The sequence below is a fragment of the Janthinobacterium sp. HH106 genome, assembly GCF_001758725.1.
Classification (GTDB): domain Bacteria; phylum Pseudomonadota; class Gammaproteobacteria; order Burkholderiales; family Burkholderiaceae_D; genus Janthinobacterium.
Map to the genome: position 1 here is coordinate 1 of NZ_LRIC01000027.1, position 54,669 is coordinate 54,669.

General features: G+C 65.4%; 56 protein-coding genes (1 of these 56 only partly in view). 31 read left to right on the forward strand and 25 right to left on the reverse strand.

Features of this window, described 5'->3' with window-relative positions:
• Nucleotides 1-215: 215 nt before the first annotated feature.
• Both JAB8_RS12085 and JAB8_RS12090 read right to left on the reverse strand, forming a co-directional pair.
• Nucleotides 216-1,367, reverse strand: a complete 1,152-nt coding sequence (locus JAB8_RS12085; protein WP_070222978.1) for a GGDEF domain-containing protein — start codon at nucleotides 1,365-1,367, stop codon at nucleotides 216-218.
• Nucleotides 1,368-1,404: 37 nt separating this feature from the next.
• A complete protein-coding gene (locus tag JAB8_RS12090) occupies nucleotides 1,405-1,680 on the reverse strand; it encodes a hypothetical protein (protein WP_070222980.1) in 276 nt (91 codons plus the stop codon).
• A 163-nt stretch (nucleotides 1,681-1,843) separates the two neighbouring features.
• Here JAB8_RS12090 and JAB8_RS12095 point away from each other — a divergent pair, with 163 nt between their 5' ends.
• Both JAB8_RS12095 and JAB8_RS12100 read left to right on the forward strand, forming a co-directional pair.
• Nucleotides 1,844-2,620: a transferase spermidine synthase gene (locus JAB8_RS12095; protein WP_070222982.1), complete on the forward strand. Its 777-nt coding sequence runs from the start codon at nucleotides 1,844-1,846 to the stop codon at nucleotides 2,618-2,620.
• 153 nt (nucleotides 2,621-2,773) lie between these two features.
• The gene (locus JAB8_RS12100; RefSeq protein ID WP_070289678.1) at nucleotides 2,774-5,659 is read left to right on the forward strand and encodes an EAL domain-containing protein; all 2,886 of its coding nucleotides are present in this window, start codon (nucleotides 2,774-2,776) and stop codon (nucleotides 5,657-5,659) included.
• A gap of 16 nt (nucleotides 5,660-5,675) precedes the next feature.
• On the opposite strand, the gene JAB8_RS12105 is transcribed toward JAB8_RS12100, so the two are convergent.
• The 5 genes from JAB8_RS12105 to JAB8_RS12125 all read right to left on the reverse strand — a co-directional run bounded on the left by JAB8_RS12105 (nucleotide 5,676) and on the right by JAB8_RS12125 (nucleotide 10,315).
• Nucleotides 5,676-5,900 (reverse strand): hypothetical protein, encoded by a 225-nt coding sequence (locus JAB8_RS12105; RefSeq protein WP_070289679.1) that lies wholly within the window; start codon nucleotides 5,898-5,900, stop codon nucleotides 5,676-5,678.
• A 22-nt stretch (nucleotides 5,901-5,922) separates the two neighbouring features.
• Entirely contained in the window at nucleotides 5,923-6,804 is an 882-nt protein-coding gene (locus JAB8_RS12110) for a LysR family transcriptional regulator (RefSeq protein WP_070222987.1), read from the reverse strand.
• 81 nt (nucleotides 6,805-6,885) lie between these two features.
• Nucleotides 6,886-7,503 (reverse strand): hemolysin III family protein, encoded by a 618-nt coding sequence (locus JAB8_RS12115; protein WP_070222989.1) that lies wholly within the window; start codon nucleotides 7,501-7,503, stop codon nucleotides 6,886-6,888.
• An 85-nt stretch (nucleotides 7,504-7,588) separates the two neighbouring features.
• Nucleotides 7,589-9,082 (reverse strand): NYN domain-containing protein, encoded by a 1,494-nt coding sequence (locus JAB8_RS12120; protein ID WP_070289680.1) that lies wholly within the window; start codon nucleotides 9,080-9,082, stop codon nucleotides 7,589-7,591.
• A gap of 111 nt (nucleotides 9,083-9,193) precedes the next feature.
• Complete coding sequence (locus JAB8_RS12125; RefSeq protein WP_254679505.1) at nucleotides 9,194-10,315, reverse strand: CocE/NonD family hydrolase; 1,122 nt, start codon at nucleotides 10,313-10,315, stop codon at nucleotides 9,194-9,196.
• Between the two features lie 235 nt (nucleotides 10,316-10,550).
• Here JAB8_RS12125 and JAB8_RS12130 point away from each other — a divergent pair, with 235 nt between their 5' ends.
• Nucleotides 10,551-10,922 (forward strand): flagellar basal body protein, encoded by a 372-nt coding sequence (locus tag JAB8_RS12130; RefSeq protein WP_070289681.1) that lies wholly within the window; start codon nucleotides 10,551-10,553, stop codon nucleotides 10,920-10,922.
• Between the two features lie 16 nt (nucleotides 10,923-10,938).
• Here JAB8_RS12130 and JAB8_RS12135 read toward each other — a convergent pair whose 3' ends face one another.
• Complete coding sequence (locus JAB8_RS12135) at nucleotides 10,939-11,547, reverse strand: TetR/AcrR family transcriptional regulator (protein WP_070218208.1); 609 nt, start codon at nucleotides 11,545-11,547, stop codon at nucleotides 10,939-10,941.
• Nucleotides 11,548-11,687: 140 nt separating this feature from the next.
• Here JAB8_RS12135 and JAB8_RS12140 point away from each other — a divergent pair, with 140 nt between their 5' ends.
• The 3 genes from JAB8_RS12140 to JAB8_RS12150 are packed head-to-tail and all read left to right on the forward strand — an operon-like array spanning nucleotide 11,688 to nucleotide 14,551.
• A complete protein-coding gene (locus JAB8_RS12140; protein ID WP_070218209.1) occupies nucleotides 11,688-12,749 on the forward strand; it encodes a sugar phosphate isomerase/epimerase in 1,062 nt (353 codons plus the stop codon).
• Between the two features lie 12 nt (nucleotides 12,750-12,761).
• Nucleotides 12,762-13,625, forward strand: a complete 864-nt coding sequence (locus tag JAB8_RS12145; protein WP_070289682.1) for an alpha/beta hydrolase — start codon at nucleotides 12,762-12,764, stop codon at nucleotides 13,623-13,625.
• Complete coding sequence (locus tag JAB8_RS12150) at nucleotides 13,622-14,551, forward strand: alpha/beta hydrolase (protein WP_070289683.1); 930 nt, start codon at nucleotides 13,622-13,624, stop codon at nucleotides 14,549-14,551. The genes JAB8_RS12145 and JAB8_RS12150 overlap by 4 nt, the downstream gene beginning before the upstream one ends.
• Nucleotides 14,552-14,608: 57 nt before the next feature.
• Here JAB8_RS12150 and JAB8_RS12155 read toward each other — a convergent pair whose 3' ends face one another.
• Both JAB8_RS12155 and JAB8_RS12160 read right to left on the reverse strand, forming a co-directional pair.
• Nucleotides 14,609-15,145 (reverse strand): molybdopterin-dependent oxidoreductase, encoded by a 537-nt coding sequence (locus JAB8_RS12155; RefSeq protein WP_254679507.1) that lies wholly within the window; start codon nucleotides 15,143-15,145, stop codon nucleotides 14,609-14,611.
• 27 nt (nucleotides 15,146-15,172) lie between these two features.
• Nucleotides 15,173-17,167 carry a TonB-dependent receptor gene (locus tag JAB8_RS12160; protein ID WP_083287691.1) on the reverse strand — a complete coding sequence of 665 codons (1,995 nt, stop codon included), beginning with the start codon at nucleotides 17,165-17,167 and terminating at the stop codon, nucleotides 15,173-15,175.
• 269 nt (nucleotides 17,168-17,436) lie between these two features.
• Between JAB8_RS12160 and JAB8_RS12165 the strand changes: the two genes are divergently transcribed.
• The 8 genes from JAB8_RS12165 to JAB8_RS12200 all read left to right on the forward strand — a co-directional run bounded on the left by JAB8_RS12165 (nucleotide 17,437) and on the right by JAB8_RS12200 (nucleotide 25,577).
• On the forward strand, nucleotides 17,437-18,261 hold the full coding sequence (locus JAB8_RS12165; protein WP_070289685.1) for an IclR family transcriptional regulator: 825 nt from the start codon (nucleotides 17,437-17,439) through the stop codon (nucleotides 18,259-18,261).
• A gap of 51 nt (nucleotides 18,262-18,312) precedes the next feature.
• Nucleotides 18,313-19,467, forward strand: a complete 1,155-nt coding sequence (locus tag JAB8_RS12170; RefSeq protein ID WP_070289686.1) for an acyl-CoA dehydrogenase family protein — start codon at nucleotides 18,313-18,315, stop codon at nucleotides 19,465-19,467.
• An 11-nt stretch (nucleotides 19,468-19,478) separates the two neighbouring features.
• Nucleotides 19,479-21,017: an AMP-binding protein gene (locus JAB8_RS12175; protein WP_070289687.1), complete on the forward strand. Its 1,539-nt coding sequence runs from the start codon at nucleotides 19,479-19,481 to the stop codon at nucleotides 21,015-21,017.
• Nucleotides 21,018-21,077: 60 nt separating this feature from the next.
• Nucleotides 21,078-22,244, forward strand: coding sequence for an ABC transporter substrate-binding protein (locus tag JAB8_RS12180; protein WP_070218214.1), 1,167 nt, complete (start codon nucleotides 21,078-21,080; stop codon nucleotides 22,242-22,244).
• A gap of 104 nt (nucleotides 22,245-22,348) precedes the next feature.
• The gene (locus tag JAB8_RS12185; protein WP_035817692.1) at nucleotides 22,349-23,221 is read left to right on the forward strand and encodes a branched-chain amino acid ABC transporter permease; all 873 of its coding nucleotides are present in this window, start codon (nucleotides 22,349-22,351) and stop codon (nucleotides 23,219-23,221) included.
• Complete coding sequence (locus JAB8_RS12190; protein ID WP_070289688.1) at nucleotides 23,218-24,177, forward strand: branched-chain amino acid ABC transporter permease; 960 nt, start codon at nucleotides 23,218-23,220, stop codon at nucleotides 24,175-24,177. The genes JAB8_RS12185 and JAB8_RS12190 overlap by 4 nt, the downstream gene beginning before the upstream one ends.
• Nucleotides 24,170-24,883, forward strand: coding sequence for an ABC transporter ATP-binding protein (locus JAB8_RS12195; protein ID WP_070289689.1), 714 nt, complete (start codon nucleotides 24,170-24,172; stop codon nucleotides 24,881-24,883). The genes JAB8_RS12190 and JAB8_RS12195 overlap by 8 nt, the downstream gene beginning before the upstream one ends.
• Nucleotides 24,876-25,577, forward strand: coding sequence for an ABC transporter ATP-binding protein (locus JAB8_RS12200; RefSeq protein WP_070289690.1), 702 nt, complete (start codon nucleotides 24,876-24,878; stop codon nucleotides 25,575-25,577). The genes JAB8_RS12195 and JAB8_RS12200 overlap by 8 nt, the downstream gene beginning before the upstream one ends.
• A 39-nt stretch (nucleotides 25,578-25,616) precedes the next feature.
• On the opposite strand, the gene JAB8_RS12205 is transcribed toward JAB8_RS12200, so the two are convergent.
• Nucleotides 25,617-26,606, reverse strand: a complete 990-nt coding sequence (locus JAB8_RS12205; RefSeq protein ID WP_070289691.1) for an HDOD domain-containing protein — start codon at nucleotides 26,604-26,606, stop codon at nucleotides 25,617-25,619.
• Nucleotides 26,607-26,769: 163 nt separating this feature from the next.
• On the opposite strand from JAB8_RS12205, the gene JAB8_RS12210 reads away from it, so the two are divergent.
• Complete coding sequence (locus JAB8_RS12210) at nucleotides 26,770-27,354, forward strand: DinB family protein (RefSeq protein ID WP_070289692.1); 585 nt, start codon at nucleotides 26,770-26,772, stop codon at nucleotides 27,352-27,354.
• A gap of 1 nt (nucleotide 27,355) precedes the next feature.
• On the opposite strand, the gene JAB8_RS12215 is transcribed toward JAB8_RS12210, so the two are convergent.
• Nucleotides 27,356-27,748, reverse strand: coding sequence for a VOC family protein (locus JAB8_RS12215; protein WP_070218220.1), 393 nt, complete (start codon nucleotides 27,746-27,748; stop codon nucleotides 27,356-27,358).
• 83 nt (nucleotides 27,749-27,831) lie between these two features.
• Between JAB8_RS12215 and JAB8_RS12220 the strand changes: the two genes are divergently transcribed.
• From JAB8_RS12220 to fghA, 7 genes are all read left to right on the forward strand, one after another.
• Entirely contained in the window at nucleotides 27,832-28,374 is a 543-nt protein-coding gene (locus JAB8_RS12220) for a GNAT family protein (protein WP_070218221.1), read from the forward strand.
• A 79-nt stretch (nucleotides 28,375-28,453) separates the two neighbouring features.
• Nucleotides 28,454-30,028, forward strand: coding sequence for an oleate hydratase (locus JAB8_RS12225; RefSeq protein WP_070218222.1), 1,575 nt, complete (start codon nucleotides 28,454-28,456; stop codon nucleotides 30,026-30,028).
• A 126-nt stretch (nucleotides 30,029-30,154) separates the two neighbouring features.
• The gene (locus JAB8_RS12230; RefSeq protein ID WP_070218223.1) at nucleotides 30,155-30,406 is read left to right on the forward strand and encodes a hypothetical protein; all 252 of its coding nucleotides are present in this window, start codon (nucleotides 30,155-30,157) and stop codon (nucleotides 30,404-30,406) included.
• A complete protein-coding gene (locus tag JAB8_RS12235) occupies nucleotides 30,403-30,648 on the forward strand; it encodes a hypothetical protein (RefSeq protein WP_070289693.1) in 246 nt (81 codons plus the stop codon). The genes JAB8_RS12230 and JAB8_RS12235 overlap by 4 nt, the downstream gene beginning before the upstream one ends.
• Before the next feature lie 163 nt (nucleotides 30,649-30,811).
• Nucleotides 30,812-31,483 carry a signal peptidase I gene (gene lepB / locus JAB8_RS12240; protein ID WP_070289694.1) on the forward strand — a complete coding sequence of 224 codons (672 nt, stop codon included), beginning with the start codon at nucleotides 30,812-30,814 and terminating at the stop codon, nucleotides 31,481-31,483.
• A gap of 48 nt (nucleotides 31,484-31,531) precedes the next feature.
• A complete protein-coding gene (locus tag JAB8_RS12245; RefSeq protein ID WP_070289695.1) occupies nucleotides 31,532-32,395 on the forward strand; it encodes an NAD-dependent protein deacetylase in 864 nt (287 codons plus the stop codon).
• 56 nt (nucleotides 32,396-32,451) lie between these two features.
• A complete protein-coding gene (gene fghA, locus JAB8_RS12250; RefSeq protein WP_070289696.1) occupies nucleotides 32,452-33,321 on the forward strand; it encodes an S-formylglutathione hydrolase in 870 nt (289 codons plus the stop codon).
• A gap of 69 nt (nucleotides 33,322-33,390) precedes the next feature.
• On the opposite strand, the gene JAB8_RS12255 is transcribed toward fghA, so the two are convergent.
• From JAB8_RS12255 to JAB8_RS12270, 4 genes are all read right to left on the reverse strand, one after another.
• Nucleotides 33,391-34,056, reverse strand: a complete 666-nt coding sequence (locus tag JAB8_RS12255; protein ID WP_070218228.1) for a hypothetical protein — start codon at nucleotides 34,054-34,056, stop codon at nucleotides 33,391-33,393.
• Nucleotides 34,057-34,217: 161 nt separating this feature from the next.
• Nucleotides 34,218-36,536, reverse strand: coding sequence for a molybdopterin cofactor-binding domain-containing protein (locus JAB8_RS12260; protein ID WP_070289697.1), 2,319 nt, complete (start codon nucleotides 36,534-36,536; stop codon nucleotides 34,218-34,220).
• Entirely contained in the window at nucleotides 36,529-36,996 is a 468-nt protein-coding gene (locus JAB8_RS12265) for a (2Fe-2S)-binding protein (protein WP_070218230.1), read from the reverse strand. The genes JAB8_RS12260 and JAB8_RS12265 overlap by 8 nt, the downstream gene beginning before the upstream one ends.
• A gap of 24 nt (nucleotides 36,997-37,020) precedes the next feature.
• Nucleotides 37,021-38,319 (reverse strand): cytochrome c, encoded by a 1,299-nt coding sequence (locus JAB8_RS12270; RefSeq protein ID WP_070289698.1) that lies wholly within the window; start codon nucleotides 38,317-38,319, stop codon nucleotides 37,021-37,023.
• A 194-nt stretch (nucleotides 38,320-38,513) separates the two neighbouring features.
• On the opposite strand from JAB8_RS12270, the gene JAB8_RS12275 reads away from it, so the two are divergent.
• The 7 genes from JAB8_RS12275 (at nucleotide 38,514) to JAB8_RS12305 (ending at nucleotide 44,562) form a co-directional block, all read left to right on the forward strand.
• Nucleotides 38,514-40,166, forward strand: a complete 1,653-nt coding sequence (locus JAB8_RS12275) for a Na+/H+ antiporter (protein WP_070289699.1) — start codon at nucleotides 38,514-38,516, stop codon at nucleotides 40,164-40,166.
• A 193-nt stretch (nucleotides 40,167-40,359) separates the two neighbouring features.
• Nucleotides 40,360-40,941, forward strand: coding sequence for a YfiR family protein (locus JAB8_RS12280; RefSeq protein ID WP_254679508.1), 582 nt, complete (start codon nucleotides 40,360-40,362; stop codon nucleotides 40,939-40,941).
• Nucleotides 40,942-40,949: 8 nt separating this feature from the next.
• Complete coding sequence (locus JAB8_RS12285) at nucleotides 40,950-42,209, forward strand: diguanylate cyclase (protein WP_070289853.1); 1,260 nt, start codon at nucleotides 40,950-40,952, stop codon at nucleotides 42,207-42,209.
• 16 nt (nucleotides 42,210-42,225) lie between these two features.
• Complete coding sequence (locus JAB8_RS12290) at nucleotides 42,226-42,729, forward strand: OmpA family protein (protein ID WP_083287130.1); 504 nt, start codon at nucleotides 42,226-42,228, stop codon at nucleotides 42,727-42,729.
• Nucleotides 42,730-42,731: 2 nt separating this feature from the next.
• Nucleotides 42,732-43,232, forward strand: coding sequence for a gluconokinase (locus JAB8_RS12295; protein WP_254679509.1), 501 nt, complete (start codon nucleotides 42,732-42,734; stop codon nucleotides 43,230-43,232).
• Between the two features lie 71 nt (nucleotides 43,233-43,303).
• Nucleotides 43,304-43,621 carry a DUF3144 domain-containing protein gene (locus JAB8_RS12300; protein ID WP_034782889.1) on the forward strand — a complete coding sequence of 106 codons (318 nt, stop codon included), beginning with the start codon at nucleotides 43,304-43,306 and terminating at the stop codon, nucleotides 43,619-43,621.
• Nucleotides 43,621-44,562 (forward strand): acyl-CoA desaturase, encoded by a 942-nt coding sequence (locus JAB8_RS12305; RefSeq protein ID WP_070289700.1) that lies wholly within the window; start codon nucleotides 43,621-43,623, stop codon nucleotides 44,560-44,562. The genes JAB8_RS12300 and JAB8_RS12305 overlap by 1 nt, the downstream gene beginning before the upstream one ends.
• Here the strand turns inward: JAB8_RS12305 and JAB8_RS12310 are convergent.
• The 5 genes from JAB8_RS12310 to JAB8_RS12330 form a co-directional block, all read right to left on the reverse strand.
• Complete coding sequence (locus tag JAB8_RS12310; RefSeq protein WP_070289701.1) at nucleotides 44,535-45,077, reverse strand: gamma carbonic anhydrase family protein; 543 nt, start codon at nucleotides 45,075-45,077, stop codon at nucleotides 44,535-44,537. The two genes, JAB8_RS12305 and JAB8_RS12310, sit on opposite strands and share 28 nt — an antisense overlap.
• Before the next feature lie 32 nt (nucleotides 45,078-45,109).
• Complete coding sequence (locus tag JAB8_RS12315) at nucleotides 45,110-45,841, reverse strand: CPBP family intramembrane glutamic endopeptidase (protein WP_070289702.1); 732 nt, start codon at nucleotides 45,839-45,841, stop codon at nucleotides 45,110-45,112.
• Nucleotides 45,842-45,926: 85 nt separating this feature from the next.
• A complete protein-coding gene (locus JAB8_RS12320) occupies nucleotides 45,927-47,132 on the reverse strand; it encodes a benzoate/H(+) symporter BenE family transporter (protein WP_217494220.1) in 1,206 nt (401 codons plus the stop codon).
• A 95-nt stretch (nucleotides 47,133-47,227) separates the two neighbouring features.
• The gene (locus JAB8_RS12325) at nucleotides 47,228-48,703 is read right to left on the reverse strand and encodes a PLP-dependent aminotransferase family protein (RefSeq protein WP_070289704.1); all 1,476 of its coding nucleotides are present in this window, start codon (nucleotides 48,701-48,703) and stop codon (nucleotides 47,228-47,230) included.
• Complete coding sequence (locus tag JAB8_RS12330) at nucleotides 48,700-49,635, reverse strand: hypothetical protein (protein WP_070289705.1); 936 nt, start codon at nucleotides 49,633-49,635, stop codon at nucleotides 48,700-48,702. The genes JAB8_RS12325 and JAB8_RS12330 overlap by 4 nt, the downstream gene beginning before the upstream one ends.
• A 150-nt stretch (nucleotides 49,636-49,785) precedes the next feature.
• On the opposite strand from JAB8_RS12330, the gene JAB8_RS12335 reads away from it, so the two are divergent.
• Entirely contained in the window at nucleotides 49,786-50,253 is a 468-nt protein-coding gene (locus tag JAB8_RS12335) for an META domain-containing protein (RefSeq protein WP_070289706.1), read from the forward strand.
• A 55-nt stretch (nucleotides 50,254-50,308) separates the two neighbouring features.
• Nucleotides 50,309-51,031 (forward strand): HAD-IA family hydrolase, encoded by a 723-nt coding sequence (locus tag JAB8_RS12340; protein ID WP_070289707.1) that lies wholly within the window; start codon nucleotides 50,309-50,311, stop codon nucleotides 51,029-51,031.
• On the opposite strand, the gene JAB8_RS12345 is transcribed toward JAB8_RS12340, so the two are convergent.
• The 4 genes in view from JAB8_RS12345 to JAB8_RS12360 are tightly spaced (at most 17 nt apart) and all read right to left on the reverse strand, a layout consistent with a single transcriptional unit that may run on beyond the window.
• Nucleotides 50,976-51,818: an ATP-binding cassette domain-containing protein gene (locus JAB8_RS12345; protein ID WP_071654408.1), complete on the reverse strand. Its 843-nt coding sequence runs from the start codon at nucleotides 51,816-51,818 to the stop codon at nucleotides 50,976-50,978. The genes JAB8_RS12340 and JAB8_RS12345 overlap by 56 nt on opposite strands.
• Nucleotides 51,819-51,835: 17 nt before the next feature.
• The gene (gene ssuC / locus JAB8_RS12350) at nucleotides 51,836-52,627 is read right to left on the reverse strand and encodes an aliphatic sulfonate ABC transporter permease SsuC (RefSeq protein ID WP_070289708.1); all 792 of its coding nucleotides are present in this window, start codon (nucleotides 52,625-52,627) and stop codon (nucleotides 51,836-51,838) included.
• A 1-nt stretch (nucleotide 52,628) separates the two neighbouring features.
• A complete protein-coding gene (ssuD, locus tag JAB8_RS12355; protein ID WP_070289709.1) occupies nucleotides 52,629-53,789 on the reverse strand; it encodes an FMNH2-dependent alkanesulfonate monooxygenase in 1,161 nt (386 codons plus the stop codon).
• A gap of 12 nt (nucleotides 53,790-53,801) precedes the next feature.
• Nucleotides 53,802-54,669: the 3' portion of a sulfonate ABC transporter substrate-binding protein gene (locus JAB8_RS12360; protein WP_070289710.1), read on the reverse strand. It continues 131 nt past the right edge of the window; only the last 868 of its 999 coding nucleotides appear in the window; its start codon lies off the right edge, out of view; its stop codon occupies nucleotides 53,802-53,804.

Here is a 54,669-nt window from a genome sequence, read left to right on the forward strand (position 1 = left end):
GGCGACGTTCTGCGATCCTGCCCCGCGCAGCAGAGCAGTGCTCGCCAAACGCTGGTGACGGCTCAGTGCGGCGAACTGGGCGATGAAGGTTTTCCATTCGGCTGGCTGCATGGATGGCTCCCGTTTGTCCGATATATACGGTCAGACAGCCGGGGCTGGGGAAGATTCCTGAACTTCCCCTACTTAGCGGGAACAGAGCCAAGAAATAAGACGGTTTATATATCGAGTGTGCTGGCGCCCTGCGCCTCCACCACCCTGTTGCGGCCCGCCTGCTTGGCCGCCTGCAGCGCCTCGTCGGCCCGCTTGAACAGGCTGACGGTGCTATCTTCGGCGCGGATGGTGGTCACGCCCAGGCTGGCCGTCAGCTGCAGCACGGCACGCTCCGTCTTGACGGGCAGCGCTTCGACGGCGGCGCGGATGCGTTCGGCCACCATCAGCGCATCGGCCAGGGTCGTGCGCGGCAGCTGGATGGCGAATTCGGCGCCGCCCAGGCGGCCCATCAGGTCGCTGTCGCGCAGCTGCTGGCGGCAGGTGTCGACGATGGTTTTGAGCACCGCATCGCCAACCGGATGGCCATAGCTGTCGTTGACTCTTTTAAAATGGTCGATATTGAGCACCACCAGCGCCGTCGGCAAGCCGGGCCGGCGCGCCAGCGCCATCCACGGCGCCAGCGCCTGGTAAAAGCCGCGCCGGTTCGGCACGCCCGTGGCCGCGTCGAGCACTTCCAGGCGCGCCAGCTCGCCGCCCAGTTTTTCACGCGACAGCAGCAGATAGCCGAAGGCGTTCGTCAGCATCATCAGGTACAGGGCGCCGAATCCGGCCAGCTGCATCAGCTCCGCATCGAAACCGGGAACGGTGGCGGCAAGCACGCCGCGCGCGGCGATCAGCAAGGACAGCACGCCCATGCTGACGACGAGGAAGCGGCGCAGCATGCTCGCCTCGCGCCATTTCAGGCACAGGGCGGCCACGCCGGCGAGGAAAAAGCCGGCCACGATGAGCGAGCCGCCGGCGCTGCGCAGCAGCGGCGCCACGTCGAACAGGTAGCAGGCGGCAAACAGGGCCACCGACAGGCCCAGCGCCGGCAAGACATAACGTCGCCATCCGCCGCGCCCGGCCGCCTGCCACAGCGCGCCCGCATCGAGCGCCATGCCGGCAAACAGCAGGCTGTTGCCGAGCAGGATGGAGAGGAAATCGGGCAGCACGCCGCGGAAATACAGCAGGCACCAGGCGATGGCCTGGCATTGCTTGGCCACCGCCCAGGTGGACATGCTGAGCGACTTTTTGCGCTCGTATTCGAAGAAAAACAGGGCCGCGCACAGGCTCAGGTTGCCGAGCGCCAGGGCCAGTACCAGGGTCTTGATATCCATGGGCTACGCCATCGCCGCGAATCCGCGGCACGCTGTGTCAGATTTCGTGTTCGACATTGGTGCTGCCGTCGCCGATCTTGCTGGCCCACGCCTGCACGAAATACTGCTTTTCCACGTCGCTGGGCGCTTCGTGCCAGAACACGATGAGGGTGCCCTTGTGGTCGTGGATCTGCGCCACTTTTTCAATGAAGCCGACATTGCCGGCCTGGTCCGCCAGCGCCGCCGCGTAGCCGTACACGCGCGTCAGCCGCTCGATGCGGTCAGGCTCCGTAAAACTGTTCGTCGCCGTAATGATGGGGTGATCCAAAAACATGCTTGTCTCCATGGTGCCCGACTGCGCGGCCGTGCCGCCGCGCGCCGTATATCTGCATATACGCATGCTCGGCGCGGATTAATCGGGTATGCTCACGGGAGCTTATCAGATTTCTCTGAATGCAACAAAGCATCTTCCCCAGTCCACTCAGCGAAGTCGTCCCATGCCGGAACACAGAAGCACCACCCCACTTGCCCCGCAGGTGCATACCTGTGGCGACCGGCGCCGCCTGGAATTCCAGCCCGGCATGATCCAGAGCGAAATGCTGCTGTCGCGCCCCGACCATCTGCTGCTGCGCTATGCGCGCGCCATGATGTGCTTTACCCTGTTCGTGCCGCGCCCGCGGCACATCCTGATGGTGGGCCTGGGCGGCGGTTCGCTGCTGAAATTCTGCCACCGCCACCTGCCCGACACGCGCATCACGGTACTGGAATTGCGCGCCGACGTGATCGCCCTGCGCGAGCAGTTCATGCTGCCGCCCGACGACGCGCGCCTGCGCATCATCGAGACGGATGCCGTCAGCTATATCCGCCAGCATCCGGGCTGCGCCGACGTGCTGCTGCTCGACGGCTACGACGAAACGGGCTTGCCGCCCGCCCTCGGCAGCGCGCGCTTCTATGCGGACTGCCTGCGCGCCCTGCTGCCCGGCGGCGTGCTGGCGGCCAACCTGTTCAGTTATGACGAGCACTATCCCGCCATGCTGGCGCGCCTGATGCTCACCTTCCGCGGCGCCGTCTGTCACTTCGACGGCATCGCCGGCAACAACCGCATCATCTTCGCCGCCAAGCCTGAGCAAGGCCAAGGCGCCGACGGCCGCGCCGTGCGCGTCGTGCGCCTGGTGCGCTGGCGCCGGGTATGCGGCCTGGCTTTCCTGAACCGGCTGCTGCCGGCATGGCAACTGTGGCGTTTGCGCCGGCAATCAGGCGCACGCGACAACTGATAGTCGTCTGCCATGGCCATCTATATTGTTGCTTATTAGCAGCGATCTGGTACAAAATTCGCATGATGGATGTGGTTTATGACAAACTACGGCCTGCGCGGGCCGGCAGGTGCTGCCGAGCAATTGTGTCCATGAAGTGAGATAGGAAAAACCATGCTGCGTGGCCGCCTGCCATTGTCGATTTCCGCCGCGGCCGCGCTGACCTTCGCCTGCGGCGTCAGCGTGACGGCCGTGCTGTTCGCCGCCATCAGCCAGCTCGAATACGACAAGATGAGCCTGAGCCTGCAGCAACGCGCCGGCGCCAGGGTGGCCGCCATCGAGCAGGGACTCGACGACGCGGTCGAGGTACTGACCACGACGAACCAGCTGTTTGCCGCCGTCGTGCCCGTCACGCGCGAACAGTTCCACGACTTCACCACGCCGCTGCTGCAGCGCCACCCGTTCATCCAGGCCTTCAATTTCCACCGCATCGTGCCGCATGCGCAGCGCGCGGCATTCGAAGCCGAGCTGCGGCGCATCGTGCCCGACTACGCCATGATGGAAATGCGCGACGGCGTCATCGTGCCCGCGACGACGCGGGCCAGCTACATGGTGGTCGACTATCTCGAACCCTTGCAGGGCAACCGCCCCGCCTTCGGCCTGAACGTCAGCCCGAGCGGCATGCTGGCGCGCGCGCTGGAACAATCGATCATCACCGGCCAGACCACCGCCACAGGCCTGCTGACCCTGGCGCAGGGACCGCAGCAGGGCTTCGTCATCGTACGGCCCGTGTACCGCCACGGCGTGCCCCTGCAAACGGTGCAGCAGCGGCGCGCGGCGCTGATCGGCGATACGGCGGCCATCGTGCGCGCCGGAGAACTGGTGCAGAAAATCCTCGCCGGTGCCGACCTGCTGGGCGACCCGCAGCTTGAACTGAGCGTCTATGCCGACGCCGGCGCCGACCCGCGCCAGTTGATCTTCCGGCACGGCCAGGCGCCTGCCGACGAAGCGGGCGTCACCTGGGAGGTGCTGCCGCGCTGGCTGCACTTTGCCTACCACAGCCATTATGACCGTGCCTTTTTTTCCGCCGGCCGGCCCTGGCACGTGCGCGTGGTGGCCCATCCGCGGCCCTTCCTGGCCGACCACCTGGGCTCGCTGTTCACCGTGATCATGGGCTTGCTGTTCAGCTTGCTGACGGCCGCCTTCGTGCAATCGCTGACGCAACGCTCGCGCCGCGTGCAGCTGCTGGTGGAGCAGCGCACTGCCGACCTCAAGCGCAGCAACGAGCTGCTCAGCGCCGACGTGCGCGCGCGCCAGCGCACGGAGCGCGCCCTGCAGGAAAGCGAAAAACGCTTCCGCCGCCTGCTGGCCTTGTCCTCGGACTGGTACTGGGAGCAGGACGCCAACTTCTGCTTCACCCACATCACCAGCGGCTTCACGGACAAGTCGAACATGCCGCTGGAACGCTTCATCGGCATGACGCGCTGGGACAACAACCCGGAGATGCGCAATTCGCGCTGGGGCAAGCAGCATATCGCCAATCTGGAAGCCCACCTGCCCTTTTCCAACCTCGAATATGCGATGCACGACCGCAATGGCCAGCTGCGCTGGTTCAGCGTCAATGGCGAACCGCTGTTCAACGAGTTCGGCGAATTTCGCGGCTACCGGGGCACGGGTTCCGAAATCACGGAACGCAAGCTGGCCGAGCAGCAAATCCAGCACATCGCCCACCACGACGTGCTGACGGGCTTGCCCAACCGCGCCCTGCTGCGCGACCGCCTGGCGCAAGCGATGGCCCTGTCGCGCCGCAAGAACCGCGCGCTGTGGGTGCTGTTGATCGACCTCGACCGCTTCAAGTTCGTCAACGACAGCCTCGGTCACAAGGCCGGCGACCTGCTGCTGAAAACCATCGCCACGCGCCTGCAGGCCAGCCTGCGGGAAACCGATACGGTGGCGCGCCTGTCGGGCGATGAATTCGTCGCCATCCTGTGCGAACAGGCCGACGAAGCGCTCAGCGCCGCCATCGTGCAGCGCGTGATGGATGCCGTGGCCCAGCCGGTATTGCTGGATGGCAAGGAATTCTTCGTCACCTGCAGCATCGGCGTGGCCGTCTACGACATGTCGCGCTACGACGCTCCCGGCGACGTAACCCTCAATGGCGAGACGCAGAACCTGATCGAGCAGGCCGACATCGCCATGTACTGCGCCAAGAAACAGGGCCGCAACAACATCAAGTTCTACACGACGGCCATGAACCAGGCCACGCTGGAGCGCCTGCGCATCGAGACGGCGCTGCGCAACGCCCTGGAGCGCGAGCAGTTCGTGCTGCATTACCAGCCGCAGCTGGACCTGGCCAGCGGGCGCATTGTCGGCGTGGAAGCGCTGCTGCGCTGGCAGCATCCGGACCTGGGCATGGTGGCGCCGCAGCGCTTCATCGCGCTGGCGGAAGATACGGGCCTGATCGTGCCGATCGGCGCCTGGGTCATGCGCGAGGCGTGTGCGCAGGTGAAACGCTGGCATGCGGCGGGGCTGGACCCGCTGCGCCTGGCCGTGAACCTGTCGGCGCGCCAGTTCAACGAGCCGAACCTGGTCGCGTCGATCGCCGCAGTGCTGCTGGAAACGGGCCTGCCGCCCGCCTGCCTGGAACTGGAACTGACGGAAAGCCTGTTCATGCACGACGTGGCGCTGGCCGTCAGCCAGCTGCACGACATGAAGGCACTGGGAGTGCAGCTGTCGATCGACGACTTCGGCACCGGCTATTCCAGCTTCGCCTACCTGCGCACCTTCCCCATCGATGTACTGAAGATCGACCGCAGTTTCGTCGGCGACGTGGCGCGCGACGCGGACGACGCAGCCATCGTCGTCTCCATCATCGCCCTGGCGCACAATCTGAAACTGCGCGTGGTGGCCGAAGGCGTGGAAACGGCCGAGCAGCTGGACTACCTGCGCCAGCACGGCTGCGACGAGGCGCAAGGCTATTACTTCAGTCACCCGCTGCCCGCGCACGAGGTGGAACTGCTGCTGCGGGCCGAAACGAAGGAAGCGAACGCCGCGGCCTGACGCGCGTGCGCGCAGGCTAGCCGGCCGGCAGCCTGGCGAGCAGCGCCAGTTCCTCCCAGTCGTCAGCAAGACCGGCTGCCGCCAGAAACTCCGCCACGCCCTCGCTGGCGTCGATGTCTGGCGCGCTGCCCGGCTCGGCCCACAGGTTGTCGCATTCGGTGCAAACGACCACCTCCTGCCCCGTCTTTCTGACTTTCGCAAGAATCAGGTCGCCGTATTCGCCGCAGGTGGGACACTGCATGCCCTTCTCCTTCATGCCCGGCCTACAGCTTGTGCTGCAGGAATTCGAGAAAGCAGCTGATGCGCTGCGCCAGCTGCGTGTTGCGGTAGTAGACGGCATGGATCTGCTGGCGGTAGCCCGTGTAGAACGGCTGCAGCACTTTCACCAGGCGGCCGGCGGCGATATCGTCCTTCGTCATGAAGTCGGACAGGCAGACGATGCCCTGGTCGTGCAGGGCCAGCTGGCGCAGGGTTTCGCCGCTGGAGGCGGCCAGCGCGGGCACGATCTGCAGGCTGTTGCCCGCTGCGTGGCGCAGCGGCCAGTTGTTGCCCAGGTCGTACTGGGCAAAGCCCAGCAGCGCATGGCCTGCCAGCGCTTCCGGCGTGGCCGGTTCGCCGTGGCGCGCCAGATAGGCGGGCGTGGCCAGCACGTGCAGCGGGCTGGCAGTCAGGGCGCGCGCATGCAGGGTCGAGTCGACCAGGGCGCCGATGCGGATGGCGATATCGGTGCGGTGCTCGAGCAGGTCGGCGATCTGGTCGTTGCTGGTCAGCTCCAGGCGGATCTCCGGATACATGGCGCGAAATTCGGCCACGTGGGGCACCACGCAGTGGAGCATGAAGGGCGAAGCGGCATCGACGGACAGCCGCCCGGCCGGCTTCTGGCGGCGGATGCGGATCGACTCTTCCACGTCTTCCATCGAAGCGAGGATGGCGCGCGCCTTGTCAAGGAACAGCTGCCCTTCTTCCGTCAGCTCCATGCGCCGCGTGGTGCGCGTCAGCAGCGAGGTGGCCAGCTTGTCTTCCAGGCGCGACAGCGCCCGGCTGACGCCGGAGGTGGTTTGTCCCAGGTGCACGGCGGCCGCGCTCAGTGTGCCGCTGTCGATGACGGTGACGAAGATTTTCAGGTCGTCCGAGTTGATGTCCATTCTTGCCCTTGTTTCACAGATCAGGGCATTATAATGGATTACAGGCAATAGTCAGCGAGGGTGGCCCGGCTGCGCGCTACGTCAGGCAACGTAGAACAAAATGGCGATAAAGTGGCAACTGCTGCCGGCCAGCACGAACAGATGCCAGATGCCGTGGCCATGGCGCAGCTTGTGATCGGTGGCATAGAAAGCGATACCGCCCGTGTAGCACAGCCCGCCCGCCACCAGCCACAGGAAACCGTTCCACTCGAGCGCCGCCAGCAGCGGCTTGATGCCGATGACGATCAGCCAGCCCATGGCCACGTAAATCACCAGCGACAGGATGCGCGCGCCTTTCGCGTACACATATTCCTGCACGATGCCAAACAGCGCCAAGCCCCAAACGACGCCGAACAGCGACCAGCCCCAGGGACCGCGCAGGGTCACCAGCATGAAGGGCGTGTAGGTGCCCGCGATGAGCAGGTAGATGGCGCAATGGTCGAGCCGCTGCAGCACGGCCTTGGCCTTGCCGCGCACGCTGTGGTACAGGGTGGAAGTGAGGTACAGGGTCAGCAGCATGGCCGCGTACACGCTGCAGCTGACGATTTTCCAGGGGTCGCCCGTGCGGGCCGCCGCGACGATCAGGATGACGCCGCCGATGGCCGCCAGCGCGGCGCCCACCGTATGGGAAATGCTGTTGAACCGTTCACCGTGGTACATGCTTAACACCGCTTTGCTAAGACGCAACAGACACCCGGGGTCAGACCCGTCGGGTCTGACCCCAGCCTTACGTTGCGGGTGTCAATCAAGCAACTTCCGCCTTCTTGCGCGCGGGACGGCGCGCCGGCGTCTTGCGCGGCGCCTTGGCCGGCTTGTCTTCGGCCACGACGGCCACTTCCACCGGCGCCGCCTCAATCACAGGCGCCGCTTCCGCCACGGCTTCAGCCACCTTTTTGGCCGGCTTCTTCGCCGCTGCCGTCTTGCGCGCCGGCGTGCGCGGCTTGGCCTTCGGCTTCGCTTCGGCGGCCGCTTCCACGATCGCTTCGGCTACCGGTTCAGGCACGGGCGCAGGCATGGCTTCCGCCACCGCCACCTCGACGGCCTCGACGCGCGCTTCACGGCCGCCATCGCCGTTCTTGCGGCCGCCACGGCCATTGCGGCGCGAACCGCGCTTGGCGTTGCCCTCGTCCGCCACGACCTCGACTGCGGCTTCGGCCACTTCATGCACGATCTCCGGCTGCGGCGCCGGCGCATACTGCTCGACGGCCGTTTCCACGTCGGCCACCGGCACAAAAGCCTGTGGCGCGGACTCGCCGCGGCGCTGCTCGTTCTGCTTGCGGCCGCCACGGCCATTGCGGCGCGAATCGCGGCGGCTGCCGCCATCGCGGTGATTGCCCTCTTCCGCCGTCGCGCCGGCTTCGCCGCTGGCGATGACTTCACTGGCGACTTCCCCGTTCACGGGCGCAGCGACAGGCACCAGGCCGCTGCTGCGGTAGACATAGGCGCCCGATTTCTCGTCGCGGCCGAATTCCAGCAAGCCGCGCGTCTGCGCTTCTTCCAGCAGGTTGCCGAAGGTGCGGAAACCGTAATACGATTCGCTGAAGTCCGGCTTGCGGCGCTTGATCGCCTCCTTCAGCATCGAGGCCCAGATCTTGCCGCTGTCGCCGCGCTCCGAGACCAGCGCGTCGAAGGTGGCGACGGCCATTTCGATCGCTTCCGTCTTGCGCGACTCGTATTTTTCCTTGCGGCGCACTTCTTCGTCGGGCGAGCGCTTGGCCGCCGGAGTTTCGCGCGCGTCGCGCTTGGCGGCCGTGCGGCGGCTCTCGCGCACCAGGTCATCGTAGAAAATGAATTCGTCGCAGTTCGCCACCAGCAGGTCGGACGTCGACTGCTTGACGCCCACGCCGATCACCTGCTTGGCGTTTTCGCGCAGTTTCGACACGAGCGGCGAAAAGTCGGAATCGCCGCTGATGATGACGAAGGTGTTCACGTGGGCCTTGGTGTAGCACAGGTCCAGCGCATCGACGACGAGGCGGATGTCGGCCGAATTCTTGCCGGACTGGCGCACGTGGGGAATTTCGATCAGTTCGAAGTTCGCCTCATGCATGGTTCCCTTGAAACTTTTATAACGGTCCCAGTCGCAATATGCCTTCTTGACAACAATACTGCCCTTGAGCAGCAAGCGTTCGAGGATAGGCTTGATATCGAATTTTTCGTAATTTGCATCTCGCACGCCGAGCGCGACGTTCTCGAAGTCGCAAAACACGGCCATGCTGAGGTTTTCTGGGGATGACGCCATAAGGGTGAATTCTCGCTGATGATAAGGGCGGACGGGAAGCGCAACGCCTCCCTTTTCGACTAGTATATTCGCCCATCCCCCGTTTCGGCGACAACTATCGTGCGCGGCAGCCTATTGCGCGCCGCCGGCGGCGCTCGCGCTGGCGCCGGCGACGGGCCAAACAACGCTTTCATCGACCGAATACAGCTGGCATGGCAGGCTGCTGCGGCGCTGGCACGAAGCGAGCGCGCGCACATCGGGGCTTTCGCCCTCCTCGGCCCAGCCCCAGGCGCCGCTGGCCGACAAGGCAAAGGCGCGCGGCGCGGTTTTTTCCAGGAAGACGCGGTAGGCGGCGCGGCCCTGCTCTTCCAGGTAGGGCACGGCGGCGATATCGTCCTGCGGCGCGAAATGCGTGGCGGGCGGCGACGGCGCATCGGCCACGCGGTAGACCTGGCGCACCGGCATGCCGATTTTCTGCAAGAAGCGCTCGGTGGCGGGCAGCCACACGGCCACCCCGTCGCGGCTGCCCAGGGTCAGGTGGGCGTCGCGCTTGAACGGGCCATAGGCCAGCAGCTGCGCCCGGCCGCCTGAACCGGTAAAGGAATTGAACAGCCGCCGCGCCAGCGCCGGCGAAAAGTACGCGTCATTCGCGCCATACAGCCACAGGCTGGGAATGTGGTTGTAGGCGCCCAGGGTGGCGAAGGTCTTGGTCAGCGCCCCTTGCCAGTCGCAGCCGGGCATGTCGACGCGCAAGCCGCCCGCAAAATTGAGCACGCCGCGCACGCCGGGCACCATCCGTGTGGCCAGCGCCAGCGCCGCCATGCCGCCGTACGACTGCCCCGCGACGACGATGCGCTGCGGGTCGACCCAGCTCTGGCGGCGCGCATACGCGAGTGCGGCGAGCATGTCGCGCGCCTGGCCCTGGGCGTTGCCCAGCATGTCGCAGCCGAAATCGCGGTAGGCGCCCGTGGAGCGCGCAAAGCCGGCGCGCATCGGCAGCATCACGGCATAGCCGCGGCGCACGAACTCGGTCGCCATATAGATGAAGCGCTCGCGCTGCTGCAGCCGGGCCGGGCCGGCCTGCTTGCCGTGGTTCATCAGCAGCAAGGGAAACGGGCCGGAGCCGGGGGGACGAAACACTGTCGTCTCCAGCGTCTCGCGCAAGCCGTCGCCGGCCGGCACCATGATGACTTGCTCGTTCAGGCGCGCATCGAGCGGTAGCTGGGAGGGAACAAGCTGGGCTTTCAGGGGCAAGCAAGGCAGGCTGAGCAGCAAACCCAGCAAAATGGGGCGTAACAGGTGGAAAATGACGGACTCCGTGGATGACTTCCCTGCCAGTCTAGGCAGTGAAATACCACAGAACAATATAAAAAAATTACGTGACGTACATATTTTTTGCGGCAAGCACCTGCGGGAAAAATTGTTGCCTTGCGCCACCACACTTTTTCCGCAGACGGGAGTAAACTGGGCGTATTCTGAAGGAGTTGCCATGTCCATATCCGCCCTCACCACCGGTACCTCGGGGCTGACCGCCAACCAGCGCGCGCTGGATGTGGCCGCCAACAATATCGCCAATGCGAATACGCCGGGCTTCCAGCCGCAGCAAGCCGAATTCCAGGAAGCCAGCCCGGCCGGCACTGGCGTCACCCTCTCCGTCGAGGGGCGCAAGCTGGCCGCCAGCGAAAGCGTCAGCGGCTCCAATGCCAACGCGGCCAAGGCGTCCGAAAGCCGGCCGAACGGCGTGGGCCTCGCTTCCGAGCTGACCGATAACCTCGTCTACAAGGCCGGTTTCAACCTGTCGGCGAACGTCGTCAAGGCGGCCGACCAGGCACTGGGCAGCCTGATCGACGTCAAGACTTAAGCACAGTCACTAGCGCTTAGATAGTCTGCTTGTTCATTTCCAGCGCCAATGGCGCCATCGCCGGCGTGATCAGCGCCAGCAGCCGTTCGGCCGGAATGCCGTCGCGCGCCTGCACCGACAAGCCATGCAGCAAGGCCGCATAGTAGTCGCCCAGCGCCTGCACGTCCGCCTCCGCTTTTAACTCTCCCGCCAGCTGCGCCGCGCGCAGCCGCTCGATGACGGCTTGCGTGCGCGCGCGGCGGTGCTGCGCCAGCCAGTCGGCGATGCCCGCGTTTTCCGCGCTCGTGTTGGTGGCGGCCGTCACCACCATGCAGCCTTGCGGCTGGCCGCTGCGCGTATATAGCAGCACGGCTTCTTCCAGCATGCGCGCCACCGCATCGCGCACATTCAGGCTGGCCGCCAGCGCGTGCACGGCAAACGCGCCCTCGCCCGTTTCGTACAGCTCCACGGCTTCGCGGAACAGCTGCTCCTTCGAGCCGAACGCCGCATAGATGCGCGCCGAGGCGATGCCCAGCGCCGCCACCAGGTCCGCCATCGACACCCCCTCGTAGCCACGCGTCCAGAACGCGTCGCGCGCCTTTGCCAGCGCCAGCGCGCGGTCGAATTCCCTCGGTCTTCCTGCCATCTTGATCCTCTGCTTGCGAAGTGGCGGCCAGTATAACGCCTGGCGCCCGCGCCGCGTTCGCCATTTATTTTGCATCACGGGCTTGACCGCGCCAACAATTTCGCCTATTCTTTGTCGATCGACAAACAATAGGAGCCGATATGAAAACCATCCAAGGACCAAGCCTGCACCTGGCACAATTCGCCGCCGACACGGCGCCCTTCAACACCCTGCCTGCCATCGCCGAGTGGGCGGCCGGCATGGGCTTCAAGGCCCTGCAGATTCCCGCCTGGGATGCGCGCCTGTTCGACGTGGCGCAAGCGGCGCACAGCCAGCAATACTGCGACGACCTCGTTGCCATGCTGGCCAGCCATGGCCTCGTCATCAGCGAACTGACGACGCACATCCTCGGCCAGCTGGTGGCCGTGCACCCGGCCTATGACGCGCTGTGCGACAGCTTCGCCCCGGCACACCTGCACGGCCAGCCGGCGGCGCGCACCGAGTGGGCCATCGAGCAAGTGAAACTGGCGGCCATGGCGTCGAAACGCCTGGGCCTGACCGACATGGGCACGTTTTCCGGCTCGTTCGCCTGGCCCTACCTGTTCCCTTTCCCGCAGCGCCCGCCCGGCCTGATCGAGGCGGCCTTCGACGAACTGGCACGCCGCTGGCTGCCCATCCTCGACGTGTGCGAGGAACAGGGCGTCAACCTGTGCTACGAAATCCACCCGAGCGAAGACCTGCATGACGGCATCAGCTTCGAGATGTTTTACGAGCGCGTAGGCCGCCACCCGCGCTGCAAGATGCTGTTCGACCCCAGCCACTTCGTGCTGCAGCAGTTGAACTACCTGGAATTCATCGATATCTACAAGGACCATATCCGCATGTTCCATGTGAAGGATGCGGAGTTCAATCCGACGGGGCGGCAAGGCATTTACGGCGGCTACCAGTCGTGGGAAAACCGCGCCGGGCGCTTCCGCTCGCTGGGCGACGGCCAGGTCGATTTCAAGGCCATCTTCTCGAAGATGGCGCAAAACGATTACGCGGGCTGGGCCACGCTGGAATGGGAATGCTGCCTGAAGGATCAGGAGGTGGGCGCGCGCGAAGGCGTAGCCTTCATCAATGCCCACATCATTCCCGTCACCGACAAGATCTTCGACGACTTCGCCGGCGCCCCCGTCAGCGCACAACAGATCAATACCCTGCTCGGCATCGAGCATCACTAATCAAGGAAACATATGAACGACTACATTCACGACTACGTCCGCATCGACGGCCAGCGCCTGCATTGCGTCATCGCCGGTCCCGGCACCGGCAAACCCGTGCTGCTGATCCCCGGCTGGCCGCAAACCTGGTATGCCTGGCGCCACGTGATGGCGGCGCTGGCCGCCAGCGGCTACCAGGCCATCGCCATCGATCCACCGGGCAGCGGCCACTCGGAACGCCCGTCCGGCGGCTACGACACGGGCGCCGTTGCCGCCACCCTGCACCGCGCCATGCTGGCCCTGGGCCACGCGCAATACGACGTGGTCGGTCACGACATCGGCATGTGGGTCGGCTATGCGCTGGCCAGCGATTTCCCGCAGGCCGTGACGAAACTGGCGCTGACGGAAGCCGTGATTCCCGGTCTGGCGCCCGCGCCGCCGATTTTTGTCGCGCCGTCCGACAACATCTTCCTGTGGCATTTCATGTTCAACCAGGTGCTCGATTTGCCGGAGATGCTCACGGCGGGCAAGGAACGCGAATACATCCGCTTCATCCTGGACCGCTGGTCCTACCGCCGCGACAAGGTCGCCGTCGACGTGTATGCGGATGCATATGCCACGCCGGGCGCCTTGCGCGCCGGCTTCGCCTACTACCGCGCCATACCCGAAACCATCCGTCAAAATCTGGAACGGGCAAAACGCAGCCTGACCATGCCGGTGCTGGCCATCGGCGCCGACCATGCGACCAACGACGCGCCGCTGCTGACCATGCAGGGCAAGGCGGACAATTTGCAAGGCGCCATCGTCGCCGAATGCGGCCACTTCATCATGGAAGAACAGCCGGAAGCGTTCATCGCCCACCTGCTGCCCTTCCTGGCCGGAGAAAAATCAGCATGAGCCTCGATCCGCTGATTGCCGCCTGGCTGGAAGAGATAAAAGATGCGCCGCCGCCCGCCTCGCTGGCGGACCTGCGCGCGGCCACGGAAACGGGGTTGCGCCAGCTGCATGGCCCCCTGGAAGACGTCGCATCCATCACCGATTACGTGCTGCCGGGCGAGCATGCGCTGACCGTGCGCGCCTACGTGCCCGCCGGCGCGGACACGGGCCAGCCCCTGCCGGCCATCGTCTTTGCGCATGGCGGAGGATGGTGTCTGTGCTCGCTGGACCTGTACGACAATCCCTGCCGCGCGCTGGCCAACGCCACCGGCTGCGTGATCGTTTCCGTCGACTACCGGCTGGCGCCCGAGCACAAGTTCCCCGTGCCATTGAACGACTTTTACCGCGCGTTATGCTGGGTCGCCGAACATGCGGCGGCGCTGGGCATCGATGCGAAACGGCTGGCCGTGGGCGGCGACAGCGCGGGCGGCAACCTGGCGGCCGCCGCCGCCCTGATGGCGCGCGACCAGGCCGGTCCCGCGCTGGCGCATCAGCTGCTGCTGTACCCGGCGCTCGATTTTGCCTTCGACACGCCGTCCTACCAGCGCTATGCGGAGGGCCACTCGCTGACGCGGGAAGCGATGCGCTTTTGCTGGTCCGCCTACCTGAACGAGCCGGCCGACGGCGCGAACCCCTACGCGGCGCCCCTGCGGGCAACGTCGCTCAAGGACTTGCCGCCGGCGACGGTGCTGGTATGCGAGTACGACCCGCTGCATGACGAGGGCGAAGCCTATGCGCGGTATTTGCGCGACGACGGCGTGGCGGCGCAATGCGTGCAGCTCGACGGCATGATCCATGCATCGATACACATGCTGGGCTTGGCACCAAAGGCGCGGGGATTGTTCGACGTGGCGGGCCAAGCAATGAAAAGTGCCATGTTTGCGTAAATAGTCCACTAGAAAAATGCTGGGGTCTGACCTGGCGGGTCAGACCCCAGCATGCCTCTATTCCACCAATTTGCGCACCTCGATGGCGTTCAGCCACTTCACATGGCGCGGACCCGTGCGGATATCCTTGGCCGAGATGAGGGCGATCTCGCCATCGCTGTCGTCGAGCGCCTTGCCGTTCTTTTCGTAGTAGACGATCATGCCCTCGCCGGCCGGCGAGTTATACAGCTCGCCCCAGGAAAACACCACCGCATAGCCATCGGTGGCCGTGGCGATGATGGCGAGCTTCTTGACGTCGTTGTGGCCGGGCGCATCGAGCGCCGCCTTGTCGAGGATGTCGCGCAGGCGCACGCCCTTGTAACTGGTGATGGTTTCGGCCTTGTCGCCGTTGTGGCGCGTGACGGCGATGTCCCCGCCATTGGCTTGCGGCAGCCGGCGCAGGTCCGCCACCGTCAGGGTCAACGGCGTTGCCACCTTGCCCGTGACGGCAAGCGCGCGGCTCATGTTCTCGCGCGCCGGCGCCGGGTCGGCCCATGCGGGGGCCGCCGCCAGCAGTGCGGCCGAAGCCAAACCAAGGAATATTTTCTTCAACATGCTGTGTCCTTTCATGACAGTGAAAACTCAGAACTGGTATTGCGCATTGGCCAGCCAGGTGCGGCCAGCGCCGGGAAAACCGTCGGCCAGCGCATAGTTGCGGTCAGCCAGATTGCTCACGCCCGCTTCCAGGCTCAAGGCCGGCAAGGGGCGGTACACGGCCTTCAGGTTCACTGTCGTAAAACCGCCAAGCTCCAGCGTGTTCGAAACCCAGCGCCCGCTGTTCGCTTCCGCGATGGCCACCACGTCGACCTGGCGCGCCGCGTGCAGCACGGCGTGCGCCGTCAGCTTGTGGCGCGGCACGTCCGTCAGGCGGATGGCACGGTCGCTGACGTTCTTCATGTCCGTGTACGTGTAGTTGCCGCCGAAATCGAGCCATGCGCCGGCGCGGCCGCGCACGCCCAGTTCCACGCCGCTGATTTGCGCCCTGCCCGCGTTGCGCATCTGCGCACGCACGCCCGCCACATTCGCCACGCTCTGGATCTTGTCCTTCACGTCGCTGTAGAACAGGGCGGCATCGAGCGCCATCCCGCGCACGCTTGCCTGGTAGCCCAGCTCATAATTCATTGCCTCTTCCGCGCGCAAGGCCGGGTTTTCAATATATGTGCCCAGGCGCTGCGAGTAGCGGTCCTTCAGGGTCGGCAGGCGCGACTTGCGCGCCACGGTGGCGTACACGCGCGATGCAAGACCGGTCTTGTGGAACAGGCCCGCCTGCAGGTCGGTGGCCGATTGATTCTCGGGCAAGGTATACGCATTGCCGGCGCTGTAGACGGTGTCCGGGCGCAGTGCATTGCGCGACACGCCCAGCGACAGTTCCGTCGCCGCATTGAGGGCGATGCTGTCTTCCGCGCCCAGGGTCCACAGGGCATCCTTGTACCAGGTGGTGCGCACGCCCCTGGCGTCGAGTTCCTGGTGCTCGTCGGCCTTGTAGCTGGCCACGACGCGCAGGCTATGCGCGGCCAGGCGGAAAGATTCGAGTTCCACCGCGCCGCCGTTCGTGCGGTCGTTATAGATGCTGCGCCCGCCGCTGACGCTGCCCTGGCCGCTGGTTTTCAGGGTCGCGTAGCTGCCGTTTGTATAGGAGGTGATTTCATTGTCGTAGCTGTCGTGGTACAGGCGCAGTTTCAGGCGTTCCTGCTGGCCCAGACGCGTCTGCGAGACGAGATACACGCTTTCCTTGTTCCAGTACGGCCACTGCCAGTAGCGCGCGCCGACGGGGTTCGTCGATGGCGGCTGGCCCTTTTCGCCATGCTGCTTGTAGTAGCTGAGCGCATATTCATCGCCCGCATGCGCGCCATCGGGCGTGTAGCCCACCTTGAACGACAGTTTATGATCCTTGCGATAGGCGTTGTTGCGCATGCCGCCATCTTCCGTGGCCGTGGGGCGGAAGTCGGACGACAGGGGAAAGCCGTCGCTGTCGATGTAGGACACGCCCGCCTGCAGATACCACAGGCCCTGATTCGTACCCACGTTGGCCGACACCTGGCGCTCGCTGCCCGAACCGAATCCCACTGACGCATCGCCTTCCATCAAAGCCGTCGGTTTGCGCGACACCAGGTTGATGGCGCCGCCCAGGGTATTGGCGCCGTAGGCCACGGAACTGAAGCCCTTGGCCACCTGGATGGCGGCCAGGTCGCTGGTCGTGAAGCGGTTGAAATCGACATAGCCGTCATACGGCACGTAGACGGGAATGCCGTCGATGTACAGCGGCACCTGGCGCGCATCGAAGCCGCGGATGGCGACGGTTTTCTCGTTGCGCGCATTGGTCGACAGCGACACGCCGGACAGCAAATTGAGGGCGTCGCCCACGTTGTCGCGGTTAAAGCGGCGCATCTCGGCGCGGCTCACCTGCGCACCCACCGGCTGTTCCACCTGGCCGGCCTGCTCGCGCTGGCCGATCGCCGTCACCGTGCCCAGCACGAACGGCGCAGCCTCCTCTTTGCCTGCTGTCTGCTGCGCCTGCACCGTCTGCGCCAGCGCCAGCATCACGGCGCCTGCCACTACCTGTTTCACCATCGTCATCTTGTTCTCTTCCGTTATATATCGTTTTATATAGCGATATGCAAAAAAGCGGCCACTCGTGCGGCGGCCGTCACCCAACAGCGCAATATACAGACGTATATAGCGATGCTCAAGCTGGGAGAGGCAAAACGGGCGCGCAAGTCAATTTCCTGGCGATTTTTCATGCACCGCACCATTTCGCTGTGCGAACGAATGTTTCACAAAACGGTTGACATGCGCGAGTCGGCTAGGCAAACTGATTTCCAGGGAGCCAGCAAATGAATGCAAATATGACAAATATTCAGGCCGCAGCAGATCCGGAAATCATCGTCTTCAGCGATGACGAAGAAGGCAAGGACCGCCAGTTCGTCAACGCGCTGGCGCGCGGCCTCGAAGTGCTGCGGTGCTTTCGTCCCGGCGAAGTCTTCCTGTCGAACGCGGACATGGCCAAGCGCACGGGCATCCCCAAGCCCACCATTTCGCGCCTCACCTACACCCTCACCAAACTCGGCTACCTCAATTATTCGGATAGCCTGGGCAAGTACCAGCTGGGCGCCGGCGTGCTGGCCCTCGGCTACCGCATGCTGTCGAACCTGGACGTGCGCAAGATGGCGCGTCCGCTGATGGAGGAACTGGCCGAACATGCGCAGGCGTCCGTGTCGCTGGGCACGCGCGACCGCCTCAGCATGGTGTACGTGGAAACGTGCCGCAGCAGCGCCAACGTCACGCTGCGCCTCGACGTCGGTTCGCGCATTCCCCTGATGACGACCGCCATGGGCAAGGCCCTGCTGTGCATCCTGCCGCAGGCCGAGCGCGACTACCTGATGGACCATGCGCGCGTGCACGAGACGGAGCGCTGGCCCCGCATCAAGGCCGGCATCGAGCAAGGCTTCAAGGATTACCAGGACCGGGGCTTTTGCATCTCGGCCGGCGAATGGCAGAACGACGTGCATGCCGTGGGCGTGCCCATGCTGGGTGCCAACGGCGAACAGGTGATGGCCTTCAATTGCGGCGGCCCCGCCTTTTTGCTGTCGCGCGAAAAACTCGAATCGGACCTGGGACCGCGCCTGGTCGCCCTGGTCAGGACAGTGGAAAAAAACCTGGGCCGCGGTTAGACTGCGCGCCCCCTCTCAACAACAGATCAAATCACAGCGCCGAGGAACCCGATGATACGCGACGAAGAAACCCTGAACATCCTGCTCGACAGCATCGCCCGTTTCGTGCGCGAAGTGCTGGTGCCGAACGAGGCGCTGGTGGCTGAAACGGACACGATCCCGCCCGCCATCGTGGCGCAGATGCGCGAACTGGGCCTGTTCGGCCTGTCCATTCCGGAAGCCTACGGCGGCCTGGAACTGAGCATGGAAGAGGAAGTGCGCGTCGCCTTTGAAATCGCCCGCACCTCGCCCGCCTTCCGCTCGCTGATCGGCACGAACAACGGCATCGGTTCGCAAGGCATCGTGATCGACGGCACGGAAGCGCAAAAACAATACTATCTGCCCAAGCTGGCGGCCGGCGAGATCATCGGCTCCTTCGCGCTGACGGAAGCGGGATCGGGCTCCGATGCCGCCTCGCTGCGCACCTCGGCCGTGCGCGATGGCGACTTCTATATCCTCAACGGCAGCAAGCGCTACATCACCAACGCGCCCGAAGCGAGCATCTTTACGGTCATGGCCCGCACGGACCCCGTCAAGCGGGGCGCCTCGGCCATTTCCGCCTTCATCGTGGAAAAGGATACGCCGGGCCTCTCGCTGGGAAAAATCGATAAAAAGATGGGCCAGCAAGGCGCGCATACCTGCGACGTGATCTTCGAAAATTGCCGCGTGCCGGCCGCGAACGTCATCGGCGGCAAGGAAGGCGTGGGTTTCAAGACGGCCATGAAGGTGCTCGACAAGGGCCGGCTGCACATCGCCGCCGTCTGCGTGGGCGCGGCCGAGCGCATGCTGGCCGACGCCCTCGCCTACGCGATGGAACGCCAGCAGTTCGGCCAGCCCATCGCGGAATTCCAGCTGATCCAGGCCATGCTGGCCGACAGCAAGGCGGAAATCTACGCGGCGCGCAGCATGGTGCTGGACGCGGCGCGCCGGCGCGACAACAAGGAAGACATCTCGACGGAAGCGTCGTGCTGCAAGCTGTTCGCCTCCGAAATGTGCGGCCGCGTGGCTGACCGCTCCGTGCAGATCCACGGCGGCGCCGGCTACATCAGCGAATACGCGGCCGAGCGTTTCTACCGCGACGTGCGCCTGTTCCGCATCTACGAAGGCACGACGCAGATCCAGCAGATCGTCATCGCCCGCAACATGATCAAGGCGGCGCAAAAGTGAAGGAGGCCGCGATGGATATTCCCGCCCTGCTGGCCCACTTGCCGGCGCGCCTGTCGGCCATCTCCATCTATTGGGCGACGCGCGCGCCCGACGCGCCCGCGCTGCATGAAGCTGGCCGCAGCTGGACCTACGCCCAGCTGCAGCACAGTGTGGACAGCACCGCGCAGCTGCTGCGCCAGCTGGACGTGCGCGCCGGTGACCGCCTGATGGTGGTGGGCGAGAACTGCGCGCTGCAGGTGGCGCTGATTTTTGCTGCCGCCAGCATCGACGCCTGGATCGTCAACGTCAATGCGCGCCTGTCGGCGCGCGAGATCGACACCATCGCCGCGCACAGTTCGGCGCGGCGCGTGCTGTTCCTGGCCGGCGCCTCGCCGGAAGCGGCCGCGCATGCGGCGCGTCTGGGCGCGGCCAGCGCCACGGTCGACGGCATGGGCGAGCTGCTGGCGGGCGACTTGAACGAGGCGGCCATCGCGGAAGACACGGTGCCCGGCAACGAACAGGTTGCCGCGCTGATCTACACGACGGGCACCACCGGGCAGTCGAAGGGCGTGATGCTCACGCACCGCAACCTGCTGTTCATCGCCGCCGTCTCCAGCACCCTGCGCGGCCTGACCAGCAGCGACCGCGCCTACGGCGTGCTGCCGATTTCGCACGTGTACGGCCTGGCCTCGGTGGCCCTGGGCACCCTGTATGCGGGCGCCGCACTGTACCTGGTGCCGCGCTTTTCCGTCGACGGCCTGCTCTCGGCACTGAGGGACGATGAACTGACCATCGTGCAGGGCGTGCCCGCCATGTACGCCAAGCTGCTGCAAACCCTGGGCGGCGCCGATACGCCGCTGCCCACGCGGCTGCGCTTTGCGTATGCGGGCGGCTCGCCGCTGGCGCCGTCGCTCAAGCGCGACGTGGAAAAGCTGCTGGGCACCGCGCTGCACAATGGCTACGGCATGACGGAAAGCGCCCCCACCATCAGCCAGACGCGCCTGGAAACGCCGCGCCGCGACGATTCCGTGGGCATGCCGATCCCCGGCGTGGAAGTGCGCGTGGTCGACCTGGCCGGCCAGGACGTGACGCCGGGCCAGCCGGGGGAACTGTGGATACGCGGGCCGAACATCATGGCCGGCTATTACCGCGAACCGGCCATGACGGCGGCCACCATGCGCGACGGCGGCTGGCTCAATACGGGCGACATGGCGCGCCAGGACCCGGACGGCGCCCTGTTCATCGTGGGCCGCACCAAGGAACTGATCATCCGCTCCGGCTTCAATGTGTATCCGCTGGAAGTGGAAACGGCCCTGAACGCCCACGCTTCCGTGGTGCAGTCGGCCGTGGTCGGGCGCACCCTGGCCGATGGCAACGAGGACGTCATCGCCTATGTGGAGCTGGACCCGCGCCAGCCCGCCAGCGTGGCAGAATTGCAGGCCTGGCTGGCGCAGACCCTGTCGCCGTACAAGTGCCCGTCCGCCATCATCGTCATGGAAGCGCTGCCGGCAGCCGCCACGGGCAAGATTTTAAAGGGGCAGCTGCGGCAAATGGCGCAGAATGCACGATAAGTTGACCATGTAGTAGCAGACCCGACAATAAAACCAAGCCACATCACCGGAGGAGACACGATGAAACGCACCTACACACGCATCGCCATGGCAGCGCTGGTTGCCAGCGCCTGGATGGCACAGGCCAGCGCCGACGAATTCCTGGTCGGCGCGGAAATCCCGCTGACGGGCAACCTGGCGCGGGTCGGCGCCGGCATGCAGGAAGGGATCATGGTCGCGGCCGAGGTATTCAACAAGACCAACGGCAAGCACACCATCAAGATCATCACCGTCGACGACGAATCGGCGCCCGCCAAGGCCATCGCCGCCGTGGAAAAGCTGGCCAGTCAGGGCGTGGTGGCCATCACGGGCGGCTATGGCTCGAACAATATTTCGCCCGCCTCGGACACGGCCAATAAACTGGGACTGGTCTACATCACCTCGGGCGGCGTGGACGACAGTCTGGTGGCCAGCGGACGCAAGAATTTTTTCCGCATCAATAACACGGCCGGCTACGAAAAAGCCATGCTGGGACTGCTGCAGGATGTGGGCGCCAAGTCCGTCTCCATCGTGTATTCGACCAAGGATGCCACCACGGGCCTGGCCAAGGACGTGGAAAAGGCCCTGGCGGCCAAGGGCGTGAAGGTGACGACGCACTCGTTCGACCCGGCCATTACCGACTTCAAGCCCATCATCAACAAGATCAAGCTGCAGGATAAATCGGAAGTGGTGGCCATGGTCGGCTACGAAAACGACTACGTGGGCATCATCCGCGCCGCCCGCGTGCTGAAACCGAAGATCAAGGCCATGGTGGGCGTGTGGTCGCTGGCCACGCCGAAGATGGCGGCCGACTTCCCCGACCTGATGCCGAACGTCTTCGGCACGGCCCTGCTGCCCTTCCCGACGGAATTCAAGACGGCCGACGGCAAGGCTTTCAGCGACGCCTACAAGCAGCTGTACAAGAAGGAGCCGGACTACCTGGGCCAGTTCGGCTATGTGCAGTCGATGCTGCTGTTCGAAGCGATCGCGCGCGCGGCCGACAAGGGCACGCTCAAGAAAGGCGGCGTGGCCGACGAGATGCGCAAGACGGACCGCGAAACCCTGATCGGCCGCGTGCAGTTCGCCGCCAACGGCGACAACCAGAACTTCGTGCACCGCATGGCGCAGCACCAGGACAAGAAAGTGGTGATCGTCTGGCCGAAGGAACACGCGACGGGCAAGCTGAACTATCCTGCCCTGCCCTGGTAAGCAGCCTCCCGCTGCACACGCGCGCGCCCGCCGGGCGTGCACCGATGAACGGCGGTCCTGGTGCCTCTTCGCGATGCGCCTGGGCCGCCTGACGGGATGACGATATGACAGAATTAATCTTGCAAGCCCTGTATTCGGGCTTGCTGCAGGGCGGCTCCTACGCCCTGATCGCACTGGGACTGGCGCTGGTCTTCGGCACCATGAAAGTGATCAACCTGGCGCACGGCGAACTGGTGCTGCTGGCCGCCTACATCGCCTACAGCGTGGAATCGGGCCTGGGCCTGGGGCCGATGTTCGCCATTCCCATCGCGCTGGTGATCGTCAGCCTGACGTCCGTGGGCGTCTACCTGATCGTCAGCCGCATCAAGAAGGACCGCGAAATCAATTCGCTGATCCTTACCTACGGCATCGGCGTGATACTCACCAACTTCATTTTGCTGGTATGGAAGGCCGACATCCGCTCGACCTCGTCAAGCTGGCTGCAGGAAGGCTTCGAGATCGGCCCGTTTTTCAGCATGCGCAGTGAAGTGATTTTCTTTGGCGTCAGCCTGGTGCTGATGGCGGCCCTGTGGCGCTGGCTGTCGACCAGCTGGTATGGCCGCGCCGTGCGCGCCGTGTCCAGCAACCGCGACGCGGCCAAGCTGATGGGCATCGATCCGGGCCGCACGGAACTGGTCTCGTTCCTGGTCGCCGGCATCCTGGCCGCCTTTGCCGGCGTCGCTTTGTTCAGCTATGGCGTGATCCAGCCTGCCTACGGCGGCGCGCTGACGGTGAAAGCCTTCATCATCACGGTACTGGCCGGCATCGGCTCGATTCCCGGCGTGCTGCTGGCCGCCGTGCTGCTGGGCGTGGCAGAAGCCTTGACCGTCACCCTGGCCAGCTCCGCGCTGCAGGAATTGTCGGGCATGGTGCTGTTCCTGCTGGTGCTGTTCATCATGCCCAACGGCCTGTTCGGCGCACAACGGAGGCGCGGATGAAGCGCTCGACTTTGATTTCCACGGCAGTCCTGCTGCTGGCCGCGTATGTCGCCGTGCCGCTGGCCCTGGGCGCCAACCAGTATGTGATGAGCATGGTGGTGGCGGCCCTGATCATCGGCGGCGTGGCCATGTCCTGGGCCCTGCTGGGCAATTTGGGCGGCATGGTCAGCTTCGGCCATGCGGCATTCTTCGGCGTGGGCGCGTATGTCTCCGCGCTGGCCACCGTGAAACTGGGCTTGCCCGTGTTTGCCGCCATGCTGCTGGGCGGCGCGGGCGCGGCCATCGCCGCCGTCATCATGCTGCCCGTGCTGCGGCTGCGCGGGCCGTATTTTGCGCTGGCCATCCTCGCCTACGCCCACATCTTCCGCATCCTGGCCACGGAATGGAGTGCCGTGACGGGCGGTGCCGGCGGCATCAACAATATCCCGGCTTTACCCACCGTCTTCGGTTTTGATTTGGCCAGCAAGACGGGCGCCTACCTGGTGGTGCTGACCCTGGTGGTGGCGTGCGCCTTTGCCTACAGCCGCATCCGCGCCAGCCACTACGGCATCGCCCTGCGCGCCATGCACGACAGCGAGGACGCCACGCGCGTCGTCGGCGTCAACAGCACCTTGCTGAAAGGCGCGATGCTGCTCGTGTCGGCCTTCATGGCGGGCCTGTTCGGCGCCTTCAACGCCCACTACATCAACTTCCTCGAGCCCGACTACGCCTTCAACAGCCTGTGGGTGACCTTGCCGATCGTGGCGGCCATCTTCGGCGGCTACCGCACGATACTCGGCCCCGTGCTGGGCGCCGTCGTGGTCTACCTGGTCGACCAGCTCATTTTCAAGTCGCTGATCCCCACGGGCCACCAGCTGGTGCTGGGCGTGCTGCTGGTGGCGATGATCGTCTTCAGCCCGAACGGCTTGCTGCCGCTGCTGAAAAAAGCACTGGGTAAGGAGAAAGCACATGCTTGAACTCGATAATGTGTCCGTGCGCTTCGGCGGCCTGACGGCCGTCGATTCTGTCACGTTAAAAGTGGGCAGCCACGACGTGATCGGCCTGGTGGGCGCGAACGGCGCCGGCAAGACCACCCTGTTCAACGCCATTTCCGGCCTGGTGCGCCCCACCGGCGGCAGCATCCGCTTCGAGGGACGCGACATCATGGCCACGCCCATGTACCAGCGCGCGCGCCTGGGGCTGGGCCGCACCTTCCAGATCCCGCAGCCGATGCATGAATTGACGGTGCGCGAAAACCTCGTCGTGGCGCAGCGCTTCGGCACGGGCAAGGTGGACATGCGCAAGATCGATGAAATCCTCGATTTCACGAGCCTGGCGGACAAGGCGCAGCGCGACGCGGCAAGCGAACTGGCGCTGACGGAATTGAAAGCGCTGGAAGTGGCCAAGGCGCTGGCCACCAATCCGAAACTGCTGCTGTTAGACGAAGTGCTGGCGGGCCTGGAAACGAACGGCAAGCGCCGCTTCATGGGCATGCTCAAGGACTTGCACGCCGCCTTTGGCGTGGGCATCGTCATGATCGAGCACGATATCGAAACCATCAGCAATCTGTGCCAGCGCGTGGCCGTGCTCAATTTTGGCCAGCTGATCGCCGACGGCACGCCCGATTGCGTCTTCCGCGATCCGGCCGTCATCGAAAGCTATACGGGAGCAGCGCATGCTTAACATAGAAAATCTGCGCGCCGGCTATGGCGCCATCAATGTGCTGTGGGATGTGTCGCTCTCGATCCAGAAGGGCAAGCTGACCACCATCATCGGCCCGAACGGGGCCGGCAAGACGACCCTGCTGCGCGCCATCATGGGCCTGCTGCCCGTGGACGCGGGCAGCATCGCGCTCGACGGCACGCCCATCAACGGCACGCCCACCTGGAAGATGAGCGATGCACGCGTGACGATGATCCCGGAAGGCCGCATGACGTTCCGCGACATGAGCGTGGAAGAAAACCTGATCATGGGCGCGTTTCCGAAGGAGCACCGCAGCCACATGCCGGCGCGCCTGGCCGAAGCCTACGCCATGTTCCCGCGCCTGCACGAGAGGCGCCGCCAGCTGGCCGGCTCGCTCTCCGGCGGCGAGGCGCAGATGCTGGCGATGGCGCGGGGATTGATGTCGGATCCGTCGTTATTGATCATCGACGAGCCGTCGCTGGGCCTGGCGCCGCTGGTGGTCAACGAGCTGTTCGAGATCCTCGCGCGCCTGAACGACGGCAAGCGCACCATCATTTTAGTGGAGCAGAACACGGCGCGCGCCGTCGGCGTGGCCGATCACGTCTACCTGATGCAAAGCGGTAAGGTGGCGCTGTCGCAGGCGGCGGTTGATGTCGACCTCGAACATCTGCATGCGCTGTATTTTGCACGCTGAGCGGCATGGCCGCCGCCGAGGTTGAGCGGCCTGCGGCCATCACTCCTCATCGTCGTCCTCGTCGTCGTCGGCCAGCTTGTCAAACACCTGCAGCTCGGCCTTGCTCAGTCCCGTCATCACGAAGGGATCATCGGCAGGAAAGCGGCCGGTATCGAGCAGCATGCGCAGCTTGCTCAAGCGCTCGCCCAGCGCCAGCGCCTGCGCCTGCGGATCGGCATCGGCTTGCCCCACCTGAGCGATCGCGCGGGTGACGGACACGGGAAACTCCCATAATTCCGCGATCCGTACCGACAAGATGCGCGCTTGCGCAAACACCTGGGCAATGAAGGCGTCCGATTGCGGAAAGGCATCGGGCGCATGCATCTGGTCGATCAGCCGGAAGGCCACCACCAGGCCGACATTGGCCATCAGTCCCGCCAGATACGCGTCGAAGGCGTTGGCCTGCATGGCCGGCGCGACCAGGTTGGCCGCCAGTGCACATTTCTCGGACTGGCGCCAGATCAGCGGCGCCGTGCGTATGGTCAGGCCGCCGCTTTGCATGCTGACGATGGGACGGAAGGCGACGCGGGCGAGCAGCATGCGCATGCCGTTTTGCCCGAGCAGCATGATGGCGCCTTCCATGTTGTTGATCGACGGGCTGGCGTTGTAGCGCGAATGGTAGCGGGGCCGGTTCGCTTCGCGGTAGACCTCGGCGACCAGCAGTACGTCCTGGGCCAGCTGGGCCGACAGCTTGGCCGCGCTCATGTTTTCATCTTGCAAGGTACGCATCAACTGGGGAATGATGGCCGGAATGCGCGGTATCAGCGCAGCGCCAGCGACCGGTTCACGGACCAGGCGCGCCAATTCGTCCAGAATCTGCTGTTCCGCCTCCGCCGGCGCCTGCGCCGAACCGGCGGCCGCCAGCCAGCGGTAGTAAATGGCATCGATTTCGGTGATGGTGGCCGGCTGCCGTGCCGCCTCGGGCGCCGCCGCTGCCGTGAGGTGCGCAGCCTTGTCGCCGCCGCTCAGTAATTTTCCTATCCAACCCATTTTATTCTTCCAGCCCTATGTGCATCACTATCGCGAAATCCGCCCCGCGATTTTACTTGATGACAGCGGCGCCGGTGCGGCGGGCGTGAGCGCTTTGTCCACCTGCCGCAACATGCTAAAGTAGCATGACATGCCCCCTGTCCTGCCTAACAAGCGATCCATCATGAACAATCCACTTGCGCACTACATCACCAGCCAGGCGTACAACAACGCCTGGGCCAACCACCGCCTGCTGAAAGCGTGCGGGCAGCTGACCCGGGCCGAGTTTCAGGCCACGCGCGTCAGTTTTTTTCCCACCATCCAGTTCACCTTGAACCACATCCTCACATGCGACTGGTTTTATCTCGACGCGCTCGAGCGCGAGATGCGCGGCGAAGCGCCCCATCCCGACTGCTACGTCTTCTTTGCACAGGATGAACCGTTCACCGATTGCGCGGCCCTGCACGCGGCGCAGCGCGCATCGGACCTGCGCCTGATCGCCCATTGCCGCAGTCTGTGCGACCTTGACTTGGCGCGGCCCGTGACGATCTTGCGCGACACGCCGCAAGTCGACACGCGCCAACGCCTGCTGGCGCATGTGTTCCAGCACCAGATCCACCACCGGGGGCAAGTGCACGCCATGCTGGCAGGCACGCGCATCGCGCCGCCGCAGCTCGACGAATTCTATTGCGCCGGCGAAGCGGACGAGCGGGCGCAGGATTTTCTGGAACTGGGCTGGACGGAAGACGAGGTGTGGGCAGAACGCTGAGTTACTCCTCGCCGTGGCAGCAGACGCACAGCTTGTTGCCGTCGAGGTCACGGAAGTAGGCGCCATAGTAATTATCGTGGTAATGGGGGCGCAAGCCTGGCGGCCCCTCGCACACGGCGCCCAGCGCCAGCACGGCCTGGTGGCAGCGGTCCACCTGCGCGCGGCTGGCCGCCAGCAAGGCCGTCATCTGGCCGTTGCCGGACGTAGCCGGCAAGCCGTCGTGCGGCGCCGTCAGCACGAACAGGGGACGCGGCGCCTGCCGCGCCATCCAGCCCGCCCAGGGCTTGGCCGGATCATGAAATTTTTCGATCAGGTCGAGTTCTCCCAGCAAGGCCGTATAGAAGGCGTAGGCGCGGGGAAAGTCGTTGGTGCCGAGGCAGAGATGGGACAGCATGCTGCTCCTTCATGGTTAGAAACGGGTGTGCGGCGGAATGCGCCAGCTGATTATAATGGCGCATCTCTTTCGGACCAGATCCCATGCCAGACATCGACCGCCTCCAATTGTCCCCTCCGACCAGCGCCGACCTCTGCGCCTTGCTCGCCTTCGAGCTGGAAAACCGCGCCTATTTTGAATCCTGGGTCACGGCCCGGGCGCCGTCCTACTATAGCGAGGAAGCCATCGCCGCCGCCATCGAGCAGGCGCAGCGCGAGCGCGAGCAGGACCGCGCCTACCAGTATCTGGCCAGGCTGGACGGACAGATCATCGGCAGGGTCAACCTGACGGCCGTCACGCGCCCGTATTTCAACAAGGCAGCGCTCGGTTACCGCATCGGCGAACGATTCGGCGGACGCGGCTACGCCACGCGCGTCGTGGCCCTGCTGCTGGAAGAAGCGTTCGGTCCACTGGAACTGTGGCGCCTGGAAGCGACGGCGCGGCCGCAAAACCTGGGCTCGGTCGCGGTCATGCAGCGCAACGGCTTTCACCAGTATGGGCGCTCGGAAAAAGCCATGCATTTCCAGGGCGCCTGGTCGGACTTGCTGTATTTTGAACGGCGCAACGAGCACGCCGGCATGGAATAAAACCGAGCAGTTGCTCTATTGTGAGGCCGCTTCTGCCCTGATGTTATAAAATAGGCAAATATCACATTCAGGGAACAATATGCACAATACAGATAAAAAAGCCTACCTCGTCGGCGGCGGCATCGGCTCGCTGGCCGCGGCCGCCTTCATGATACGCGACGGCGGCATGCAAGGCAGCAACATCACCATCTTCGAAGCGGCGCCCGTGACGGGCGGCAGCCTCGATGGCGGCGGCAATGCCGAGGATGGCTACACCTTGCGCGGCGGGCGCATGCTGACCACCGACAATTACGAATGCACGTGGGACTTGTTCAAGAGCATCCCCTCGCTCGAGCATGCGGGCCAGAGCGTCTACGACGAAACCATCGCCTTCAACGAACGGCATATTCCCCACTCGCGCGCGCGCCTCGTTGACCGCAACCGTTTCAAGGTCGACGTCAGCAGCATGGGCTTTTCCATGCAGGACAGGCTGGAACTGCTGAAGCTGACGGAAGCCGATGAAGACGTCCTGGGCAGCAGCGCCATCACGGACTGGCTCTCGCCCGCATTTTTCGACACCAAGTTCTGGACCATGTGGGCCACCACGTTCGCCTTCCAGCCCTGGCACAGCGCCGTCGAGTTCAAGCGCTATCTGCACCGTTTCATGATGGAGTTTTCGCGCATCGAGACGCTGGCCGGCGTCAAGCGCACCGTCTACAACCAGTACGATTCGCTGGTGCGTCCGCTGGTCGCGTGGCTGCAGGAGCAAGGCGTGAACGTCATCATGGATTGCGCGGTAACCGATATCGAAGTGCAGGAATCCGAAGGCCGCCTGAGCGCCACCGCCATTGCCTGCCAGCGCCGCGGCATGGCCGACGTGATTCCTGTCGCTGCCGGCGACCTGGTCTTTTTCCAGAATGCCTCGATGACGGATGCATCGAGCTATGGCAGCATGCACAGCGCGCCGGCCAAGCGCACGAAGAACGACAGCCACGGCTGGCGCCTGTGGGAAAAGCTGGCCGAGGGCCGCCCGCAACTGGGTCGCCCCGCCGCCTTCAACAGCAGCATTCCCGAATCGTACTGGGCCTCGTACACGGTCACCCTGAAAGACAGCGCCTTCTTCGACAGGATGGAACAATTCACGGGCAACAGCGCGGGCACGGGCGGCCTCGTCACCTTCAAGGACAGCAACTGGTTCATGTCCATCGTGCTGGCGCACCAGCCCCATTTTGCGGGCCAGCCCGAGGGCGTGCAAGTGTTCTGGGGCTATGCGCTGCACCCCGACCGCATCGGCAACTTCGTCGCCAAGCCCATGTCCGACTGCAGCGGCGAGGAAATCCTGCGCGAGCTGTGCGGCCATCTGAATTTCGACCTCGACATGATGGCCACGGCCAACTGCATTCCCTGCCGCATGCCCTACATCACCAGCATGTTCATGCCCCGCGCAAAAAGCGACCGCCCGCTGCCCGTGCCGGCCGGCTCCGTCAACCTGGCCTTCGTGAGCCAGTTCGTGGAAATCGCCGACGATGTCGTGTTTACCGTGGAATACTCGGTGCGCGCGGCGCAGACGGCCGTCTACCAGCTGCTCGGCGTGCAGCGCGACGTGCCGGCCATCCACGCGCACGACAAGTCGCTGAAGGTCAAGCTCGATGCCGTCATCAAGGCCTTCACATAAGCCCATTTTCCCGCGCCAACGTCGTTTTCATCCTATCGGGCGCGCCTTTGTGACAGCGCAAAGCACGGCGATATCGGACTGATAACGTCAAGGTCCGGGAATCTTCCCTACCTTGCCAAGTCCAACATGAAACTGCGGCTACGCCTGTTCGAACATGTGCTGCTGGTGCTGGCCTTGGCCCTCGTCATCTTTGCCGCCGCCATCGTGCTGGCACGCATGACGCAATGGGCGGAAGCGCAGGAATTGCCCGCCTACCTGATACAGGGCATGCACCTGGTGGGCAAGGTGCTGTTTTTCCTGGACGGTTGCATCGTTATCGCCGTCAGCAGCATCCTGGCCGCCCGGCTGTTCCGCATGCTCACCAAGGAGGATGTATGAAGCACCTTCATTACCTGTTCACGCTCCGGCATCCGCGCCGTTTCTGGTGCAGCGCCCTCGTCATCGCCGTGGCCTCGGCCATCGTGCTGGGTCCCTGGCTCGACAGCATTCCATGGCTGGTGGCGATCCCCCTCGTGGCCGGCGGCCTGCTGGTGGCGCTGGGCGAACTGTGGGATGAAATGCATGGCAAGCGCCTGCCGAACGGCAACGACGACACGCAAGCGCCGTGCCGCCATCCCTGATGGCAGGCATGGTGATGCATGCACGCAACAGCGGTCACGCCATCGGCCCCGCATGCGCTGGATTTAAGACTGGCTTCAGCCTCGCCGTGCATCGTGCATAGGACGCCAGCAGCAATGGCGCCTCCCTACACCATCACGGGCACAGCCCAGCGAAAGAGCCGACATGAGCACATGGATGCGCGCCAACAAAGGTTTTTTGATGTTTCTCCTGCTGTTCGGCGTGTTCCGCACGGCCGTGGCGGACTGGAATCCCATCCCGTCGGCGTCCATGCGCCCCAATCTGCTCGAGGGCGACGTGGTCTTCGTCAACCGCCTCGCCTTCAACCTGAAAGTGCCGCTCACCGACATCGTGCTGCAGCGCCTGGGCGAACCGCAGCGGGGCGACATCGTTACGTTTTCCTCGCCGAAAGACGGCACGCGATTGATCAAGCGCATCATCGCCCTGCCCGGCGACACGGTGGAAATGCGCAATGAGCAGCTGGTCATCAATGGCCAGCCGGCCCAGTACACGGCGCTCGACACGGCGCCCGAAACCATCGCCCACGTGGGCCAGCTGACGGCGCAGCGCATCAGCGAGCGCAACGCGACGGAGCAGCACCGCATCCAGGTCTTGCCGCAAATCGCCGGTGCGGCGCGCAGCTTTGCTCCCGTGACGGTGCCGCCCGACCATTTCCTCATGCTGGGCGATAACCGCGACAACAGCGCCGACTCGCGCTATTTCGGCTTCGTGCCCCGCGCATTGCTGATCGGCAAGGCCGAGCGCATCCTCGTCTCGGCCAATATCGAGGAGCATTGGCAGCCGCGGCTGCAACGTTTCGGCATGAAGCTCGAGTAAACCTCGCCCTCGCAACGGCGCCGCGCTTTTCGGTTAGCATGGCGCATCATGCACAACTTTCCTTCATCCAGCCAGCAGCCCGCCAGCGACGATCCCGCCCTCGAGCAGCTGGCACAGTTCCTGCGGCGCCATCCCGACGTGCTGCTGCTGACGGGCGCGGGCATCAGCACGGCGTCCGGCATACCCGCTTACCGCGACACGGAAGGCGTGCGGCGCGGCAATGCCCCCGTACAAGGCCCCGATTTTCGCCGCCAGGAAGCCGTGCGCCGCCGCTACTGGGCGCGCAGCATGGTGGGCTGGCCGACCCTGGCGCGCGCCATGCCGAATCCCGGTCACCTGGCCATCGCCCGGCTGGCCCAGCGCCAGTGCATCGGCGGCCTCGTCACGCAAAACGTGGATGGCCTGCATCAGCAGGCAGGCAGCGCCGCCGTCACGGAGTTGCACGGCAGCATACATGGCGTGATCTGCCTCGATTGCCGGACCCGCCATACGCGCCGCCTGATCCAGGATCAGCTCGAACGCGACAATCCCCGGATGCTGGGCGCCACGGCCACGCCGGCGCCCGACGGCGACGCCTTGCTGGAGCCGTCCCAGCTGGCCGCCTTCCACGTGCCGGTGTGCCCCCGCTGCGGCGGCACCCTGCAGCCCGACGTGGTGTTTTTCGGCGATGGCGTACCCGCCGCCTGCGCGGCCGAAGCCGAAAGCAAGATGCATGCGGCCAGCGCCCTGCTGGTGGTGGGTTCGTCCGTCATGGTGTATTCGAGCTTTCGCCTGTGCCGCATGGCGGCCGAGACGGGCAAGCCCGTGGCCGCCATCAACATGGGCAAGACGCGCGCCGACCATTTGCTGGCATTCAAGACCGATGCCCCGGCACAAGACATCCTGCCTGCATTAGCGGCCATGCTGGGCTGATCCCGTGCCGGCCCCGCACCGCTCTGGCTATACTGTGCAATTAACGAGGAGAATTCATGCTGGAACTGTTGAGTGAACACGCCTGTTTTGGCGGCGTACAACGCTTTTATCGCCACGACGCGCAAGCCATCGGCTTGCCCATGCGTTTCTCGGCCTTCATTCCGGACACGGCGCCAGGCAGCGCCGTCACCACCAAACGCCCCGCCCTGTTTTACCTGGCAGGCCTGACTTGCACGGAAGAAACGTTCATGATCAAGGGCGGCGCGCAGCGCGTGGCGGCCGAGGAAGGCTTGATCCTGATCGCCCCCGACACCAGCCCCCGTGGCGCCAACATCGCGGGCGAGACGGATGCCTGGGATTTCGGCGCGGGCGCCGGCTTTTACGTGGACGCCACCGAGGCGCCCTGGAGCCGCCACTACCGCATGTACAGCTACATCCTGGAATTGCGCGCCTTGCTGGAACAGGAACTGGCGATCGATGCGCAACGCACGGGCATTTTCGGCCATTCGATGGGAGGCCACGGCGCGCTGGTGCTGGCCCTGCGCAACCCCGCACTGTTCCGCTCCGTCTCCGCCTTCGCCCCCATCGCCGCGCCGAGCCAATGTCCGTGGGGCAAGAAAGCGTTTACGGGCTACCTGGGCAGCAACGAAGCCAACTGGCAGCCGTACGACGCCAGCGCGCTGATGCGCGGGCTGCAGGGCCGGCCGACACTGTTCCCCGAAGGCATCTTGATCGACCAGGGCCTGGCCGACAAATTCCTGCCCGAGCAACTGTTCCCCGAGGTGTTCGAAGCGGCATGCCGCGACGCCGGCCAGCCCTTGCGGCTGCGCCGTCATGCCGGCTACGACCACGGCTATTACTTCATCGCCAGCTTCATGGAAGAGCACGTGCGCTTCCATGCGCGGAACTTGCGCGCCCTTGGCTGAAGCACTTGCCTGATGCCCTTGCCTGATGCACTTGCCTGACGCATTTGCCTGACGCACTTGCCGATTGAGTTACTGCGCCGTGCTGGTATGCCCGTTGAAATGGCGCGTGTACCAGTCCGTGGCCAGCAGGGCCGCCTGGTGGCGCGTGTCGGGGCCGCCAGGTGCGGCGATCTGTTCCAGCTGCTTGTCGCAGCGCAAGGTGGCAAACGCCATGCGGTTCAGGCCGGCCACGTCGGGGTCGCGCCCGCCCACGATCAGCAACGATGGCACGCGCACGTTTTCCAGCGCCGCCTTGCCCGCCATTTCCACCTGGCCATCGCACACGGCCAGCGCGGCGATCTCCGCGCTGCGCCAGGCCGCCAGCTGCATCACGACAGCCGCACTGGTGCCATAGCCATACAGGCCGCAGGGCAAGCGTCGGGTGGACGGGTCGATTTGCAGCCAGCTCAGGGCTTTTTCCAGCTGGCGCGCCAGCAGCACGATATCGCTGCGCACGAAGTAGGCGTGGCCATTGCTGCCGCCGCCAGGCTCGATACCGCCCTGATCGAAGCGCAAGGTGGCGATGCCCGCTCGCAAAAAATCCTGGGAAGTGGCGTGGCTGGAGGCGCCCAGATAGTCGCTATCGGCGCCCGCGCCGTGGGCAAACAGGACGATGCCCACGGGCCGCTCGGGCATTTCAAGCACGCCGTCCATTTGAAGTTCATCGGCCGTGATGCTGACAAATTGTTCTTGCATGGCTGCCTCCGCTATCGAGCTGAAATCAAGCTGCTATTGCACAGATTTTGCGCTGATCTTGCCGGAACGGGCACCGCCTGCGCGCCCTGAGCGGCAAGCCTCAGTGTACCAGCCTGCGTCCGTTCGCGCGCGGCGCACGTCAAATTCGCCCTGCGCCCGCATCAGACGGCGCCGTACCGGTCCAGTCCCTTCAGCACGGCTTCCGGACGGATCGGCAAATGCCGCACGCGCGAGGCCACGGCGGCGAAGATGGCGTTGCCGATCGCGGGCGCCACAGCCGTCGTGGGCGGCTCGCCCATGCCCGTCGACGTTGCCGTGCTGGCAACGAATTCAATGTCGAGCTCGGGCACGTCGGCCATGCGCAACGGCGTGTAAGTGTTCAGGTTGGTATCCTTCACTTCGCCATTGAGGAAAGCCGTGCCTTCGTGCAAGGCCATGCTCACGCCCCACAAAGCGCCCCCTTCCGCCTGCGCCAGCGCGCCGTCGGGATCGACGATGCTGCCCGCGTCGATCACCATGAACAGCTTTTCGACTTTCACCATGCAAGTGCTGCGGTCCACTTTCACCCGGGCAACGCAGGCCGTCCAGGTGGGCATGTCGCGTTCCTGGCCGAACGTGGCGGCGATGCCCAGGCCCGTGTCGGGCGGCATGGCCGTGCCCCAGCCCGCCTTGTCCGCCACCCGCCGCAGCACGTGGGCCAGGCGCGCGGCGCCGCCGACGGCATTCGGCGCGCTGCCCGCATTGCGCCCCGTCGCCTGCAGCAAGGACAAACGAAACGCCAGCGGGTCGACCTTGGCCGCCTGCGCCGCCTCGTCCATGAAACTTTCCACTGCCCAATTCGTCCAGCCCGGCCCCACGGAGCGCAACCAGCCGGGGCGGAAACTGCTGTTGGCCAGGTCGTTCGACACGGCCCGCACGCGCTGCGCGCCCACCGCATACCAGTGGTCGGCGCCGGCGATGGCGAACGGGTCGTACGGATGGCCCTGCTTATCCTTGGCCAGCAAGGCGGGGATCATCGCTTGCGTGGGCCAGCCCGCGCTGGCCTCATGCACCATCGCCGACACCTTGCCGGCCTCGTCGAACGCCATGCGCACGTGCTGCACGGACGGCGAACGGGGCGAATCGAAACGGGCATCGTCGGCCCGCGTGCAGATCATCTTGACGGGGCGCCCCACGGCTTGCGCCGCCAGCGCGGCCGGCACGCAATAATCGCCGTTCAGGCGCCGACCGAAGCCGCCGCCGAGCAGATAGGTATGCAGCATGACCTTGCTCTCCGGCACCTTCAACGCCTGCGCCAGCACGGGCAGGATCAGCGATTGCCATTGATTGCCTGCATGGATATGCCAGACGCCGTCGACTTCCTGCGCCAGCGCGTTCACGGGTTCCAGCTGGAAATGCAGCACGGTGCTGGTCGTGTAATGGCGTTCCAGTTGCAGGCTGGCATCCTTGAACGCTTGCTCCACGCCATCATCGTCGACCACGCGCGCGCCCAGGCCCGCATCGGCCAGCTGCTTGCCCGCATAGCTGACGATGTCCTGCTCCGACACGTGGGCCGCCGCGCCGGCCCGCCATTTCACCTGCACCAGGTCGGCCGCGCGCATGGCGGCCGCATACGTTTCGGCCACCACCATGACCCAGCCGGGCACCGTGCCGCTGGGGTCCTGCAGCGCCACGCTGCGCAGATAGCCGTTCACTTTCTTTGCCGCCGAGTCGTCGATGGAGACCACCCTGGCACCGTAGCGCGTGGGCGGGATCTTCGGACGCGCGTACAGCATGCCCTCCACCTGCGCATCGATGCCGTACACGGCCGTGCCATTGATTTTCGCGGGGATATCGAGCGCCTGCACCTGCTGGCCGATCAGCCTGCGCTGCTGCGGCGTTTTCAGCACGATGGCTTTCAGTTGCTCGGGCGTGTACTGGCGCGCCAGCTTGCCACGGCGCACGATGTCGCCATAGCTGATCGAGCGCCCCCGGCCATGCACGACGCCCAGCCGGGCGTGGCAGGCGGACACGGGCACGCGCAGCAGGCGCGCGCCCTCCTCGACCAGCGCGAGGCGCCCGGCCGCGCCGGCTCGGCTGAGCGGATCGAAGTTCTGCCAGACGGACCAGCTGCCGCCCGTCACCATCAAGCCCCATTTCGGGTCCGTGTCCACGTAATGCAGGCGTACCTTGCTCCAGTCCGCTTCCAGCTCTTCGGCAACGATGCGCGCCAGGGCCGTGCCGATGTGCTGGCCCATTTCCGCCTTGGCGATATTGACGGTGACGATGCCCTCCCGGCCGATCTGGAACCAGATGCTGGGATCGAACTCGGGCGCGGTGGACTTTGTCGGCGGCGCGGGCGCCGCCTTGCCTGCGGCCGATGAGCTGTCCGCGCGCAGGAAGGCCAGGGTAAACCCCGTGCCGGCGGCGGCGATCAGGAAGCCGCGCCGGCCCGGCGAAGGAGCGCGGGTCCCTGAATTTTCTTTCGGCAACTTAAACACCGGGCGCCTCCTGCATGCCGGCCGCCAGCTTGATCGCCTTGCGGATGCGCACATACGCCATGCAGCGGCACAGGTTGCCGCTCATGACGGCATCGATATTCGCATCGGTCGGCTGCGGATAGTCCTTCAACAAGGTAGCCGCCTGCATGATCTGGCCCGACTGGCAATAGCCGCACTGGGGCGCCTGCGTGGCAAGCCACGCGCGCTGCAGCGGATGCGTGCCGTCCGGAGACAAGCCTTCGATGGTGGTGATGGCGCAACCGGCCACGGCGGCAATCGGCGTGATGCACGAGCGCATGGCGCGCCCATCGACGTGCACGGTGCAGGCGCCGCACATGCCGATGCCGCAGCCAAACTTCGTGCCTTTTAAATGGGCTTCGTCGCGCAGCACCCACAGCAGGGGTGTTTCGGCGTCGGCCTCGGTGCCGAAGGGCTGGCCATTGACGGTAATGTTATACATAAATATTTAAGACACTTTCAAGTATCACTTGCCGGCGCGTGCGCGTGCCACGGCCGCTTCCAGGTTCGTCCAGGCCGGCTGGTGGCTGCGGCTGCGGCGCAGATAGGCAGCCAGGTTGGCCACGTCGTTGTCCGTCAGCGAGGCGGCAAAGCCCGGCATCAGCACGCCGGACATGGCTTCGTCCTTGCCGATGCCATGCAATATCACCTGGATCAGGTTGGCGGGATCGGGCGCGCTGACGGCGCTGTTCAGGCTCAGTTCCGGGCGCAAGGCCGCGGGTTTTCCATCGCTGTTCGAATGGCACGACGCGCAGGCGGCCACGTACAGGCTGGCGCCACGGTCGTTGTCGACCAGGCTGACGCGCTGCGAGCGTTCGATGCCGGCTTTCACCACGGCCTCCGCATCCACCTTGCGCTGCTCGACCCCGGCCACGCCGGCAAAATACACGGACAAGGCACGGATATCGCTGTCGGGCGACGCGCCCATGCCTTCGTGCACGACGGCCGACATGGGACCTGCCGCCACGCCGTGCAAGGCCGTCGCCCCCGTGCGCAAAAAGGCGTACAGCTCGTCCTGCGTCCACGGCAGGGGCGCCGTGTTGGCGCTGGTCAAGGCCGGCGCATACCAGTGGTCGATGGACGCGCCCAGATAGGCCGAACCGGCAAGCTCGGCGCCCAGCGTATTGCGCGGCGTGTGACAGGCGGCGCAATGGGCCAGACCCTCGGCCAGATAGCGGCCCCGGTTCCAGTCCAGCCCTTGCGCGGGGTCCAGTCGATAGCTGGCCGGCTTGAAAAACAGCAGCTTCCAGCCCGCCTGCAAGGGGCGCAGGTTCAAGGGGAACGGCACGCTGTTGGCGGGCGCCGCCGCGTACACGGGCGGGAGCGTCATGAAATACGCGTACAGGGCCGTCAGGTCGGCGTCCGAAACGAGGTTGAAATGGGTGTACGGAAAGACGGGATACAAATGCGCGCCATCGCGGCCCACGCCTTCGCGCATGGCGCGCTGGAAGGCGGCCAGCGACCAGCGGCCGATCCCCGTCTGCCTGTCGGGCGTGATATTCGTCGCATAGATCGTGCCGAACGGCGTGGCCAGGCCGTGCCCGCCCGCGTACTCGGCGCCGCCCCTGGCCGTATGGCAGGCGGCGCAATTGCCCATGCCGGCCAGGATGCGGCCCCGCTCCACCACTTGCGGCGAAAAGGCCGTGGCGGCGGGCGGATCGATGGGCGCCAGCGCGGGGCGCCAGTAATACAGGTAGGCGGCCAGCGCCGCGACGATGAGCAATGCCAGCGACAGCAGCAGGCCGGTGAGGATTTTCTTGAGCAAAACAGGAACCAATGAAAAGTAAAGGCCAGGGTAAAAGCAAGGCGCACGGACCGCCAGCCAATGGCGGCCGCAACAAGGCCACAGTGACAATCTTACCGCGATTGTGACTTGTTGTATGTACGCAATGACACGGAGGTCGTGCCGCAGGCGGGCTGCGCCTTATAATCAGCGTTTCAGCACGCCGCCGCTTCTTCATGCATACCGTTACCATCATCCTCATCCTCGTGTTGACCGTCGTCCTGTGCGGCTTTCTCGCCCGCTCGCGCTGGGTCAAGCTGCCGCTGCCGCTGATCCAGATCGCCGGCGGTACGGGATTGGCCCTGTTTGGCGTGCAAGTGCCGCTCGATCCCGACATCTTCTTCCTGCTCTTCATTCCGCCGCTGCTGTTTCTCGATGGCTGGCGCATTCCCAAGGGCGCCTTCTTTTCCGACGCGCGCTCGATCCTGATGCTGGCCATCGGCCTGGTGCTGTTTACCGTGCTGGGCATGGGTTTCTTCATCGACTGGCTGATCCCCAGCGTGCCGCTGGCCGTCGCCTTCGCGCTGGGCGCCATCCTCTCGCCGACGGACCCCGTGGCCGTCTCGGCCATCGCGGCCGGCAACCCGATCCCGCCGCGCCTGATGCACATCCTCGAAGGCGAATCCTTGCTCAATGACGCTTCGGGCCTGGTCTGCTTCACGTTTGCCGTGGGCGCCATGATGACGGGCGGCTTTTCCATCGGCGCCGCCTCGCTGAGTTTCCTGCAGGAAGCGGGCGGCGGCATCGTCATCGGCCTGGGCATCTCCTGGGGCGTGGGCCTGGCGAATAAATGGCTGGTGAGCAAGGTTGGCGAAGAGCCTGGCCTGCAAATCCTCATCAGCATCCTGATCCCGTTCGCCGCCTACCTGGGCGCCGAGCAAATCCACGGCTCCGGCATCCTGGCCGCCGCCACGGCGGGCGTGTCCATGCATTATGCCGACCTGATCGGCCGTCCGCTGGCCGCCACGCGCACCCAGCGCAAGGCCGTCTGGGATACCGTGCAACTGGTCTTGAATGGCGTGATCTTCGTCATGCTGGGCGCGCAACTGCCCGCCACCGTGGCCGGCTTGCCCGCCGCCTCCATGGAGGTAGGCGCCGGCAGCGCCTGGAAATTGCCGCTGTTCGTCATCGCCATCACGATAGGGCTGACCTTCATGCGCTTCCTCTGGGTCTTCATCTCGATGAAACTGACCCTGTTCAAGCACCACAAGAAGGTGGCGGGCGAGCCGAAGGACGCGGCGCTGCTGGCGCGCCCCAGCCTGCGATTGCTGCTGGTGGCGTCGTTCGCGGGCGTGCGCGGCGCGCTGACCCTGGCCGGCATACTGACCCTGCCCTTGTTCCTGCCCGACGGCACGCGCTTTCCCGCGCGCGACCTCGTCATCTTCCTGGCCATGGGCGTGATTTTGCTGTCGCTGCTGCTGGCCAGCGTCACCCTGCCCCTGCTGACCAAGGGCCTCGTATTCGCGCCGCCCGCGCGCCGTTCGACGGAAGAGCGCAATGCCCGCGCCGCCGCCGCTGAAGCGGCCATCGCGCGGCTGGAAAAAGTGTGCGAAGGCATCGACAAGAATGACAAGCAGCAAGTCGTCACGGAGGCGGCCAACCGCCTGATCGAAGCCTACCGGCGCCGCCTCGCCTATGGCGAAAGCAGCAACGACGAGGCGATGCGCTTGCAGGAACTGGCCAAAGCCGAACGGGCGCTGCGCCTGGAAGCGCTCAATGCCGAGCGCGACGAGCTGTTCCGCCGCCGCATCTCGGGCGAACTGGACGACACCATCCATTTGCGCCTGCTGCGCGAAATCGACTTGCTGGAAGCGACACTGGAAGAATAGCAACACTTTAGCGCGCCACGGCAGTGTTGATAAGTAATTCTCATGGTAAAGAATGCAAGTTTTCACATTCGTGTTTATAATGCAAGGTTTATGGCGTCATGCCGTGATTTACTTTCAACACGGACTTCCGTACAGTCTGTGTTGCTGAGTAACTATTTGAATAGCCACCGACCTGCATAAAGACACCGACGCCGTGCCCTCCTCCCCCCGCCACCGGCAGCGCTCCACGCCGTCCGTCCTGCCCGCTGTCGTGCTGCTGGCCGCGCTGCTCGCCTGCGCTGCGCTGGCGCCGTGCGCGGCGTGGGCGCAAGCGGGCGCGGCGGCCGACGCCAGGCGTCCGGCCGAAGTGGCCCAGGTCCTGTTTGGCATCATCAGTTATGTGCGCTGGCCCGTGGCGCGCCAGGAAGTGCGCGTCTGCATGCTCGGAACACCCCGCTACGGGGCGGCCATCGTCGACACGCCAGCCTCCAGCCTGGGACCGCGCATCCGCGTGAAAATTCCGCCGCCGGCAAGCGCGGCCAGCGAATGCGACGTCGCCTACCTGGGCAGCCTGCCCGAGAGCGAACGCGAGCATCTGCTGGCGCAGATCATCGGCAAACCCATCCTGTCGGTCGCCGAGCCCGGCACGTCGTGCGCCGTGGGCACCATGTTCTGCCTGCGCCTGAACGAGGCGCAGATCGGTTTTGACGTCAATCTCGACGCCATCGCCCGCAGCGGTCTGCGCGTGCATCCGAACGCCTTGCAAATTGCACGTCGCAAGGGACCGCCGCCATGAGCGCCCGCATGAGCAACAAGCCTGCCCGCAAGCCCCGCCCCACGCTCGACAGCGTGCTGCGGCGCGCCCACCTGAGCGTGTCGCTGATCGCCGTGCTGGCGGCCGGCCTGACCCTGACGGCCGTGGCGCTGCTGGCCCTGCGCGTGTATTCGGACCAGAACCTGCGCCTGGTGGCCCGTTCGATGAGCTACACGGTGGAAGGGGCCGTCGTCTTTGGCGACTCCCTGGCCGCCAGGGAAGCGCTGGCCCTGATCGGCGTCAATGAAGATATCGACCAGGCGCAGGTGAGCGACCAGGCCGGCAAGGTGCTGGCCCGCTGGGAACGGGGCGAGCACGGCACGCGCTACTACATCGAACGCGCGCTGACGGGCTGGATGCTGCCCGATTCGCTGACCTTCCCCATCACGCGCAACGAACAGGCGATCGGCAGCATCAGGCTGGTGCCGCACAGCCGCAGCCTGCTGCCCTTCCTGCTCAGCGGCCTGACCTGCCTGCTCGCTTGCCTGGTGCTGAGCCTGGTCGTCGCCGTGCGCCTGTCGCGCAGCATGGAAACGGAGATCACGTCGCCGCTGCGCCACCTGGCGGAAACGGCCCACCGCGTGCGGCGCGACCGCTCGTTCGAACTGCGCGTGCCGCCCGCCAATATTGCCGAGCTGAACCAGATCAATGACGACTTCAACGCCCTGCTCGACGAACTGGAAGCGTGGCAAAGCCACCTGCAGAAGGAACACGCTTCGCTGTCGCACCGCGCCAACCACGACAGCCTGACGGGCCTGTCGAACCGCGCCTTCATGGAAGCGGAACTGGAACGCGCCATCCTCGAAGCGCGGGTCGGCAATGGCAAGGTGGCCGTGCTGTTCCTCGACAGCGACCGGTTCAAGTACATCAACGACACCTTCGGCCATGCCTCGGGCGACCGCGTACTGGTGACGATCGCCGCGCGCATCAAGCAGCAATTGCGCGAGGGCGACCTGGTGGCGCGCCTGGGCGGCGACGAATTCGCCATCGTGCTCAAGCCGCTGCGCAACAGCAGCGACGCCATGCACATCGCCGACAACATCATCGCCGCCATGGCGCAAGCCATTGAACTGCCCACCGGCAACAGCATCGTCAGCTCGCTGACCATCGGCGTGGCCGTCTTCCCCGATCACGCCATCGACGCCGTCTCGCTGGTCGGCGCGGCCGACGAAGCCATGTACCGCGCGAAGCAGGCGCAGCGCGGCACGCGCCAGGTGGCGCGCCTGCCGCAACCCCATATTCACCCCTGAACCAAGGAGCAACACCATGCAATTCATCTACAAGCAATTACGCCGCGGCTTACTCGGCCTGTTCATGCTGGGCCTGCTGGCCGCCTGCCAAAGCACGCCAGAGACCAAGCCGCTGTTCAGCCCCGAGCAAGTCGCCACCCTGAAAGAGCAAGGCTTCAACCAGACCGACGAAGGCTGGGAACTGAGCTTTACCGACAAGCTGCTGTTCGAATTCGACGCCGCCAAGCTGACGCCGCCGAGCCGCATGGCCATCCAGAAAATCAGCGCCGCCCTGCTGAAAGTGGGCATCACGCACATGCGCGTGGAAGGCCATACGGACAACGAAGGCACGGAAGCCTACAACAACAAGCTGTCGCTGGCGCGCGCCAACGTGGTGGCCGACGCCATGAGCGCATCGGGCATTCCACGCGATAACATCAGCGTCAAGGGGCTGGGCATGAGCAAACCGGTAGCCTCGAATGCCAGCAAGACGGGCAAGGCGGAAAACCGCCGCGTCACCGTCATCGTCTCGGCCCCTTGACCATGGGCGTGCCCGCCGTGCGCTGGGTCGTGATGGGTGTGTCCGGCTGCGGCAAGAGCGCCGTCGGCAGCCTGCTGGCCGAGGCCTTGCATGTGCCCTACGTGGAAGGCGACGACGTGCATTCCCCGGAAAACGTGGCCAAGATGGCCGCCGGCATCGCGCTCGACGATGCCGACCGGGCCGGCTGGCTGGCCGCCCTGCGCGACCGGATCGCCACGGCCCGCGCGCAAGGCAGCGGCCTCGTCGTCTCCTGCTCGGCCCTGAAGCGCGCCTACCGCGACGTGCTGCGCGAAGGCGACCCGGCCCTGCGCTTCGCCCACCTGGACGGCCCGCGCGCCGTGCTGGAAAACCGCTTGCAGCGCCCCGGCCATTTCATGCCGGCCAGCCTGCTCGACAGCCAGCTGGCCACCCTGCAGCCGCTGCAAGCGGACGAAGCCGGCATGGTGCTCGACATCCGCCAGCCGCTGGCCGTGCTGGTCGCACAGATCCTGCAAGCGCCCTGACAGGCAGCCGCGCGGCTGGACAGCCCGCGGCCCCCTGTGTAGACTGGCGCGCACTTTCATGAGGGATTTCTATGAGCACACCAACGACAAAACCAGCACCGGGCCCGGAATTCTGGGAACGCGCCGACCAGGTCATCGCCCTGGCCAATGAACAATGCATGCACAGCGGCGGCAATGAAGTGGCCACCTCGCTGCTGTACGCGGCCGCCCGCTTCAACGCCTTCCTCGTCGCCAGCAAGAGCAACGACGTGGCCAAGATGCAGGAAGAGAAGGAAGGCGCCGTGGCCTTCTTCACGGAACAGTACAAGCGCATGCTGACCGACAACTTCAACGACTACATCACCAACTTCGACAAGTACACGCAACCGTCGTCGGCCCCCAAGGGCTGATGTCCGCAGCCAGCCTGGACGGCCACCGCGCCCGCGCCACCCATGCCGGCAGCGTACTGGACGGCACGGTGCGCTATGCACCAGTGCAATCGCTGTGGCTGCTAGCCATGCTGGCCGGCGCCGTGACGGGCGCCCTGTGCTTCTTCAGCTGGGCCGGCCTGCTGCTGTTTGCGGCCGGCACGGCCGTCGTCCTGCTGTTCGGCCACTCGCTGGGCAGCCACCGCAAGCTGATCCACGACAGCTTTGCATGCCCCCAGTGGCTGGAATATGCGCTCGTCTACCTGGGCGTGCTGGTGGGCCTCAGCGGCCCGCTGGGCCTGCTGCGCCAGCACGAGCTGCGCGACTATGCGCAGCGCCTGCCCGCTTGCCATCCCTATCTGCGCCACGGCGCCGGCTTCTGGCGTGATGCCTGGTGGCAATTATTCTGCCGCCTGGAACTCGACCACCCGCCCCACATCGCCATCGAGCCGCGCATCGCGCTCGACCGCTTTTACCGTTTCCTGGAAAGAAGCTGGATGCTGCAGCAATTGCCGTCGGCCGTGCTGTTCTATGCCTGGGGCGGCTGGGGCTTCGTCTGCTGGGGTGTCTGCGCGCGGGTCAGCGCCGGCGTGCTCGGCCATTGGCTGATCGGCTACTTCGCCCACAACCATGGGCACATGCACTTTCATGTCGACGGCGCCGCCGTACAAGGCAGGAATATCCGCCTGACGTCGCTGCTGACCATGGGCGAATGCTGGCACAACAACCATCATGCGTATCCGGGCTCAGCCAGGCTGGGCCTGCTGCCGGGCGAATGGGACCCGGGCTGGTGGATGCTGCTGCTCTTGCGGCGCCTGGGCCTCGTGTCAGGCCTGCGCCTGCCGCACGACCTGGCGCCGCGGCCGGAACTGCGCCGCCTTGATGGCGCTGGCGGTCAGGCGTCGCCGCCGCCGGCCAGATAATTGTTCTTGACGCGCACATAATGCTCGGCCGAATAGCGCAGGTAGGCGATCTCCGCCTCGGTCAGTGCGCGCACCTTGGCGGCGGGCCGGCCCACATACAGATGGCCGCTTTCCAGCACCTTGCCCGGCGACACCAGGCTGCCCGCGCCCAGCATCACGTGCTTTTCCACCACCACGTCATCCATGACGATGCTGCCCATGCCGATCAGGCATTCGTCGCCAATCGTGCAGCCGTGCAAGATCACGGAATGGCCGATGGTCACGTAGTTACCGATGGTCAAGGGCGAACCATCGGGCTTGGCCGCATTCCTGTGCGACACGTGGCCCATGGAAAAGTCCTGGATATTGCTGCCCTCGCCGATGACGATGCGGTTGACGTCGCCGCGCAGCACGCTGTTGCACCAGATGGAACAGTCGTCGCCGATCTGCACATCGCCAATCACTTGCGCCGTGTCATGCAGGTAGACTCTTTCGCCCAGCACAGGACGGGTATTCAGGTAGGAACTGACAGGCATCGCTTTCTCGCTTTTCATTAATTAGTAGACATTCACACCCAGCCGGCCGCCAGCGCAAAAATCGCCAGGCCATGGGCCAGCGATGCACCCAGCAAGCCGGCACGGCAATATACCAGCCCCGCCACCACGCCTTCGATCACGGTGAACACGAGGATGGGCGCGCCCACCTGCGTGACGGTGGTGGCGAGAAAGGCGTGGCACAGGCCGAACAGCAGGCCCGACACCAGCGCCGCGCGCCAGGCGGGCAGCCAGGCGCGCAATTGCTGCTGCAGCAAGCCGCGGAACAGCAATTCCTCATAGCAGTTGGCCGCCAGCGCAAAACCCAGCAGCATGGGCAGCGTGGATGGCGCGACGGGCGGCAAGGACGGCAAGCCGAACGCGGCTTTCAAGCCCATCGCCAGCGCAACGATCACGCACGCGCCCGCCACGGCGAGCAGCACGGACAGGGCTGGCCGCATGCCCAGCCAGCGGATCTGGCCGCGCGCCTCACTTTCCAGCCAACAAGTACTTGCCACCAGCCCCAGTGACATGGCGCCCAGCGCCAGCAAGACCGGCGGCGGCGCCGTGAAACGCAAGCCGCCCGCCGCCACTTGCCAGTAACCGTGCGCCGTCATCGCGTCGCGCGCCAGCACGAAAAACAGGATATGCACGAGCACGCGCAGCAGCGGCACCGTCCGGGGAGCGGCCAGCAGCAAGGCGGCGCAGACGAGGAAGGCAGGCGTGATCGCCAGCAGATACTGCGCCAGGGAAGTCAGGTCGTCCATCGTTCACATCGGAGAAAGTACGGTGCCAACGGGCACGGGCGCAGCAATTGTATGCGCCGCCTGGCAACATGGGCAACCTGTCTTGCTATGCCGCCTTGCGCCAGCCATGCATCAGCCCATGCGCCGCCAGCCCCGCCGCCAGTCCCCACAGGGCGCCGCCCACGCCCAGCAGGGTCACGTTCGCGGCCGTGGCCAGGAAAGTAATCAGGGCCGTTTCGCGCATGCGCGCGTCCGCCATCGCCTGCGCCAGGCTGTTGCCGATGGCGCCCAGCAGGGCCAGGCCCGCCAGCGCCGTGATGAAGGGGCGCGGCAGGACCATGAACAGGCTGGCCAGGGTCACGCCAAAGATGCCCACGAGGATGTACAGCACGCCGCACGCCAGGCCCGCCACATAGCGCTTCGACGGGTCCGCATGGGCATCCTTGCCCGTGCAGATGGCGGCCGTGATGGCGGCCACATTGAAGGCGTGCGCGCCGAACGGCGCCATGAGCAGCGAACCGAGGCCCGTCACCGTCAAAATCGGATTGGCGCTGACGGCGTAGCCGTCATTGCGCAGCACCAGCATGCCGGGCATGTATTGCCCCGTCAGCGTAATCAGGAACAGGGGCAGCGCCACGCCCAGCAGCGACGCCACGGAAAAGCGCGGCATCTCGAACACGGGTGCGGCCAGGGCCAGTTCGATGCCTTGCGCATCGATGCGCCCCTGCGCCAGCAGCAGGGCCAGGCCGATCAGCATGATGCCCACCACGGCAAAACGTGCCGTGAAACGGCGCAGCACGGCGTACGACAGCAGCAATACGACGACCAGCACCGGGTCGGCGCTGGCGCCGCCAAACGCGTTGACGCCAAACTGCAGCAAGATGCCGGCCAGCAATCCCGCCGCGATGCCGCCCGGTATCAGCCGCACCAGACGCTCGAAGGCGCCGGACATGCCCAGCACAATGAAGGCGATGGCGGAAATGATATACGCGCCGATCACCTCTGCATACGGCGTATGCGGCATGACGGTGGCCAGGAAAGCCACGCCGGGCGTGGACCAGGCCGTGATGATGGGAGCGCGGTAGCGGTAGCTGAGCCAGATGCCCGTCACGCCCACGCCGATGCTCAGCGACCAGACCCAGGACGCCGTCTGCGCAGCGCTCAGCTGGGCCAGCTGGGCCGCCTGGAACACCAGCACGAAGGTGCCGCCATAGTTGACGAGGACGGAGATGAAGGCCGCCATGGCGGGGGACGCCAGGTCGCGCCAGCGCGCCCGGTCGGCCATCGCGGCGGTGGTGGTGGTTGCTGTCATGTGTATGCCCCTGCCATTGAAAGGGAGCATCTTAATGGTCGCATGGACTGCTCAGGCAGGCCAATTTCTTCACATACGGCAGACCACTTGCGCGCTCACCCCAGCGCGCGCGCCAGGCGGACGATGCCGCTGTCGATCTCGTGCGGCGTGAGCGCCGCAAAGCCCAGCAGCCAGCCGCCGCGTTCCGGCGGCGTCGCGTACAAGCGGCTCAGGCCAGGCAGCACGATGCCCGCCTGCGCCGCCAGGCGCAGCGTATCGAGCTCGTCCCTGCCTTCGTGCAGCAGACATGGCATCTGCAAGCCGCCCGGCGGCAGCTGCGCCGTGACGACGTGCGGCAAATGCCGCTGCACGGCCTGCGCCATCGCATCGCGGCGCACGGCGTAGACCTTGCGCATGGCGCGCACATGGGCCGCGAAATGGCCATCGGCGATGAAACGGGCCAGTGTCAGCTGGTCCAGCTGCGGCGTATGACCATCGAGAATGCTGCGCGCATACGTCATCGGTTTCACCAGCGCGGGCGGCAGCACCATGTAGCCGATGCGCAGACCGGGATACAGCGACTTGGCGAAGGTGCCCAGGTAAATCGTGCGCTGCTGTGCGTCGAGCCCCTGCACGCAAGCCGTCGGCAAGCCCGCGTAGTGAAACTGGCTGTCGTAATCGTCTTCGATGATCCAGCCCTGGCGCTCGGCCGCCCAGGCGGTCAGGGCCAGGCGGCGCTCGAGCGCCAGGGTGGCGCCCGTCGGGTATTGATGCGACGGCGTGACGTAAATCGTGTTGGCCCCGCTGCGGTCCGCGCGCAGGTGGTCGATGGACAGGCCATCGGCATCGACGGGCACGGGCACGATCTGCAATTGCGCCATCTCGAAGGCCTTGCGCGCGCCGAAGTAGCCGGGATCTTCCATCAGTATCGGGCCATGCGCATCGGCCAGCACCTGCGCGCACAGGTACAGGGCCTGACGCGTGCTGCTCAGCACCAGCACCTGGCCGGCCGTGGCCCGCGCGCCCCGCTCCAGGTTCACATAGTCGGCGATGGCCTGGCGCAGCGGCTCGGCGCCTTGCGGGTCGCCGTGCAGCAGCATGCCCGCATGGTGTTCGCCGGCCGCCTGGCGCCGCAAGCGCTCCCACACGTCGAGCGGAAAGGCCCGCGTTTCCGGCAAGCCCGTGGCAAACGCCTTCACGCTTTGCTGGTCGGCCACGCCGCCGCTGGCGAGTATCTGCGCGCCGCGCGCGCTGAGCGCCACCGGCTGCGCGGACAAGGACGGCAGCGTCGTCGCAGGCTTGCCCAGCAAGCTCGCGCCTATCGTCGGCGAGACGAAACTGCCCGATCCCGCCTGGCGCCGCAGATAGCCATCGAGGCGCAGCTGCGCATACGCCATTTCCACCGTGTCGCGCGACACGCCCAGCGATTGCGCCAGCGTGCGCGTGGCCGGCAGGCGCACGCCGGGCGCCAGCACGCCGTCGAGTATCAGCTGGCGCAGCGCGCGCTGCACGCGCACGCGCAGGTCGAGCGCCGCCAGTCCGGGAGCGGCAATGCGGATTTTCAGGGTGTCGAGTTCGAACTGCGGCGTCATATGGCCTTGGCGCGCGCCGCATCCACGGCCGCCATGCTGCTGGCCAGCGAAAAGCCGTGCTGCTGCAGCACCGCCACCAGCTGTTCGCCGGCGCAGCCCAGGCGCAGGTTTTCCGCCACCCAGTCCTGCCATTCGCGGCTGATGTCCGGCATCGGTTCATCGTCCAAGGTCAGACCGAGTATGCAGCTGGCCAGCAAGCCGTTGATGCGCTTCGTGTCGATCAGGTGCTGCACCACCGCGTGGCCCGAGTGGGGAAACGGATGCAGGGTGCAGCGGCCAAATGGCGCCAGGCGCTGTGCGTGCATGGCGTCGAGGTTGACCGATTCGCTGGCACTGCCTCCCGCGTTGGCCGCGTCAGGCCGGGTGCCGAACAGCAGGTGCATCCGCGTATATTCGGTGGCCCTGGCGCGGCACAGGGCCGCCAGGTCGTAATAACCGGAGGCCGGAGGATCCTGCGCCAGCGACTCCATCACGGGCAGCCAGCGCAGTTCGTGGTACAAACGCGCCTGCTGCACGTCGAGAAAAGACAGCGGCCCGAAGGCGACGATCTGCTGCGCCTCGAGCAGCAAGCCATACATGACGGCCGCGTACGCGCCCATGGACTGGCCGAGGGTGGTGACGGTACTTGGCGCGATGCGGCGCACGAGCTCGCGCAAGGCTTGCGCCGTTTCGTCGACATGATTGCCCAGCCCCGCGATGCGGCGGTGGTACCAGGCGTTGCCCGAATCGCGCACGAGTATCTTGTTCAGATGCTGGCCGCTGGCCTGCTCGAGCTTTCTCAGGCGCCCGTAAAAATCGAAGGCGGGACGCGTGGTCCACGAGACGAAGCCGAAGGCGATGACCAGCGGCGCGCCGGGAACGATGCGGTCGACCAGCACGTCGTCGCCAGTGGTGGCGACCAGTCGGTTATCCAGCGCTTGCGCTTCCAGCATCGGCCCGGCTCCCCGATCAAGGTTAAAACAATGGAAAGCATGAGTGTAATGCCAGGACTGGCAAAATGGAAACAATCGTCGCAGCGGTACGCCGGTCGGCGCGAAAAATCTGCTAGGCTGCAGGCATACCACCCATCACAGGAGCATCCCATGCTGCATCGCCTGACGCATCGTTTCAAATACCTGTGCCTCGCCGCTGCCATCGCCATGGCCGGCGGCTGCGCCGCCACCTCCGACAGCGCCAGGCCGGACACGGGCCTGACGCCCACGTACAGCCTGACGAATACCTACTGGAAGCTGACGGAACTCGATGGCGCCCCCGTGACGATGGCGCCCGGGCAGGAGCGCGAAGTGCGCATCACGCTCACCGACGATGGCAAGGTCCATGGTTTTACGGGCTGCAACCAGGTCATGGGCGGCTACACGCTGGCTGGCACGGCCCTGCGCTTCACGCAGCTGGCCGGCACCCGCATGGCCTGCCCGCCGCCGCTGATGCAGCTGGAAAGCGCCGTGCTGGCCAATTTGAACAGCGTGACGGGCTACCGTTTCGATGGCGAATACCTGATTCTGCTCAAGGATGGCGCGCCCGTGGCCCGCTTTGAATCGGTCTACCTGTGAAATAAAAACCGGCTGCCGTTACAATGGCTTCCAGCCCATCATCTGGAAGGAAGCCATGTCCGCACTGCCCTCGCCGTCGTCATCCCCAACACCATCGGCCGCCGGCCGCTACCGGGCTTTTCTTTTTGACATGGACGGCACCGTCATCAATTCCATCGCCGCCGCCGAACGCATCTGGGGCACCTGGGCGCAGCGCCAGGGCCTCGACGTGGCGGCCTTTCTGCCCACCATCCATGGCGCGCGCTCGGTCGACACCATCGCCAAGCTGCGCTTGCCCGGCGTCGATGCGCAGCGCGAATCGCAGGGCATCACGGATGCGGAAATCATCGATGTGGAAGGGATTATTGAAATCGCGGGCGCGCTGCGTTTTTTGACGTCGCTGCCGCCCGCGCAATGGGCCATCGTCACCTCGGCGCCGCGCGCGCTGGCCACGGCGCGCCTGAAGGCGGCCGGCATGCCGATACCCGCCATCATGGTGACGGCGGAAGACGTCAAGGCTGGCAAACCAAAACCCGATTGCTACCTGCTGGCGGCGGAAAAACTGGGCGTGGCGCCCGTGGATTGCCTGGTCTTCGAGGATGCCTCGGTCGGCATCGAAGCGGGCGAGGCGGCAGGCGCGAAGGTCATCGTCGTCACTGCCACGCATGCGCACCCGCTGGCCACGCGCCACCCGGCCATCGCCAGCTACGAGGGCATCGTGGCGACCGTCGATGGCGATGGCTTCATCGTGCTGGCGCAGTCATCTGACCCTGCGGCTGCAGCACCCGCGACAAGATAGCCTGCTCCAGCGCGGCGAAGGCCGCATGGCCGCGCTGACGCGGGCGCGGCAAGTCCACCCGCACATCCAGGGTGATCTGGCCATCCTCGATCAGCAGCACGCGGTCGGCCAGCGCCACCGCTTCGGCCACGTCGTGCGTCACCAGCACGGCCGTAAAGCCCCGCGCCAGCCACAACGACTCGATTAGCTGCTGCATCTCGATGCGCGTCAAGGCGTCGAGCGCGCCCAATGGTTCGTCCAGCAGCAGCAGTTGCGGCTCGTGCACGAGGGCGCGCGCCAGCGCTACGCGTTGCTTCTGCCCGCCCGACAGGGCCGACGGCCAGTCGTCCGCCCGCTCGGCCAGGCCCACCGTCCACAGCGAGGCGGCCGCCGCGCCGACGGAACGGGGCAGGCCCAGGGCCACGTTGTCGAGCACCGTCTTCCACGGCAGCAGCCGCGATTCCTGGAACATGATGCGGATGTCGGGCGCCCCGACACCGCTGCCGATGGCGACGCTGCCTTCATCGATGCTTTCCAGCCCCGCGATCGAACGCAGCAAGGTGCTCTTGCCGCAGCCGCTGCGTCCCACGATGGCGACAAATTCTCCCGCCTCGAGCTGCAGGTCAACGTTTTTCAGCACGGGGCGGCTGGTGTAGGATTTGCTCAGGTTTGCCAGTTCCAGGGGGACGCCACGCCGTTGCAAAGGGGTGGGTGGCGCCGTCTTCGCCTGCGGCGGCGCGCTGGCCGGGTCGTATTGCACGAAGTGCGACAAAAAGTCCGTTTCGATCTGGATGGGGGCAAGCAGCATGGTGTCCTCTTCAATCATTAGCGGTAAGCGGGATTCCAGCGCAGGCAGTGGCGCTCCAGCCGGCGCGAGAACATATCGGCCAGCTTGCCCAGCAAGGCGTACAGCAAAATCCCCACCAGCACCACGTCCGTTTGCAAGAATTCGCGCGCATTCATGGTCATGTAGCCGATGCCGGCCTGCGCCGAGATGGTTTCGGCGACGATCAGCAGCACCCACACGAGTCCCAGCGAAAAGCGCACGCCGACCAAGATGGAGGGCATGGCGGCCGGCAGGATCACGTCGCGGTACAAAGGCCAGCCGGACAAGCCATAGCTTTTCGCCATTTCGATCAAGCCCTGGTCGGCAGAACGGATGCCGTGGAAGGTGTTCAGGTAGACGGGAAAAAACACGCCGACGGCCAGCAGAAAGAGTTTCGCCGTCTCGTCGATGCCGAACCACAGGATCACCAGCGGAATCAGGGCCAATGCCGGGATGTTGCGCACCATTTGCAATGTCGTGTCGAGCAGGGTTTCCGCGTGGCGGAAGCTGCCCGTCAATAGGCCCAGCAGCAAGCCCAGTCCCGCGCCCACGGCGAAACCGACGGTCGCGCGCCACAAGCTCGTCTTCAGGTGCAGCCACAATTCGCCCGACACGGCCAGATGCCAGAAAGCCTTCGCCACGGCCCACGGCTCGGGCAGGATACGGCTCGACAGCCAGCCCCACTGCGCCGCCAGCTGCCAGGCCAGCAGCAGCGCCACGGGCAAGGCCCATGGCGCCAAGACATTCCGCCAGGGCGTGCCGGAAAGGCGCTTGACGGCGGCCGTCGCCATCTCAGGCCGCCTTTTTCTGCGGCGCGGCCGGTACGATATTGCTGGCCATGACTTCGCCGAAGGGGCCGCTCAAGGACTGTTCGCCCACGGCCTTGCCCTTGCCCAGCAGCGGGAACACCAGTTCGGCGAAACGGTACGACTCTTCCAGGTGCGGGTAGCCCGAGAAAATGAAGGTGTCGATACCCAGGTCCGCGTATTCCTGCATGCGCGCCACCACGGTCGGACCGTCGCCCACGAGGGCCGTGCCAGCGCCGCCGCGCACCAGGCCCACGCCGGCCCACAGGTTGGGCGACACTTCGAGCTTGTCGCGCCGCCCGCCATGCAGCGCCGCCATCCGTTGCTGGCCCACGGAATCCATCTTGCCGAACGCCGCCTGCGCCTTGGCGATGATGTCGTCGTCCAGGTGGCTGATCAATTCATCAGCCGCGCGCCAGGCCGCTTCGTTGGTCTCGCGCACGATCACGTGCAATCGGATGCCAAACCGTACCGTGCGGCCTTTTTTTGCGGCACGCGCGCGGATGTCGGCGATTTTCTCGGCGACTGCGGCGGGCGGCTCGCCCCACGTCAGGTACACGTCCATCTGCCCGGCCGCCAGTTCGTGCGCCGGCTCCGACGAGCCGCCGAAATACAAGGGCGGATACGGTTTCTGCACGGGCGGATACAGGGTTTTCGCGCCCTTCACCTGGATATGCTTGCCCTCGAAATCGTAGCCGGCCGCGCCGCCCTCGCCCGCCAGGGTGGCGCGCCACACCTTGATGAATTCATCGGAAATCTCGTAGCGCTTGGCGTGGTCGGCAAACAGGCCGTCCGCTTCCAGCTCGCCCTGGTCGCCGCCCGTGACGACGTTGATCAGCAGGCGCCCGTTCGACAGGCGGTCGAACGTGGACGCCATGCGCACGGCCAGGCCGGGCGTGGACAGGCCGGGGCGCACGGCCACCAGGAATTTGAGCTTTTGCGTCACGCTGATCAGGGACGACGCCACCACCCACGCGTCTTCGCAGGAGCGGCCCGTCGGCAGCAGCACGCCATCGTAGCCCAGCGTGTCGGCGGCCACGGCCACCTGGCGCAAGTAATCGGCATCGACGGGGCGCGCGCCCTGCGACGTGCCCAGGTAGCGGCTGTCGCCATGGGTCGGAATAAACCAGAAGACATTCAATGACATGATATTTATTCCTTATTTTGCGCTGGTGGCCAGCTGGCGCGCCGGCAGCAGCGCATCCTTGACAAGGATGGGTTTCGGAATCAGCTTCAGAGCGGAAAACGCGTCGGCCACCCTTTGCTGCGAGGCGATGACGTCGGGCGACACGGGTTTGACGCCATACGCATAGCGCGTAGCGGCCAGCGCCACCACATCCTTGCCCAGCCCCGTCTGCGCCGACAGGATCGTCGCCACCTCGTCCGGATTGTTGCGGCCCCAGTCATCGACCTTGGCCACTTCATCGAGCACGATACGCAGGATCTCGGGATTTTTTTCCGCATACGTGCGCGAGGCGAGATAAAACTGGTAATTCGCCACCAGGCCCTTGCCATCGGCCAGCACGCGGGCGCCCAGCTGCTTTTCGGCGGCGGCCAGGAACGGGTCCCAGATGGCCCAGGCGTCCACGCTGCCCCGCTCGAAGGCGGCGCGCGCATCGGCCGGCGGCAGGAACACGGGCTGGATGTCGGCGTACGCGACGCCTGCCTTTTCCAATGCCTTCAACAGCAGGTAATGCACGTTCGAGCCCTTGTTCAGGGCGATTTTCTTGCCCTTCAAGTCGGCCAGGGTGCGCAAGCCCGAACCCTTGGGCACGACGATGGCTTCGCTGGCGGGCGACGCCGGCTCATTGCCGACATACACCAGGTTGGCGCCGGCCGCCTGGGCAAAGATCGGCGGCGCCTCGCCCACGGTACCGAAATCGATGCTGCCGACGTTCAAGCCTTCCAGCAGCACGGGGCCGGCCGGGAACTCCGTCCATTTCACGCCCACGCCCTGCTCGGCCAGGCGTTTTTCCAGGGTGCCGCGCCCCTTCAACAAGGTCAGGGTGCCGTATTTCTGATAACCG

What these genes read in the sequence shown, in the direction of transcription:
- JAB8_RS12170 (WP_070289686.1), top strand. Translation starts at nt 18,313, where the DNA reads ATGATACGCGACGAAGAAACCCTGAACATCCTGCTCGACAGCATCGCC.
- JAB8_RS12275 (WP_070289699.1), top strand. Translation starts at nt 38,514, where the DNA reads ATGCATACCGTTACCATCATCCTCATCCTCGTGTTGACCGTCGTCCTG.
- JAB8_RS12215 (WP_070218220.1), bottom strand. Translation starts at nt 27,748, where the DNA reads ATGCTGTCCCATCTCTGCCTCGGCACCAACGACTTTCCCCGCGCCTAC.
- JAB8_RS12180 (WP_070218214.1), top strand. Translation starts at nt 21,078, where the DNA reads ATGAAACGCACCTACACACGCATCGCCATGGCAGCGCTGGTTGCCAGC.
- ssuC (WP_070289708.1), bottom strand. Translation starts at nt 52,627, where the DNA reads ATGGCGACGGCCGCCGTCAAGCGCCTTTCCGGCACGCCCTGGCGGAAT.
- JAB8_RS12165 (WP_070289685.1), top strand. Translation starts at nt 17,437, where the DNA reads ATGACAAATATTCAGGCCGCAGCAGATCCGGAAATCATCGTCTTCAGC.
- JAB8_RS12095 (WP_070222982.1), top strand. Translation starts at nt 1,844, where the DNA reads ATGCCGGAACACAGAAGCACCACCCCACTTGCCCCGCAGGTGCATACC.
- JAB8_RS12120 (WP_070289680.1), bottom strand. Translation starts at nt 9,082, where the DNA reads ATGGCGTCATCCCCAGAAAACCTCAGCATGGCCGTGTTTTGCGACTTC.
- JAB8_RS12205 (WP_070289691.1), bottom strand. Translation starts at nt 26,606, where the DNA reads ATGGGTTGGATAGGAAAATTACTGAGCGGCGGCGACAAGGCTGCGCAC.
- JAB8_RS12115 (WP_070222989.1), bottom strand. Translation starts at nt 7,503, where the DNA reads ATGTACCACGGTGAACGGTTCAACAGCATTTCCCATACGGTGGGCGCC.
- JAB8_RS12295 (WP_254679509.1), top strand. Translation starts at nt 42,732, where the DNA reads ATGGGCGTGCCCGCCGTGCGCTGGGTCGTGATGGGTGTGTCCGGCTGC.
- JAB8_RS12345 (WP_071654408.1), bottom strand. Translation starts at nt 51,818, where the DNA reads ATGCTGCTTGCCCCCATCCAGATCGAAACGGACTTTTTGTCGCACTTC.
- JAB8_RS12315 (WP_070289702.1), bottom strand. Translation starts at nt 45,841, where the DNA reads ATGGACGACCTGACTTCCCTGGCGCAGTATCTGCTGGCGATCACGCCT.
- JAB8_RS12285 (WP_070289853.1), top strand. Translation starts at nt 40,950, where the DNA reads ATGAGCAACAAGCCTGCCCGCAAGCCCCGCCCCACGCTCGACAGCGTG.
- JAB8_RS12200 (WP_070289690.1), top strand. Translation starts at nt 24,876, where the DNA reads ATGCTTAACATAGAAAATCTGCGCGCCGGCTATGGCGCCATCAATGTG.
- JAB8_RS12210 (WP_070289692.1), top strand. Translation starts at nt 26,770, where the DNA reads ATGAACAATCCACTTGCGCACTACATCACCAGCCAGGCGTACAACAAC.
- JAB8_RS12140 (WP_070218209.1), top strand. Translation starts at nt 11,688, where the DNA reads ATGAAAACCATCCAAGGACCAAGCCTGCACCTGGCACAATTCGCCGCC.
- JAB8_RS12195 (WP_070289689.1), top strand. Translation starts at nt 24,170, where the DNA reads ATGCTTGAACTCGATAATGTGTCCGTGCGCTTCGGCGGCCTGACGGCC.
- JAB8_RS12235 (WP_070289693.1), top strand. Translation starts at nt 30,403, where the DNA reads ATGAAGCACCTTCATTACCTGTTCACGCTCCGGCATCCGCGCCGTTTC.
- JAB8_RS12100 (WP_070289678.1), top strand. Translation starts at nt 2,774, where the DNA reads ATGCTGCGTGGCCGCCTGCCATTGTCGATTTCCGCCGCGGCCGCGCTG.
- JAB8_RS12175 (WP_070289687.1), top strand. Translation starts at nt 19,479, where the DNA reads ATGGATATTCCCGCCCTGCTGGCCCACTTGCCGGCGCGCCTGTCGGCC.
- JAB8_RS12335 (WP_070289706.1), top strand. Translation starts at nt 49,786, where the DNA reads ATGCTGCATCGCCTGACGCATCGTTTCAAATACCTGTGCCTCGCCGCT.
- JAB8_RS12145 (WP_070289682.1), top strand. Translation starts at nt 12,762, where the DNA reads ATGAACGACTACATTCACGACTACGTCCGCATCGACGGCCAGCGCCTG.
- ssuD (WP_070289709.1), bottom strand. Translation starts at nt 53,789, where the DNA reads ATGTCATTGAATGTCTTCTGGTTTATTCCGACCCATGGCGACAGCCGC.
- JAB8_RS12190 (WP_070289688.1), top strand. Translation starts at nt 23,218, where the DNA reads ATGAAGCGCTCGACTTTGATTTCCACGGCAGTCCTGCTGCTGGCCGCG.
- JAB8_RS12320 (WP_217494220.1), bottom strand. Translation starts at nt 47,132, where the DNA reads ATGACAGCAACCACCACCACCGCCGCGATGGCCGACCGGGCGCGCTGG.
- lepB (WP_070289694.1), top strand. Translation starts at nt 30,812, where the DNA reads ATGAGCACATGGATGCGCGCCAACAAAGGTTTTTTGATGTTTCTCCTG.
- JAB8_RS12135 (WP_070218208.1), bottom strand. Translation starts at nt 11,547, where the DNA reads ATGGCAGGAAGACCGAGGGAATTCGACCGCGCGCTGGCGCTGGCAAAG.
- JAB8_RS12105 (WP_070289679.1), bottom strand. Translation starts at nt 5,900, where the DNA reads ATGCAGTGTCCCACCTGCGGCGAATACGGCGACCTGATTCTTGCGAAA.
- JAB8_RS12230 (WP_070218223.1), top strand. Translation starts at nt 30,155, where the DNA reads ATGAAACTGCGGCTACGCCTGTTCGAACATGTGCTGCTGGTGCTGGCC.
- JAB8_RS12300 (WP_034782889.1), top strand. Translation starts at nt 43,304, where the DNA reads ATGAGCACACCAACGACAAAACCAGCACCGGGCCCGGAATTCTGGGAA.
- JAB8_RS12325 (WP_070289704.1), bottom strand. Translation starts at nt 48,703, where the DNA reads ATGACGCCGCAGTTCGAACTCGACACCCTGAAAATCCGCATTGCCGCT.
- JAB8_RS12265 (WP_070218230.1), bottom strand. Translation starts at nt 36,996, where the DNA reads ATGTATAACATTACCGTCAATGGCCAGCCCTTCGGCACCGAGGCCGAC.
- JAB8_RS12340 (WP_070289707.1), top strand. Translation starts at nt 50,309, where the DNA reads ATGTCCGCACTGCCCTCGCCGTCGTCATCCCCAACACCATCGGCCGCC.
- JAB8_RS12290 (WP_083287130.1), top strand. Translation starts at nt 42,226, where the DNA reads ATGCAATTCATCTACAAGCAATTACGCCGCGGCTTACTCGGCCTGTTC.
- JAB8_RS12330 (WP_070289705.1), bottom strand. Translation starts at nt 49,635, where the DNA reads ATGCTGGAAGCGCAAGCGCTGGATAACCGACTGGTCGCCACCACTGGC.
- JAB8_RS12085 (WP_070222978.1), bottom strand. Translation starts at nt 1,367, where the DNA reads ATGGATATCAAGACCCTGGTACTGGCCCTGGCGCTCGGCAACCTGAGC.
- JAB8_RS12305 (WP_070289700.1), top strand. Translation starts at nt 43,621, where the DNA reads ATGTCCGCAGCCAGCCTGGACGGCCACCGCGCCCGCGCCACCCATGCC.
- JAB8_RS12245 (WP_070289695.1), top strand. Translation starts at nt 31,532, where the DNA reads ATGCACAACTTTCCTTCATCCAGCCAGCAGCCCGCCAGCGACGATCCC.
- JAB8_RS12255 (WP_070218228.1), bottom strand. Translation starts at nt 34,056, where the DNA reads ATGCAAGAACAATTTGTCAGCATCACGGCCGATGAACTTCAAATGGAC.
- JAB8_RS12185 (WP_035817692.1), top strand. Translation starts at nt 22,349, where the DNA reads ATGACAGAATTAATCTTGCAAGCCCTGTATTCGGGCTTGCTGCAGGGC.
- JAB8_RS12155 (WP_254679507.1), bottom strand. Translation starts at nt 15,145, where the DNA reads ATGTTGAAGAAAATATTCCTTGGTTTGGCTTCGGCCGCACTGCTGGCG.
- JAB8_RS12225 (WP_070218222.1), top strand. Translation starts at nt 28,454, where the DNA reads ATGCACAATACAGATAAAAAAGCCTACCTCGTCGGCGGCGGCATCGGC.
- JAB8_RS12160 (WP_083287691.1), bottom strand. Translation starts at nt 17,167, where the DNA reads ATGACGATGGTGAAACAGGTAGTGGCAGGCGCCGTGATGCTGGCGCTG.
- JAB8_RS12110 (WP_070222987.1), bottom strand. Translation starts at nt 6,804, where the DNA reads ATGGACATCAACTCGGACGACCTGAAAATCTTCGTCACCGTCATCGAC.
- JAB8_RS12130 (WP_070289681.1), top strand. Translation starts at nt 10,551, where the DNA reads ATGTCCATATCCGCCCTCACCACCGGTACCTCGGGGCTGACCGCCAAC.
- JAB8_RS12310 (WP_070289701.1), bottom strand. Translation starts at nt 45,077, where the DNA reads ATGCCTGTCAGTTCCTACCTGAATACCCGTCCTGTGCTGGGCGAAAGA.
- JAB8_RS12150 (WP_070289683.1), top strand. Translation starts at nt 13,622, where the DNA reads ATGAGCCTCGATCCGCTGATTGCCGCCTGGCTGGAAGAGATAAAAGAT.
- JAB8_RS12220 (WP_070218221.1), top strand. Translation starts at nt 27,832, where the DNA reads ATGCCAGACATCGACCGCCTCCAATTGTCCCCTCCGACCAGCGCCGAC.
- fghA (WP_070289696.1), top strand. Translation starts at nt 32,452, where the DNA reads ATGCTGGAACTGTTGAGTGAACACGCCTGTTTTGGCGGCGTACAACGC.
- JAB8_RS12090 (WP_070222980.1), bottom strand. Translation starts at nt 1,680, where the DNA reads ATGTTTTTGGATCACCCCATCATTACGGCGACGAACAGTTTTACGGAG.